Origin of the sequence: Vibrio cincinnatiensis DSM 19608, from assembly GCF_900167345.1 — a bacterium.
Lineage (GTDB): Bacteria > Pseudomonadota > Gammaproteobacteria > Enterobacterales > Vibrionaceae > Vibrio > Vibrio cincinnatiensis.
In genome coordinates this window covers 1-57671 of the sequence record NZ_FUXB01000005.1, presented here as the reverse complement: position 1 = coordinate 57671, position 57671 = coordinate 1, and the positions used below count along the sequence as shown (strand labels likewise).

Below are 57671 nucleotides of genomic sequence, written 5' to 3'. Positions count from 1 at the left end.
AGCTGGTCAACAAAGAGGTATCAATATACTGCACCAATTCTGCTCCCAACGCGGCACCAACAAAGGTACAGGCAATCGCTAGGCGCATGGTTTTCAAGTTCACCACACCTTGACGAACGAAATAAAGGGTCGCCGAAAAGCTGCCAAATGAACTTTGTAGCTTATTCGTAGCCAGAGCTTGAGTCGGTGGTACACCCACTGCAAGTAAGGCTGGCAATGTGAGTAAACCGCCCCCCCCCGCCATCGCATCAATAAAACCAGCAAGGCTTGCAACTAGAAACAGCAAACCTAACACTTCAATTGAGATATCCATAAAATCCTTAGCTGTAAGTCAAAGTAAACAGAGGGATGAAGATTAAACGTCACTGGTTGAAATATACTTGAGCAACCATAAAAAAGCCCGCTTAATTCAGCGGGCAATGAGGTTGTCAGACAGGCTTAACACCTATCAGTATTGTTATTTGCCAATAGAGCTATCACACTAAGCTGGCTTTTACTTTTTCATGTAACTCTTGTACAGAAGTCACGGATGCTTTCGGATCCGCAGTATGAGACATACAGGTTGCAAAAGCCGCATTCAGTGTAGTGGTATAGTTAACTTTCTCCGCTAACGCACCACGGCGTAACACTTTCGAGTCTTCAATCGCTTGACGCCCCGCTGCCGTATTCACAATGTAGGTGTACTCATTGTTTTTGATCCGGTCAAGAATGTGTGGACGCCCTTCATGGACTTTATTCACCAGACGAGGGTTAATCCCAGCTTCACCCAAAATGACTGCAGTACCATGTGTCGCATCCAGTTTATAACCTAACTTAATCAACTTAGAAGCTAAATCGACAACTCGCTCTTTATCTTCTTCACGAACCGACAATAGCGCTCGGCCACTCTCAGGATACACATTGCCACAACCAAGCTCCGCTTTAGCAAAAGCTTCTGCGAAGGTTGAACCAACGCCCATCACTTCGCCGGTTGAACGCATTTCAGGACCAAGTAATGGGTCAACGCCAGGGAACTTATTAAAAGGAAGAACCACTTCTTTCACCGAGTAATAGGGTGGAATAATTTCTTTGGTAAACCCTTGCTGTTCAAGAGATTGCCCAGCCATTACCCGAGCAGCGATTTTCGCTAATGGAGCTCCGGTTGCTTTAGAAACAAACGGAACGGTACGTGCAGCACGTGGGTTAACTTCAATCAGGTAGACTTCGTTATCTTTTACAGCAAACTGAGTATTCATCAAACCTCGCACACCAAGCTCAAATGCGAGTTTTTCGACTTGCTCACGCATTTTATCTTGGATAGCTTGGCTTAGTGTATAGGCAGGCAGTGAACAAGCTGAGTCGCCCGAGTGAACACCCGCTTGCTCGATATGTTCCATAATGCCACCGATGACGACGCGTTCACCATCACAAATCGCATCGATATCCACTTCCGTTGCATCATCCAAGAAACGATCAAGCAGAACCGGAGACTCGTTAGAAACACTGACGGCTTCATTAAAGTAGCGACGCAGATCTTGTTCATCATAAACAATTTCCATCGCCCGACCACCTAAGACATAAGAAGGGCGAACCACCAAAGGAAACCCGATTTCTTTAGCTTTATCCACTGCTTGATCAAGCGCCGTTACAGTAGCGTTTTCTGGCTGCTTAAGCCCCAAACGTTCAACCGCTTGCTGGAATCGTTCACGGTCTTCCGCACGGTCAATCGCATCTGGGCTCGTACCAATAATCGGTACGCCAGCGGCCTCCAATGCACGAGCGAGTTTCAGTGGCGTTTGACCACCATACTGAACAATGACCCCTTTCGGTTTTTCAACGCGAACAATCGCTAATACGTCTTCCAGAGTGACGGGTTCGAAATATAAACGATCGGAGGTGTCGTAATCGGTTGAAACCGTTTCAGGGTTACAGTTAACCATAATAGTTTCATAACCGTCTTCACGAAGTGCAAGTGAAGCATGAACACAGCAGTAGTCAAACTCGATACCTTGCCCAATACGGTTTGGGCCACCACCCAGAACCATGATTTTTTCACGGTCGGTTGGATTCGCTTCACACTCTTCATCATACGTTGAATACATGTAAGCGGTGTCAGAGGAAAACTCTGCCGCACACGTATCAACGCGTTTATAGACGGGGTGAATATCAAACTGATCGCGCAGACGACGTATTTCACTTTCTGCCACCCCTAACAACGTTGATAGACGAGCATCAGAGAAACCTTTACGTTTCATTTTGCGCAAGACTTGGGCGTTTAAGCCGGCAAAACCACCCGCTTTGATCTCTTGCTCCATGTTAACCAGTTCTTCAATTTGGACTAAGAACCAACGGTCAATATTGGTCAGATTAAAAATGCCATCGACAGAAAGACCAGCACGGAACGCATCCGCGATATACCAAATTCGCTCTGCCCCTGCTTCTTTTAACTCTTGGCGAATTTTAGTCAATGCATCGGGAGCATCGAGATCCACCATTTCATCAAAGCCATTAACGCCCACTTCAAGGCCACGCAATGCTTTTTGCAGTGACTCTTGTTGGTTACGACCGATGGCCATCACTTCCCCAACCGATTTCATCTGAGTGGTTAAGCGGCTATTCGCCCCTGCAAATTTTTCGAAGTTAAAGCGTGGAATTTTAGTGACAACGTAGTCAATGGTAGGCTCAAATGACGCTGGTGTTGCACCACCCGTAATGTCATTCATCAACTCATCTAACGTAAAGCCAACCGCCAGCTTCGCTGCCACTTTAGCAATAGGGAAGCCCGTCGCTTTTGAGGCTAAAGCCGAAGAGCGAGATACTCGAGGGTTCATCTCGATGATCACCATGCGGCCATCTTTCGGGTTAATACCAAACTGCACGTTCGAGCCACCCGTTTCAACCCCAATTTCACGCAATACGGCTAGTGATGCATTACGCATGAGCTGGTATTCTTTATCGGTGAGGGTTTGTGCAGGTGCGACCGTGATTGAGTCACCAGTATGAATCCCCATCGGATCGAAGTTTTCTATCGCACAGACGATAATGCAGTTGTCGTTCTTATCACGTACAACTTCCATTTCATACTCTTTCCACCCAATCAGTGATTCATCAATCAGCAATTCGTTGGTTGGAGAAAGATCCAATCCTCGGCGACAAATATCATCAAATTCTTCTTTATTATAAGCGATACCGCCACCCGTTCCGCCCATAGTAAAAGAAGGACGAATAATACAAGGAAAGCCAACCATATCTAACACTCGGTAAGCTTCTTCCATTGTTTTTGCGGTATCTGCACGTGGGCATTCAAGCCCAATCGATTTCATCGCTTTATCAAAACGTGACCGGTCTTCTGCTTTATCAATCGCATCCGCAGTTGCCCCGATCATCTCTACACCGAACTCAGCCAGTACTCCGTGCTTTTCCAGTGCCAGCGCACAGTTCAGTGCAGTCTGTCCACCCATGGTCGGCAAAATTGCATCTGGACGTTCTTTTTCGATGATTTTACGTACCACTTCCCAGTGGATCGGTTCAATATACGTTGCATCCGCCATTTCTGGATCTGTCATAATGGTCGCAGGGTTAGAGTTAACCAAAATGACTCGATACCCTTCTTCACGCAGTGCTTTACAAGCTTGCGCACCTGAGTAGTCAAACTCACAAGCCTGACCAATAACAATCGGACCTGCACCTAAGATAAGAATGCTCTGAATGTCAGTACGTTTTGGCATTATTTACTACTCCAAATTAAGCGCGGTATTGTTTAATCAGTTCGATGAAGTGGTCAAAAAGCGGGGCAGCATCGTGCGGACCAGGGCTCGCTTCAGGGTGACCTTGGAAGCTAAAGGCGGGTTTATCCGTACGACAAATACCTTGCAATGTCCCATCAAATAAAGATTTATGAGTTGCTCGCACATTGTCCGGCAACGTAGCTTCATCAGCAGCAAAACCATGGTTTTGTGACGTAATCATCACCACATTGGTCGCTAAATCTTTCACTGGATGGTTTGCACCATGGTGACCAAATTTCATTTTTACCGTTTTAGCGCCGGACGCAAGCGCTAGAATTTGGTGACCTAAACAGATACCAAATACAGGTAACCCTTTATCTAAAAAGGTTTTGGTCGCTTCAATGGCATAAGTGCAAGGTTCTGGATCTCCAGGGCCATTAGACAGAAAAATACCGTCAGGATTAAGCGCTAACACTTCTTGTGCAGAGGTTTCAGCTGGAACAACCGTTAAACGACACCCACGATCTACCAACATACGTAAGATATTGCGCTTCGCACCAAAGTCATAAGCCACAACATGATATGGCAATTCGTTGTCATCTTTGGCTTCAGGTAGACCACCTTCTAATGTCCATGAACCTTGCTTCCAAGAATAGGCTTCTTTGGTTGAAACCACTTTTGCAAGATCCATCCCTTTTAGCCCAGGAAACTCTTTTGCCTTACTGAGTGCAAGCGCTTGATCAAGATTGTCACCAGCCATTAGGCAGCCATTTTGTGCCCCCGTCTCACGCAAATGACGAGTAAGCTTACGTGTATCAATATCCGCAATGCCGACAATATTTTGCGACTTGAGGTAATCAGAAAGAGAACGTTCGCTACGGAAATTGGAAGCAATCAAAGGAAGATCGCGGATAACTAAACCTTGAGCATGGATGGAAGAGGATTCTTCGTCTTCGGAATTGGTTCCAGTATTACCAATGTGGGGATAAGTGAGGGTTACAATTTGCTGAGAATAAGATGGGTCAGTGAGGATTTCTTGGTACCCCGTCATCGAGGTATTAAAAACGACTTCACCAACGGAAATACCCTCAGCGCCAATGGACACTCCGTGGAACACTGTCCCATCTTCCAGGACTAACAGTGCTGATTTACTCAAGACAACCTCCAGAATAAAAATGCATAAAACATAAATTAATTTGCAAATTTGCCATCCTTTTCGCTTAGAAACTTTGCTCTAGGGTGTTTTAGACAAATTGGCGGTATTCTAAAGTTCACCCTGATTCCTGTCAATATTCGCTTATAAATAAAAATTCAATTCAGAGGATTACCACTATAAAATGTGCCAAACCATGTAAAAAAACACTTTTTAGCCCAAAATTCATCACCTCTCTCTTAAAGTGAATAAAAACGCACCAACAGGAAATAAACAAAGACAGAAATAATCACAACCATAAAAAGCAAACGATAAACTCAAAACAAAACATGCAAAAACAACAAACTAAATAGAAAATCAAGAAGAAAACAGACAAACAACAAGGATAATGATAAAAAAATGGAGAGTTATGAAAAGAAAACTTAAGGAAGAAAATAGCGAACAAAAGATGTGCGCCAAACAACGTCGGCGCATAATTATGTAATTACAGTTCGTTTAAAAATAGGACATCCGTCATAGAATAAAGGCCCGCATCTTTCTCTGCTAGCCAAACAGCGGCTTTCACTGCACCATTGGCAAATGTCATACGATCAGTGGCTTTATGAGTTATTTCAACACGTTCACCGATATCAGCAAACATGGCTGTGTGCTCACCGACGATATCACCAGCGCGAATGGTGGCAAAACCAATTTCATTCCGTTGTCGCTCACCAGTAATGCCTTCCCGCGCATAAACGGCCACATCACTGAGCTTATTCCCCATAGCGCCAGCAATCGCCTCTCCCATACCAATGGCAGTGCCTGAAGGAGCATCAACTTTATACCGATGATGAGCTTCGATGATCTCAATATCACAATAGTCCCCCATCACCTTGGCGGCTTTCTCGAGTAGCTTAAAGACTAAGTTAACGCCCACGCTGTAATTGGGAGCCATCACAATAGGAATCACTGTCGCAGCTTCATTAATGATTGCTCGCTCTTGCTCACTAAAACCAGTAGTACCAATCACCAATTTTTTTCCGTATTGTTTGCATAGCTCGATATTCGCTAACGTACTGGCTGGAGCGGTAAAATCAATGATCACGTCGAAATCATGAATCGCTAACTCTAGGTTATCGACTAGAGCCACATCCAATCGGCCTTCACCACATAATTCGCCAATATCTACACCGACTAATGAAGACTCAGGACGTTCAGACCCGGCACCAACCGTTGTTTCAGGGTGATAATGGCTCGCTTTGACTAAATTACGGCCCATTCGACCAGCCGCACCTGCAATCGCAATTCTTACCATTGCATTTTCTCCATTTCTATTTCGTGTGTACTATACACACTCTCTATCCAATCTATCTCTCTAAACTACCAACTATCCTTGATGCTGGCTAGCACTTAGCGAAACTCTTTCATCACTCTTTCAACAATCGGGATATTGGCTTCAGGAAAGGAATAGTCAGCAAGTTCGCCGATTGACACCCATTGACCTTGCTGACCTTCTTTACCAAAAGGCTGTCGATTGAAATCATGGATCAGCATAAAATCAAACTTGAGCGACTTATCAGAATAGTCAAATTCAAGATGCTGAAAAAGAGATTGGGTTTTAACTTCGATCCCGACTTCCTCTTCAAGCTCTCGATACATGGCTTGTTCAATCGTTTCTCCGGCTTCGACTTTTCCACCAGGAAACTCCCATAATCCCCCCTGATGCTTATCATCGGGACGTTTAGTAATAAACAACCGAGAGCGTTCAGAATTAAGAATAATTCCAGCCACAATGTGAATACGCTTCATCATCATTTCCTTTAAATTCAGGCTATATGCAGTAAACCACAAAGTTCATACCAATAGAAAGCGCACCGCATGATATGCCTTTATAGTCCGCGCTTTCTCATAAGCAACAAAAAGAGCCGACAAAGCGGCTCTTTTACAGTCCAATCCATCACACAATGGACTAAGCTATTTTACCGTGGCACTGTTTATATTTTTTACCACTACCACATGGACAAGGCTCATTACGCCCTATTTTTCGCTCTTCTCGGACTAAAGGCTGATGCGACGCCTCATCCTGATCATTATCTAAGTTACCATGCTGAGCTTGAGCACGTCTCACCGCTTCTTCAGCCTGAGCCTGACGTTGCGCTTCCATTCGCTCAACTTCTTCTTGTTGCTGAACCCGAACCTTAGACAAAATAGTGATCACATCCGATTTCAGTGATTCAAGCAGGCCTTCAAACAGCTCAAACGACTCACGTTTATACTCTTGTTTCGGGTTTTTCTGAGCATAGCCACGTAAATGGATGCCTTGGCGCAAGTGATCCATAGCCGCTAAATGCTCTTTCCAGAGGGTATCAAGCGTTTGTAACATAACCGATTTTTCAAAGTTACGCATGACAGAAACACCAACCGCTTGCTCTTTCTCTTGGTAAACGACGACCGCTTGTTCAAGAATACGTTCGCGCAAAGCTTCTTCATACAACTTATCATCTTCATCCAACCAAGTTTGAATCGGTAGAGAGAGATCAAAATCATTTTTCAAACGTTCTTCTAAGCCACTAATATTCCACATATCTTCCAAAGATTGAGGGGGAATATATTCGTCGATCACCGCCGTGAAAACATCCACTCGGTTTTGCTCGATCATGTCACTGATATCATCCACTTGCATCAGTTCATCACGAAGTTCATAAACCACTTTACGTTGATCGTTTGCTACATCATCATACTCAAGCAGTTGCTTACGGATATCGAAGTTACGCCCTTCCACTTTTCTCTGGGCTTTTTCAATAGAACGAGAAAGCATTTTACTTTCAATGGCTTCCCCTTCTTCCATACCACTTTGAATCAAACTTGCCATACGATCTGAAGTAAAGATACGTAGCAGACTATCTTCCATGGATAAGTAGAAACGCGAAGAACCTGCATCCCCTTGACGGCCAGAACGACCTCGTAACTGGTTATCGATTCGACGAGATTCATGGCGCTCAGTACCGATGATATGTAGACCGCCCGCATCTAATACCTGATCATGAACTTTTTTCCATTCCGCTTTGATTTGCTCAACTTGCTCAGGGCTAGGATTGGTTAAGCTTTCCACTTTTGCTTGCCAGCTTCCCCCCAACACAATATCCGTACCACGCCCCGCCATATTTGTAGCAATGGTGACCGCGCCCGGTGTCCCCGCTTCTGCCACAATTTCCGCTTCTTTTTCATGGAACTTAGCATTAAGCACGTTATGTTTGATTTTCGCTTTTTTCAAAGCATTAGCTAACAACTCAGATTTTTCAATCGAAATAGTACCAACCAATACGGGCTGCCCTTTGGCTACACGCTCTTTAATATCTTCAATAATGGCCGCAAATTTTTCGGCTTCAGTGCGATAGACCACATCAGGCATATCATTACGAACCATCGGTTTATTGGTTGGGATCACCACCGTTTCTAAACCGTAAATAGATTGGAACTCAAACGCTTCGGTATCGGCAGTCCCTGTCATCCCCGATAGTTTTTCATAAAGACGGAAGTAGTTCTGGAAAGTGATGGAAGCCAATGTTTGGTTTTCATTTTGGATATTAACCCCTTCTTTTGCTTCCACGGCTTGATGTAAACCATCAGACCAACGACGCCCCGGCATCGTACGCCCCGTATGCTCATCCACAATGACCACTTCACCATCATCCGTAACGATGTAATCTACATTTTTCTCAAATAAAACATGAGCACGTAGCGCGGCATTAACATGGTGCAATAAGCTGATATTCGTTGGAGAATAAAGGGTATCTCCCTCTTCCATCATTCCATTATTAATCAGCAGTTCTTCCACATATTCCTGACCCGTTTCGGTGAGATAAACCTGCTTAGATTTCTCATCAACCGTATAGTGGCCATCACCACGATACTCCTCGGAATCTTCTTTATCTTGTCGCTTGAGATTCGGAATAAGGGTATTAATACGTGTATAAAGCTCTGAACTGTCTTCAGCTGGGCCTGAAATGATCAATGGTGTACGGGCTTCATCAATGAGAATAGAGTCCACTTCATCGACAACGGCAAAAAAGCGTTCACGCTGAACCCGATCTTCCATTCGAAAAGCCATGTTATCGCGCAAATAGTCAAAACCAAATTCATTGTTTGTTCCATAGAGAACATCAGCTTGGTAGGCTTGCTTTTTCTCGTGGGGAGGCATATTAGGTACGTTAATACCCACTGTCATACCTAAGAATTCAAATAAAGGACGGTTAGTTTCTGCATCACGTTTAGCAAGATAGTCGTTGACAGTAACAATATGAACGCCTTTTCCCGCTAGGGCATTGAGGTACGCTGGCAGAGTCGCGGTTAATGTTTTACCTTCCCCCGTGCGCATCTCTGCAATTTGTCCAGCATTGAGTACCATACCACCGATAAGTTGGACGTCGAAATGACGCATGCCAAAGACACGTTTGGACGCCTCACGCACAGTAGCAAATGCTTCTGGCAATAATTGATCTAATGTTTCACCTTGCTCAATACGTTGACGAAACTCTACTGTTTTTGCTTGGAGTTCATCATCTGAAAGGGCCTGAAAGGCAGGCTCAAAATTATTGATCTCTTTTACAATCTTTCTTAAACGGCGCAAGGTGCGGTCGTTGCGACTGCCAACCACCTTTGTCAGTAGCTTAGTTATCATTTTTTGTGAATCTCTCTTTACTTAGATCTTCCCGATCTACTTTTAATGTCTCTAGTCTCTACCTATCTGCAACTAAGGATACTGAGATAAATCATGTATCTTGGATATTGTGATGGTTACCTTTATTTTCAAGACACTAAACCAATTATGTGGCCCTTAGTGTAAGAAATTTTACCGATAAGAACCAACTGCAATCAGGCCTGTTTGCACTCAACTTAACATTTTGTATGTCCAATATCACTCAAAAGGTCAATTCACCGCCAGTTTACCCATGAAGGCGGCAAATAATGACCGCTTTTCGCCAATAAAAAAGCCAGACATTAAGTCTGGCTTTTTTATTGTATGAGAAACTAGGCTATGACTATATTAGGCTCAGCAAACGTCACTGGCGAACCGACTTCTTCTTCGAAGGTAGCCCATTCCCAAGCTTCTTGGTCTGCTAATACAGCTCGAAGCAATTGGTTGTTTAAACCATGCCCAGACTTATAAGCTCTGAACTCACCAACAATGGCATGTCCACACATGTAAAGATCACCAATAGCATCCAGAACTTTGTGAGTCACAAACTCATTAGCGAATCGTAAACCTTCTTCATTAAGAATGCGGTAATCATCTAATACAATGGCACAATCAAAGCTCCCACCTAAACATAAGTTTTGTGATTGTAAGTACTCAATATCACGCATGAAACCAAAAGTTCGAGCGCGAGAGATTTCTTTCACAAAGCCTTGAGATGAAAAATCAAACACTAAGTGCTGTTCGTCACCATCAATAGCGGGGTGGTTAAATTCGATTTCAAAGTCCATTTTAAAGCCGTTATGTGGGCGAAGTTCTGCCCATTTATCACCATCTTCAAAACGCACATTTTTTTTAATACGAATAAAACGCTTAGGCGCATTCAGTTTTTCAACACCCGCTTGTTGTAGCAGGTAAACAAATGGACTAGCACTGCCATCCATAATCGGAATTTCTGGTGCATCGACTTCAACAATAACATTGTCAATGCCCATACCAGCGAGCGCAGCATTTAAGTGCTCAACTGTTGAGATACGGATACCTTCATCATTCACCAGCGCAGTACAAAGCATGGTGTCACGTACAGATTCTGGATCAGCCGGAAAATCAACCGGTGGATTCACATCTGTACGACGATAAATAATACCTGTATTTGCAGCAGCAGGGCGAAGAGTGAGCGTGACTTTACGACCAGAGTGAAGTCCCACTCCAGTTGTTTTCACTATTTCTTTCAGAGTACGTTGTCTGATCATCTACTTGCCTCTATTTCGATGCCACAAAACTCGACCGATAAAAACCGACCGGAATTCTACCAGAATTTTGAACAGTGTCAAATTGTGGCGTTATATTAGTCAGCCTGACGACGTAAAAAAGCTGGAATATCTAAGTATCCACTTTCCTTATCTGGCTTAGTAGCAGCACTTTGACTAGCCGAAGAAGAAGAGCCTACTGCCGCAGAGGGCTGAGCTTTCACTTCTTTTTCTTGCAAAGGTTGTGCCACTCTCTCTTCCACTTTAGCCGCCGGAGCCACTGTCTGAGGTTGAGCAACCGCTGCTGTTTTGCTTTTTCCGCCTGCCACCAAAGTGATATCCGGTTTCTTCTCATTACCAATACCAGTAGCAACCACAGTAACACGGATTTCATCGGCCATATCAGGGTCAAGAGAAGTACCAATAACCACGGTCGCATTATCTGAAGCAAACGCTTTAACGGTGTTACCTACCGTTTCAAATTCGTCCAGACGCATATCTAAGCCAGCGGTAATATTCACCAGTACACCACGAGCTCCTGCTAAATCGATATCTTCCAACAGAGGGCTAGAAATGGCCATTTCAGCCGCTTCTTCTGCTCTATCTTCACCTCTAGCAATACCACTCCCCATCATGGCATGTCCCATTTCTGACATCACGGTTCTTACGTCTGCAAAATCGACGTTAATCATACCAGGGCGAGTAATGAGCTCAGCAATACCTTGAACTGCATTCTTTAATACATCGTTCGCGCTAGCAAAGGCTTCAAGTAGTGTGATTCCACGACCTAATACTTTAAGTAGCTTCTCATTTGGAATCGTAATTAAAGAGTCAACATGTTTTGATAACTCTTCAATTCCTTGTTCTGCAAATGCAAGACGCTTTTTACCTTCAAAGCTAAATGGTTTGGTAACCACAGCAACCGTTAAAATACCCAGCTCTTTAGCAACTTCAGCAATCACTGGGGCAGCACCGGTTCCTGTACCTCCACCCATACCAGCGGCGACAAATACCATATCGGCACCCGATAGAATTTCTTTAATTCTATCTCGATCTTCGAGAGCGGCGTCACGTCCAACTTGTGGATTAGCCCCCGCACCTAAGCCTTTCGTAATATCGCCACCAATTTGAATAACACTACTCACGGTTGCTTTACGAAGTGCTTGCGCATCTGTATTGATACTGATGAATTCCACGCCTTCGATGGACTCACGCACCATGTGTTCTACGGCATTACCGCCGCCACCACCAACCCCAACGACTTTAATTACGGCATCGTCAGACATTTCCATCATCGGTTCAAACATGTGTTATCTCCGTTTTTCCTGCTGTCAGGTTAAAACTCTTTTTGTATCCAGTTACGCAAACGACTCAATAAGCTCGACATTGATTGGCGCTTTGGCTCTTGATATTCAGCATCGTCGTTAATTTGACTGTCTCTTGCGTAATGAAGTAAACCCACTGCCGTAGAATGATACGGCTCTTTTACATAGTCAGTAAGCCCACTCACTTCAAGCGGCTTACCAACCCTAACTTGATTGCGAAACACCCGTTCCGCACAATCGACAACACCCTCAATCTGCGCAGCGCCACCCGTTAAAACGATACCAGCAGCAAGATGGTGTTTAATTCCATCTTTACGCAAATTTTCTTGAACCGTGTCAATTGTCTGGTTAACCAACCCCATTAATTCAGTGTAGCGGGGCTCAATGACTTCCGACAAGGTTTGTCGTTGTAAACTCCGCGATGGGCGCCCCCCCACACTGGGAACATTAACCGTATCATCCTTGCTGACCAACTCACTTAGCGCACAACCGTATTTCACTTTGATTTCTTCAGCATCGCTAACTGGCGTACCAAACGCGAATGCTATATCACTGGTTACCGCATTGCCCGCATAAGAGAGAACTTCCGTATGTCGAAGTGCACCGCCAGTCCAAATGGCAATATCCATTGTTCCTGCGCCGATATCGATCACACAAACTCCGAGTTCCCGTTCATCTTCAGTAATCACTGCATGACTGGCGGCTAACCCTGAATACACTAACTGCTCAACTTTCAAACCGCAACGTTCAACAGCTTTAATAATGTTTCGAGCCATATCATTATGGCAAGTAATAAGGTGGACGCTCACTTCCATGCGCACACCGGATAATCCGAGTGGATTTTTTATGCCTTCTTGATAATCAATCGTAAATTCTTGAGGAATGACATGTAAAATCCGCTGTTCATCGCCAATTTTTATCGATTTTGCCGTATGAATAGCTCGGTCCATATCCTCTTGAGAGACTTCTTCATCAGAGATAGTTCCCATTCCCTTTTCTATTCGACTAGCAATATGTCTGCCAGAAATAGATAAATATACATTATTGATTTGGCATTCCGCCATCAACTCAGCTTGGTCAATAGCACGTTGAACCGACTTTACGACCGACTCGAGATCATTGACGCCACCTTTATCCATGCCGCGAGAAGGGCTACTGCCTGCACCGATAATATTGATTTGACCATCAGGAAGAATTTCCCCCACTAACGCAGATACGGTAGCAGTTCCAATATCTAACCCGACAACAAGACTGTCATTGGTCATTTTCGTCATTTGTACTCTCTTCGTCACTCTTGCTCTGCGAACCAACCAACTGCGGCACCGGTGTCATATCTAAGATCAATATAACTGATACGCTCAATATCACGCCCCAGTTGACGATAGAGCAGAAAAAAGCGCGCAATGCGCTCATCTAGGGATTCTTTCCCTATTTCTAATCGGATACCGTTATCCAATATAATTTGCCAAGCTCTGCGCTCATTAAGCACCAAAGAAGAAATATTTAACCCAACAGTTCGAAAACTAGGGTTATATTTTCGCCATGCAGCGAGTACTTCTATCGCACTATCATCAGGTCCATAGAGCTTGACGTATTCTTGTTTGACAATGCTAATATCTCCATTGAAGACAACCCCTTTATCATTCAATAGAGTATTTCCATTCCAAATCGCCGCCACTTGATGTTCCGTTAAAAATACCTTGATGGTATCTGGCCACTGCTTTCTTATTGACGCATGGGCCACCCAAGGGATTTCTTGTGCTCGGCTTTGTAGGACATCGATGTCTTGTGACATAAACGTGCCAATATGCTCTAGTTGAGCAAAGGCTCGCTGTACATCCAAGGTTGATACATACTGTAAATTCCCTTGTAAAACGAGCTTAGAAAGTGGAAGACGATGTTCATCCCACATCCAACTGATCGTTGAGTACAGCAAAGCGCCAAGCAACAGCAGCACCATCAAGAAAAAACAGCCACCTGCGGCGTGTTGTTTTACTTGAGATGAAGCGGAAAAACGGCGACTTTCGGTTAACATGCTGTTAATCAAAGTCCGATGATCCTGATGTTGATTGGCAATGTGATTCCCTATTTATTTTACAATAGAGGCAAAAGCTATTGGCTTTAACCTTTGAATTATACTGAGGTGCAGGAAAGTATCAAATACTCAAATACAGAAATTGCCGATAAATTGCCACATTGCTTCAGTTATGCAACTTATTTATGTTCTTGCATCTGTTTAATATCTAATTTTAACTCCGCCAGTTGTCGAGCAATCTTACCAATATCTCCCGCCCCTTGCGTCAAAATCAAGTCACCATCTTGCAGAATATTGGCTAATATCGATGGCAAAGCTTTCGTTTCTGGAACGAAGATCGGATCAATTTTGCCTCGGCTGCGAATCGCTCGGCACAAAGAGCGCCCATCCGCCCCTGCTATTGGTTTTTCACCTGCGGAATACACTTCCAACATGACCAAAACATCAACTTGTTCTAGTACATGAGCAAAATCATCATACAAATCCCGAGTTCGAGTGTAGCGATGTGGTTGAAAAATCATCACTAGTCGTTTTTCAGCCCAACCGTTTCGGGCAGCCTTGATGGTAACATCCACTTCGGTAGGATGATGACCATAATCATCCACTAACATGACGCTACCTTTTCCTGTTTCAAACTCCCCAAGATGATCAAATCGACGCCCTGTTCCTTGCGTTTTGACCATCGCACGCAAAATAGCGTCATCCTCTATTTCATCTTCACTCGCAACCGCTATGGCCGCCGCCGCATTAAGGGCATTATGACGCCCAGGAATATTGAGTGTGATATCTAAATTTTCTTTGCCTTTGCGAAGGATGGTGAATTTACCTTGCTGACCTTGTTGCTGATAGTTTTCAATTCGGACATCGGCTTGTTCGGAAAAACCATAGGTGATCACCTGACGGCTGATGCGAGGAATAATCTCACTCACCACCGGATCATCTAAGCACAATACCGCTTGACCATAAAAAGGAAGGTTGTGCAGAAAATCAATAAAGGTCTGTTTAAGCGTTTCGAAGTCCCCTCCATAGGTATCCATATGATCCGCTTCAATATTGGTAACGATGGTTACCATTGGTTGCAAATAAAGAAACGAAGCGTCACTTTCATCGGCTTCAGCAATCAATATTCGGCTCGACCCCAAGCGTGCATTGGTTCCTGCACTTTTTACCAAACCACCATTAACAAAGGTCGGATCTAATCCTGCTTCAGAATATATTTGAGTCACTAATGCGGTTGTCGTTGTTTTGCCATGTGTTCCAGCAACAGCGATGCCGTGTCGAAAACGCATCAATTCAGCCAACATTTCAGCTCGGCGAACAATCGGAATTCGATTCTCACGTGCCGCTATAATTTCAGGGTTATGTTCATTAATAGCCGTTGATACCACCACCACACTCGCCTGTTGGACATTCTCCGCTTGATGACCCATATAGATAATGGCACCTTTATTGGTCAATCGATCTGTCACAGCATTAGCGGCTAAGTCAGATCCTGTAATGGTATACCCTTCATTGAGTAACACTTCTGCAATACCACTCATCCCAGCCCCACCGATACCAATAAAGTGAATGCTTTTTACTCGGCGCATTTCCGGAATCAGAGCGCGAATTTGTGCCAAATCTTGGGTATGTTTTACTGTCATTCATTGTTTCTCATTGTTTGTTAGCGGTGATGGTCACAATGGCCTCAGCCACCACTTTATCAGCATTCAACTTAGCAGCAGCTCTAGCCTTCTTAGCCATCATCAATAGTTGCCGACGATCCAGTGGTTTAATGGTATCAACCATGCTTTCCACCGTGAGTTGTGGCTGTTCAATCATCAAGGCGGCCTGGCAAGCCACAAGGTGATCTGCATTGAGTGCTTGTTGGCGATCTTTATGCATAAAAGGAACAAAGATAGCGGCGACCCCTGCTGCCGATATTTCAGAGACGGTTAAAGCACCAGAGCGGCATACGATAAGATCAGCCCAAGCATAAGCTTGAGCAACATCATCGATGAATTCAAAAACCTCAGCTTGAGTTACCCCATTTTGAGCATAGGCCTGTTCGACTTCTTGTTGATTATGCTTGCCCGCCTGATGACGAATTTGGTATCCCTCACCTAAACGAGCGATAGCTTGAGGCATGGTTTGGTTTAAAACACGCGCCCCTTGGCTGCCTCCCATCACTAAAATGCGGATAGGACCTTGTCTGGTGGATAAACGTGCTACAGGTTCTATCAATTGAGTGACATCAGAACGTACTGGGTTACCCACCACAGGAACACCAGAAAAAGCCCCCTCAAAGGCTTGGAATACTTGCGTTGCTATTTTGGCTAACCAACGGTTAGTCAGCCCAGCCACGGCATTTTGTTCATGCAGAATAACCGGAATACCTTGTAACCAAGCCGCAATGCCACCAGGGCCACTCACATACCCACCCATACCGAGTACAGCATCGGGTTGCCACGCTTTCAAATGGCGACGTGCTTGAAAAATGGCATTCATGATTTGCCAAGGGGCGGTGAGTAAACGTAATACCCCTTGTCCACGTAAGCCTTTCACACGAATGAAATCAATCTCAATCCCATGCTTAGGCACCAACTCCGCTTCCATTCGATCGGCGGTTCCTAACCAACGAATTTCCCAGCCTTGTTGCTGTAGCTGTTTGGCAACCGCAAGCCCAGGGAAAACATGCCCACCTGTTCCCCCCGCCATCACCATTAATCGTTTATTCTTTTTCATCATTCTTTTTTTCTGTTCTTGTATGGGAGAGGCGGCACTCATGATCAATACGCAATAAAATGGAAACAGCAATAGACATGATAATCAAGCTAGACCCACCGTAGCTGATCAGCGGTAAGGTTAACCCTTTCGTTGGTACCATACCCGCAGCCGCCCCAACATTGACTAACGTTTGAAAGGCAAACCAAATACCAATGCCAAAAGCCAGGTACCCCCCAAATTGCAGATCATGCTCAAAGGCTTTCTTACCGATAAATAATGCTTTCAAGACCAAACTAAAAATTAAAACAAGCACCAGAACAACGCCCACAAAACCTAACTCTTCAGCCATCACAGCGAAGACGAAATCAGTATGAGCTTCAGGCAAATACTCTAACTTTTGAATAGAATTACCTAAACCTTGCCCTAACCACTCACCTCGCCCAAAGGCCATTAATGATTGAGTGAGCTGGTAACCACTGCCAAAAGGGTCGTCCCAAGGATCAAGGAAAGAAGTCACACGGCGAATACGATAAGGCTCAGCGGCAATCAAGGCGAGGACGGCTAAAATTCCTGCCACCATCAAAGCTAGAAATTGCGATAGTTTAGCGCCTGCAATAAACAGCATACCAAACAAGGTAACCAACATCACAATAACCGTCCCTAAATCCGGCTGCCCCAATAGCAATACAGCTAACGCGCCAAACACCATGATGGGTTTCATAAAACCGCCAAAAAAAGTTTTCCGAACCTCTTCTTGTTTTCGCACTAAGTAGCCTGACATAAAGATGAACAAGGAGAGTTTCGCCACTTCCGCGGGTTGCAAGTTAAATATTCCTAATGGAATCCAACGAGAAGCGCCATTTACCGATTTACCCGCGACCAGCACAATAATCAGTAGGAAGAATGATACCGCCAGCAATAATGAGCTATAACGCATCCAGCGATCAACGGGAACTTGCAATACAATAGAGGAGGTCAATAACGCCAACAGCAAAAAAATGCCATGACGAAACATGAAGTGAAACGGTTGATCGGTCAGACGAGAACTGATTGGAAAGGAGGCAGAGGTCACCATGACTAGACCAATCAACATCAACCCCAAAGCTAACCAAACCAGCTGGCGATCAAACAGCGCCTGAGGAGACGGTGTTTTTAACCAACGGATCACAGCATGGTATGAGGTTGAGAAAGCCAAAATAATTACCTTTTCACAGATGCGTACTGCTTAGCCAACGCAGCAAAAGCATCGCCTCGGGCCATAAAATTTTTAAATTGATCGAAACTTGCACAAGCAGGAGAAAGCAGCACCATATCCCCAGATCTCAACTCTGGATGGATACTTTGAATCGCTTCATCCATAGTAGTAAAGAACTGTGCAGAAGGGTGCAGCGATATAAATTGATCGCCATCGCGCCCAAAACAACACAGCCTCACTGGCAATTGCGCTAGTACGGGTTTAAGAGCGCTAAAATCCGCCCCTTTGCCAACGCCACCAACCAGTAAGAATAGGCGTCCAGAAATCGCTAAGCCAGATAAGGCAGCCAATGTACTGGCCACATTGGTCGCTTTAGAATCATTAACCCACCGAATGCCGTCATTATCTACAACCAGCTGGCAGCGATGTGTCAACCCAGTGTAAGACTTTAAGGTTGGCAATGCGCTCAGGTAATCAACATTAGCGGCATCCAATAGTGCCAATACGGTTAATACATTGGCAATGTTATGACGTCCAACCAAGCTCAGCTCATCCACGGGTAAAACGGGAATACTTTTCGCCAATAACCACTCTTGCCCCTGATAAGAAGCCACCCGATAGTCAGCCAAATGATCATTTAACCCAAAAGTTATCTGAGTCGAGGAATTATGCTCAGGAAACGTTTGTTGATCATCCGCATTCACAATCGCCGTTTTAGCATGCTGGAAAATACATAATTTGGCTTGTCGGTACGCTTCCATTCCCACATATCGATCCATATGATCTTCTGATAAATTCAAGAAAGCCCCAGCAACCAACGCTAAACTTGCTGTTGTTTCTAATTGAAAACTCGACAGTTCCAATACATAAAGATCCGCTTCTTGTACCAACAAATCGAGAGCGGGAACACCTATATTGCCACCAACGGCCGTTACAATACCGGCGGCTTTCGCTAACGCTCCCGTTAAATCAGTCACCGTACTTTTACCATTGGATCCCGTAATCGCAATCACAGGTTTATCCACATGCCAAGCGAACAGTTCAATGTCCCCAACAACAGGAATGCCTTGATTGAGAGCTTGCTGTATCTCTGGGGTTGCCAAAGCAATACCTGGATTCGTGACAATTAAATCCGCATCAAGCAGCCATGGTAAGTGCCAACTACCACGATGAAAAGGAATCGACTCGGCAAGTTGCTCTTGTCCAGGAGGAGCCTCTCGTGTGTCCATCACTTTCACCGAAACAGTGGGGTGATAGCGACGTAAATAATTAACGACAGAGAGCCCGGTAATACCGAGCCCAACGACCACAACATGCTGAATGCCTTGCCAACGATCCATTTTCATTTGCTACCTAAGTGTGCTTAACGAACTTTAAGCGTCGCTAAACCGATTAGAACCAATACAATAGAAATAATCCAAAAACGTACGATCACTCGTGGTTCTGGCCACCCTTTCAACTCATAATGATGATGGATAGGGGCCATACGGAAAATACGTTGCCCACGCAATTTATAAGAGCCCACCTGTAAAATAACAGACACCGTTTCCATCACAAACACGCCGCCCATAATCACCAACACAAACTCTTGTCGAACCAAAACGGCGATAGTCCCCAGTGCGCCACCTAATGCTAATGAGCCGACATCGCCCATAAACACTTGAGCTGGATAAGTATTAAACCACAAGAAACCAAGCCCAGCCCCCACCATTGCTGTACAAACAACGACGAGTTCAGAAGTATATGGGATATAAGGGATATGCAAATAATTGGCAAACTGAACATTCCCCGTCGCCCAAGCAATCGCACCAAACGCAGCAGCCACCAAGACGGTTGGCATAATGGCAAGCCCATCTAGCCCATCGGTCAGGTTTACCGCATTACTGGTCCCGACGATAACAAAGTAGGTCAACACTATATAAAACAAGCCAAGTTGAGGCATGATATCTTTAAAGAAAGGCACCACCAGTTGCGTTGCTGCGGTATCTTGCCCATGTGCATACAAAGCAAACGCGACCACCAATGCAATGGCGGATTGCCAAAAATACTTCCAACGAGCAATAAGCCCATCGGTATTTTTGCGCACCACTTTACGGTAATCGTCCACAAAACCAACCATACCGTAACCCGTTAACACCGCCAATACAGCCCAAACATAAGGATTAGATAAATCCGTCCACAATAATACGGTAATGATGATCGAGGCTAAAATCATCACTCCCCCCATGGTTGGCGTTCCCCGCTTACTAAAATGAGACTCGGGGCCATCATTACGGACCACTTGGCCAATTTGTAATAGCTGTAATCGTTTGATCAGACGAGGCCCCATCCATAACGATAAGCCTAACGCAGTCAAAATGCTGACAATGGCACGGAATGATAAATATTCGAATAATCGAAAAAACGAAAAATATGGCTGGAGCAACTCGGCAAGCCAAATAATCATGAGTATTTCTCCTTGAGAGCAGCAACAATATGGCTCATTCCTGAACGGTTCGCCCCTTTGACGAGCAAAACATGAGAACGTTCTGATTGTTGTTCGAGTTGCTGCTCAATAAACATAAACATATCTTGATGGGTATCGAAATGCTGACCATGACAGCATTGGCTGATCACTCGCGCATCCTGTCCGTACGTCAAAACATAATCAAATTGGAATGGGGCAGCATGTTTACCGACTTGCTGATGAAGTGCAAGACTTTCCTTTCCTAACTCAGCCATATTACCCAAAATTAACCAACGAACCCCAGAAAAAGAGCCTAATAAATCGATGGCCGCTTTCATGGCGGGTACACTGGCATTGTAACTATCATCAATAAGACGAATATTCGAGGTCAGAGGGGTCACATCGACTCGACCTTTGATGGCCAAGAGATGTTCGAGCCCATATTTAACGTCGGTAAGGCTTGCTCCCATTTCCATGGCTAAAGCACTCGCGGCTAACGCATTAGCCACATTATGTTGCCCAATCATGGTTAAGGAAACATGAGTCTCACCCAGTGGGGTGACTAGCGTGAAACTCGCTTTCCCCTCATCATTTAATACAATATTCCGAGCAAAAAAGTCAGCTGACGGTTGGCTAACCGAAAATGTTTTTACACATTTATTGGCCAATAGCGCATCCCAATATTCGCCACCATGACTATCTAAATTAACTAACGCCGTTTTACCTTCCGTTAACCCTTGATAAATTTCACCTTTGGCTTGCTTTACCCCATCAAGAGAGCCAAAACCTTCCAAATGTGCGGCGGCCACATTATTCACTAAGGCAACATCGGGTTTAACCAAACCTACCGTATAAGCAATTTCACCTTGGTGGTTAGCTCCCAGCTCAATCACAGCAAAATCATCTTGAGGCGTAGAACGTAACAAGGTTAATGGCACACCCACATCATTATTAAAGTTGCCTGCGGTAAACAGAACTTGCCCTTTTACCGATAAAATGCTGGCCGTCATCTCTTTTACTGTCGTCTTACCACAACTTCCAGTAATAGCTACGGTCAAGGTTTGGCACTGTTGATGTACCCAAGCCGCCAGTTGCCCAAGTGCTTGTTTCGTATCATTAACCACCAGTTGAGGTACATCAACCTTCAATGGACGCTCAACGAGCAGTGCACAAGCCCCCGCCTCTACTGCTTGTTGAGCAAACTGGTGAGCATCAAACCGTTCCCCAACTAATGCCACAAAGAGGGCTTGCTGACCCATCTGGCGAGTATCGGTGGAGACAGAATCAATGGAACAGCTTTCCCCAATTAACTGAGCCTTTAACACGCTACAAAGTGATTCTAAGTTGGTTGGTATCATGCAAAACGCTCCAATAAAATGCGTGCTGATTCTCGATCGGAATAGTGAACGGTTTGGTGTGCGAGAATCTGGTATTCTTCATGCCCTTTTCCCGCCAGTAAAATAATGTCATCTTCGATGGCGTGTTCTAGAGCATATGCTAGCGCTTTAAAGCGATCATGCTCGACATAAGCCTGTTGATGCGTCAACCCAGCCAGCATATCTTGGATGATATCATCCGGAGATTCACTGCGTGGGTTGTCATCGGTTAAAATCACCTCATCCGCAAACTGTTCAGCAATCGAGGCCATCATAGGGCGTTTGCCTTTATCTCGATCACCACCGCAACCAAAAATCACCCATAATTTTCCGCGGCAGTGAACACGCAATGCCTGTAACGCTTTTTCTAGTGCATCGGGAGTATGCGCGTAATCCACCACAACCTGAGCTTGACCACGAGAACGAAACAGTTCCATTCGTCCAACAACAGGTCGCAGTTGAGTTGCTGTCTCAAGTAGAATGTTTTTATCGATTCCTAAGCTCAGCAAGGTCGCCAATGCAAGCAACACATTGCCAGCATTGAATTCACCGATCAAAGGAACATTCAAATGCCCCTCTCCCCACTCTCCTGAAAAATCGAGCGAAATACCATTTTCAGCATAATGAACCGAAGTTGCCCACAATGCTTGCTGAGTGTTCGGTTGGGTATGCAGTGAAACGCCAATCGCACGGGGTAACCTCCTTCCCCAGCTTACACCCACCGGATCATCCACATTGATAATGGCTTGTTGGCAATCATGTTCAGTAAATAGAGAGAGCTTAGCCTCGGCATAAGCCTCCATCGTACCATGATAATCAAGGTGATCTCGGCTGAGGTTGGAAAAGACCCCAGCAACAAAAGGAACGGTTTTGACTCGTCCTTGAACTAATCCATGTGATGAGACTTCCATTGCGGTATAACAAGCCCCATCTTCGGCTAACTGCCGCAACGTAGCTTGGACTTCAACAGCATTTCCCGTGGTATTAGGCGTAGCTCGTAATGACGATAAAAAACCATTGCCCGTCGTCCCCATTACAGCCGTTTTTTGTCCTGTTGCCTCAAGCCACTGGGCAATTAACTGGCTAATGGTGGTTTTCCCATTCGTTCCCGTAACAGCAATCACCTGATTATGATGGCCGCCATACACTCGCCCCGCCAATTCAGATAAAATTGCAGGTAAGGCATCAAGAAAAAGAACCGGTATCCTGCCTTTAAACTCGAGATGTCCATGAGGAAAAACCTCACACGCTTGAGCCAAGACTAAATTCGCTCCTTGCTCAATGGCTTTATCGATAAATTGCCGCCCATCTATGGCATGCCCCTGAATGGCAATAAAAGTATCACCCGGCTGAATATGGCGACTATCTAGTTGTAACTGCTGGACAAGGCAAGGTTCTAAACGTGGATCGCTGACGTTAAGCCAAGGAGCCAATAACTGAGCTAAAGGATGGCGAGTATTCATGGTTATTCCACATTACTATTCATAGTTAAACGGCTTGCAGGTTATTGAAAACGGTTTTCATCAGGGGCGATATTTAAGATCTGTAACGCCCCTTTCATGATTTCAGAGAACACGGGGCCAGCAACAGCACCACCGTAGTAAGAATCTCCTTGGGGCTCATTCACCATCACCACTAACGAAATACGAGGGTCACTCACCGGAGCCACTCCCGCGGTATAAGCAAAATATTCATCGCTATACCCTCCGGCAATCGCTTTACGTGATGTGCCTGATTTAGCGGCGATACGATAGCCAGGAACCGCCGCTCGAACCGCCGTCCCTCCTGGCTGAGTGACCGTTTCTAGCATTTCTAATACTTGTTTGGCATAGCGCTCTTCAACGACTCGATGAGATAAATTCCGTTGATTGTTATTGATAATATGAATCGGTTGATATACGCCCAAATTTCCTAATGTGGCATAGGCATGCGCTAATTGGATTGGGGTTATCGACACTCCATAACCAAATGCTAATGTAGCAATTTCAAATGGAGACCAACGACGTCGATTAGGGAAGATCCCGCTACTTTCTCCCACTAAATTAAGACCAGAGACTTCACCAAGCCCCACTGAACTATACATACCAAGCAATGATTCTAGAGGCATATCGAGTGCCAGTTTCGCCACACCAATATTACTGGATTTTTTCAAAATCATCTGTAAATTAGCTTTTCCAACTCGAGAGGTGTCTCGAACTCGACTTCCTCCCAGTTGCATCACCCCATCGCCAGTATCAATAATGGTTTTTTCATCAGCAATACCATCAACCAATGCAGCCAGCACGACAAAAGGCTTAACGGTTGAGCCGGGTTCAAACGCATCGGTGATCACTCGGTTACGCATCTTAAAGCTTTGCCAATCACTGCGGTTATTGGGATTGTATGACGGTGCATTAACCATGGCTAATACCGCCCCAGTTTTAACATCCAACATAACCGCTGATGCAGAAGTTGCTCGATAATCCGCCATCGCTTGTTTTACCGCTCGAAAAGCGATCGCTTGTAAGCGTTGATCTATCGTAAGTTGTAATGGCTTACCTTCCTCTCGCTCTTCTAACGCGATATTTTCAACCACTCGCCCATAGCGATCTTTACGAATAATGCTCTTTCCTGCCTCACCCGTAAGCCATTTATCATAGCTACGCTCAACCCCTTCCAGACCATGACCATCAATACCGGTCACACCAATAAGGTGAGCACTGACTTCACCTGCGGGATAATAACGGCGAGATTCTGACTTAAGACCAACGCCGGACAATTTGAGTTCCCGGATGTATTTCGCCATTGCAGGGCTGACTTGGCGCTGTAAATAAATAAATCGACGAGTCTGATTAGTCTCGATTTTTTTTAGCATTTCTTGTCGATCAAGGCCAAGCACGTCCGCTAAGGCATGCCAGCGATCTTTTTCAATCAACCCACCTTGTTTAAATATGGTAGCCGGATCAGCCCACACCGCCTCAACAGGCACACTGACCGCTAATGCTTCACCATTACGATCAGAAATAATGCCACGAGCAGAATGTAAGGTCTGGGCTCGAATGGAACGTAAATCGCCTTCACGAATCAAATTATCTGGCTCAATAACTTGAATAAATGCCAACCGACTAACCAGTACGCCAAATACCAGTAGTACAAAAAAAATGATTAAGAAGAATCGCCAGCGAATGAAAACGGGAGAAGAAGCTTCGACTGTCCGCGCTGTCTGAGATTGCGCTTTTTTCTTGGGAGTTTTTCTGGTCATTTTAATTCAATCATAACCTCTTTATCCGCATCAGGCCGTTTCATCTCCAGCTCTCTTCTGGCTAAATCCTGTACCCGACTATGCTCAGATAAAGCGGTCTCTTCCAAAATTAAGTTTCGCCACTCATTATCCAGATGATCGCGCTGTTGCAAAGCCACATTCTTCTCCGTTATCGCTTGCCTCGTATGATGAGTCGTGAAAACCACCCCCATTGCGCTGGCGAAAATAACCAAAAGAAGCAGAAGGGGAACTCGGCCTACCGTTAATAGGTCGAGTACAATCAATTGGGTGAGGTTGGGCTTAGATGAAGACATAATGGGCTTTAAAGTTTTTCTGCAATACGTAAAACCGAACTTCGTGAACGGGGGTTTAAAGCCACCTCTTGTTCCGACGGTTTTATTGCTTTACCCACTGTTTTCAATTTTGCACTACCCAATGCACGAATTTGTACCTCGGTAAGTGGGATACCATGTGGAACTTCTGGGCCTTTACTCTCTTTACGCATAAAACGTTTTACCATTCTATCTTCTAGCGAGTGAAAACTGATCACGGAAAGGCGGCCTTGGGGAGCAAGAATGCTTGCTGCACCTTGTAAAGCGGTATCGATTTCTTCGAGTTCACTATTAATGTAAATACGAAATGCTTGAAAGGCTCGGGTAGCGGGGTGTTTTTTCTCTTTAAAACTTTTTGGTGCCGCTTCTGAGATAAGCTTCGCCAGTTGGCTAGTTCGTGTCAAAGGTGCATTATCTACATTTTCTCGATACGCAACAATGGCCTTGGCAATGCGCCTAGCATGTTTATCTTCACCGAATTCACGAATGACCCAAGTGATATCATCAAGATCGGCTTCCAGTAACCATTGAGACACAGGAATACCTGAACTGGGATCCATTCGCATATCCAACGGACCATCTTTCATAAAGCTAAACCCCCGCTCGGCATCATCAAGTTGCGGAGAAGAAACACCTAAGTCAAACAACACACCATCTACTTTGCCTTGTAATCCATATTGCTGCGCATACTCTGCAATACCAGAAAATGGGCCATGGATAATGGTAAAACGCGGATCCTCTATTTTTTTCGCTTCCGCAATGGCTTGTGGGTCTCGATCAATACTGTATAAGCGTCCGTTCTCTCCAAGTTGAGATAAAATGGTTCGGCTGTGGCCGCCGCGTCCAAAAGTTCCATCGATATAAATACCATCAGGTTTAATGGCGAGTCCGGCTATCGACTCATGAAGCAATACCGAAATGTGTTGGAAAGATTCCGTCATAATATTCTCGTTTCGCTCAATTAAGCGGTCTTGATGATAAGTTAGTGTACCGATTTCCCACTTCATCGCTACCCATAAGCGTAGATAGGACGTGACATTGCGCTAAGTTTAATGGTTTTACTATCGGCTAAGTCAATAAAAAGCAAAAAACCCATTATAACCGAAAGGCTATAATGGGTCTGAATAGGTGGAGTCGACATATAAGCCGGGTTCTGTTCCGCTTGCGCGGTAGTAGCCATTCCTCTAGGCCAGCAATCACTCACTGGCTCAAGCAACCTACCCGCCTCCTAACGCGAGCAACGCTATATGGAAGCCTATTTGGTCTTGCTCCGGGTGGAGTTTACCTTGCTACGAACTGTTGCCAGACGCACGGTGCGCTCTTACCGCACCCTTTCACCCTTACCTGATCCCCAAGGGGCCATCGGCGGTCTTCTCTCTGCTGCACTTGTCGTAGGCTTGCGCCCCCCAGGCGTTACCTGGCACCCTGCTCTATGGAGCCCGGACTTTCCTCCCCCTTATCAGTCTCCCTAACACATGGTTAAGGGACGTCAATAAGGCAGCGACTACCCAGTCAACTCCGAGCACGGATTCTATAGATAACCATAGAAGCTGTCTAGCAACAATCCGAGCATCAGACAGAAATCGACTCAACCGATTAAAAAACCATCGCTAGGCTAAATTATCCAGCCCCCACTTATATAACGCATTTTTTTTCACATTATAAATTTCTGCCGCTAAAGCGGCGGCTTTTTTCAGTGGTAGCTCTTTGGTTAAAATCGTTAATGTCCTTAATGCTTCATCTGGCAAGGCATCATTTTTTTCTTCTCGATAACCGTGAACAAGCAGCACCATCTCTCCACGTTTGCGATTTTCATCTTCCTCTATCCACGCAATCAGTTCACCAAGTGGTAACCCTTGGATCGTTTCAAAGGTTTTGGTCAGTTCACGAGCCAGCACCACCTGACGTTCTGGGCCAAAGATGGCTAACATATCTTGTAAAGATTCCGTAATACGATGCGGCGACTCATAAAAAATGCAGGTGCGTTCTGCTTTCGCTACTTCTAAAAATTTATCTTTACGCCCCTTACTTTTGGCTGGAAGAAATCCTTCAAAACTAAACCGGTCAGAAGGTAAACCGGAAGCACTTAACGCAGTAATAACAGCACAAGCCCCTGGAAGCGGGACAACTTTAACACCCGCTTGACGACATTGCGTCACTAAATGATAACCTGGATCACTAATAAGAGGCGTTCCCGCATCGGAAACAAGAGCAATAGAAAGACCTGACAATAATTTATCAACTAATACTTGAGCTTTTTGTTGTTCATTGTGATCATGCAAGGCGAACGTCTTCGTTTGAATATTGAAGTGAGCCAGTAATTTGCCAGTATGACGTGTATCTTCCGCCGCGATAACATCAACACGAGAAAGCACATCGAGCGCCCGCTGGGTAATATCTCCTAAATTGCCAATAGGCGTAGGAACGATATAGAGCGTCGGGACCTCAGCCAGTAAGGTTTTGTTATCTGTCATTTGTTTACCATCACTTCAACGATTAATATAGAGACAATTTTACACGGAATAATGAAAGAACTCATGGCTATGAAGAACCATCAGAGACGCAGTGTAACACGCTTACTCACTCCTGTTGCATTAGCAATCATGCTTGCAGCTTGCTCAACAACACCGTTGATACCGGAATCGGTTGATATTACCAGCCAACCCGAATTCACGACACAAACGTATTTAATGCGGGCGGATAGCAGCCAAGGTGATCTACAAAACGACTGGTTGATCATGGCGTTAAAGGCTGCGGTTGCCGAGGGCGATACCACACAAGCGGAACTGCTGATTCGCCGTCTGTCTAAACAACCGTTAACCGAAACACAACAAGCGGAATGGCAACTGGCCAGAGCGCAATTACTGGTCAACCATGAGCAGTATCAACAAGCTTTAACTCAGCTTAATTTCAAAGCAAACTGGCCCTTAGCCCCTGAACAATGGCAGGCTTACCACCAATTAAGAGCGGATATTTTTACTGCACTAAACCGATCTTTCGATTCTAGCCGAGAGCTTGTCGCACTCTATGAATTGACCTCTCCCGATCAACAAGAAGCCATTGCAGACCAAATTTGGGTCAACCTCAATCGCTATTCTAGCTATGCCATCACTAAGTTTTCAGCACAACCAGATGAAGAAATATTAGAGGGTTGGTTACAACTAACGATTTACGTCAAAACTCTGGCCGGAGATTTACCACAGCTGAAAAATACCTTAGAAAAGTGGTTGAAAGAAAACTCTCAACATCCGGCAGCGTTATATACTCCTCAAGCTATCCAAGATATTTTAGCGCTTGATCTGGTTCAGCCCACTCATACCGCTCTCTTGTTGCCTTTAACTGGCCGTTTTGCTAAGCAAGCTCAGTTAATTCGTGATGGTTTTATTATGGCAATGATGAATGACTCACAGCGCCAGCCCGATGCCACATTAACGATTTTAGATACCAATGCAGAAACATTGGAATCTATTGATGCGATTCTCACCGAAAAGAATATTGACTTTGTTGTTGGCCCATTAGTCAAAGAAAATATAGAGAAACTTCAATCATTTCAGCAGCAACGTGGGCAAAATATTCCTACCCTAGCCTTAAATATCCCAGAACAAATGGATGAACAAGCCAACACTTGTTATTTAACGCTATCACCAGAACAAGAGGTGGCTCAAGCGGCCAAGTACCTATTTAGTCAAGGGTATCAATACCCACTCGTGCTCGCACCGCAAGGCAACTACGGCGAACGCGTTGTCGAAGCTTTTAATCAAGAATGGCGTAAGTACAGCAAAAATGTTGTTGCCAGCAACCTTTTCGGGGATAAACGACAACTACAACGTAATATTAATAGCGTATTTGGCCTACAAGAAAGCCAACAAAACATCGCTCAAATGACCAGCTTATTGGGGATGAACTTTGAAAGCCAACCTCGTAGCCGCCGAGATATTGATGCTGTTTATATTGCCGCTAGCAGCGCTGATCTCACCTTGATCAAGCCTTTTATCGAGGTTGCTATAAACCCAGATACTCGACCACCAAAGTTATTTTCAAACTCCAACAGCAATAGTGGAGGTCGTCAGTTTGAAGACCTCTCTGGCATCACTTACAGTGATATTCCACTACTCATCAAACCTACACAAACCATTGCCAAACAAGTTGAGCAGCTATGGCCAAAATCTTCTAATGCTGATCGCCGCTTACAAGCTCTAGGAATGGATGCCTACCAATTAATGGTGGAACTCCCTCAGATGAAAGTAGTCCAAGGCTATACGATTCAGGGCCAAACGGGCCTACTCGGAATCGATGAGCAATGTGTCGTGCAACGCGAAATTAGCTGGGCAGAACATGGGGCTCTTTAGCCGTAGAGAAACCGGACAACATTATGAGCAATTGGCGGCGGATTATTTAAGCCGCCAAGGGCTGAGATTGTTAGATAAAAATTTCCACTCGCGTAGCGGTGAATTAGATTTAATTATGCAGGATGGGCCATGTTTGGTCTTCATAGAAGTCAAATATCGCAAGAATCAAAATCATGGTCATGCAGCAGAAGCAGTCACCTTCCACAAACAAGCTCGCTTGATTAAAACGGCTAATTGGTGGATGCTCAAACGAGGTTACCATGCCGAGAGTGCTGACTTTCGTTTTGATGTGATTGCCATTCATCAGCATGGCCAGCATATCGAGTGGATAAAAAACGCAATTACCCAAGGATAATCCATGCTCGACAGCATTAAAGATAGTTTTACTGAAAGTATTCAAATTCAAATTGCCGCCGCAGAAGCGCTACCTGATGCCATCATGCATGCGGCACAAGTGATGGTTGCCAGCCTACTCAATGGACAAAAGATTTTATGCTGTGGCAATGGCGGCTCAGCAGCAAACGCTCAACAGTTTGCTTCTTGCCTACTCAATCGGTTTGAAACAGAACGCCCAAGCCTACCTGCAATGGCTTTAACTGCAGACAATACGACGTTAACCGCAGTGGCCAATGACTACCACTACCAAGAGATTTTTTCCAAACAAGTAAGAGCATTTGGGCAAGCGGGAGACATTTTACTGGTGCTCTCAACCAGTGGTAACAGCAAGAACATCATTAAAGCCATGGAAGCTGCCGTCACCCGAGATATGACCATCATCGCCTTAACAGGTAAAGATGGAGGAGAAATGGCCGGCTTATTAGGCGAAAATGATGTAGAAATTCGGATACCGTCACATCGAACAGCACGTATTCATGAAGTTCATATGGTAACGCTGCATTGTTTATGTGATCTTATTGACCAAGTGTTATTCCCGGCCCATGAAGAGTAAATAATGAAAAACTTACGGTTCTCCCGCTTCCCACTATTGTCACTTTTGCTACTTCTACCTATGTTGTCTGGATGCGCAGGACTTTTTGTGGCAGGCGCAGCAACAACCGTGAACATTGCCACCGACCCTCGAACCACCTCAGAAATCTGGCAAGATAAAAATCTCGCTTTAGAAATTACAGGCTTAAGCAACAAACCTCCTTATCGGGGTGAAATGCGTATTACTGCTCATTCATTTCGAGGTTCAGTGGTATTGATCGGGCAAGCTCGAGACTCAGAATTATTAGACACCTTTGTTCAGCAAGCAGAGCAGGTAAAAGGGGTCAAGAAATTACACAACCAAGTCAAAATAAAAACCCCGCTCTCTTTTGGTGAAATCAGTAACGATAGCTGGATAACGACTAAAGTAAAATCTGCATTGTTAGCAAAGTCAGAGCTAAGCGGAGTCAAAGTTTCTGTCATTACCGAAGATAGAGAAGTCTTTTTATTCGGTTATATCACCCAAGAGCATGCAGATATTGCAACTGATGTAGCTCGCCATGTCTCAGGAGTCAAGCAGGTGATAAAAGCATTTGAGTATGCCGATTAAACCCATCAACCCATTCTGACTACCCAATAAAAAAGCAGCGATTACGCTGCTTTTTTATTTAATGCTCAACCCTATTTAACCACACGCAAACTGGGTCTGCCTTGAGGCTTAGGAGGTTCATCTGTTGATGTGTTCTCACGATTATCCACATCTTCAAATGATTCTTCACTATAAACGTCATCCAGTGCCTGTTGATACGCAGGCTCTGGATCAAACATCGTTCCTGCCCCATTTTCACGCGCATAAATGGCTTGAACCGCATACAGAGGAACAATCACTAGGTGGGGACGCCCACCAAACCGAGCACTGAAAGTCACTTCATCATTACCCAGTTCCAAATTACCCACAGCACGAGGAGCAACATTTAAAATAATTTGCCCATCTTGCACATATTCCATTGGAACACGGACACCATTTAAAGTCGCATCAACGACAAGATGAGGAGTTAATTCATTCTCCAGCAACCAATCATAAAACGCACGTAGCATAAATGGTCGGCGGGGTGTCATTTGTTCAATATTCATCACACACCCATTAACGAGACAGGCGCATCTCACGCTCTGCTTCTGTTAGAGAAGCAAGGAATGAGTCACGTTCAAATACGCGATTCATATAGACTTTAAGCTCTTTTGAGCCGGGGCCAATTAATTCAATACCTAAAACCGGTAAACGCCATAATAAAGGAGCTAAGTAGCAATCAATCAAGCTAAACTCTTCACTCATAAAATATTCATATTCAGCAAAGACAGGAGCAAGAGTAAGAAGATCATTACGCAATTTGTTACGAGCGGATTCCGCTTCACTCGCATTACCTTTGAGCACTTTTTCAGCCAATGAATACCAGTTTCTTTCAATACGATAAATCATTAGACGACTATTACCACGAGCAACAGGGTAAACTGGCATCAACGGAGGATGAGGGAAACGTTCATCCAAATATTCCATAATGATTTTTGAATCATAAAGCGCAAGCTCACGGTCAACCAGAGTAGGGACCGACTTGTATGGGTTCAGCTCAATCAGTTCACCTGGTAGGTTATCTTCATCAACCAGCTCAACTTCAACACTGACACCTTTTTCAGCCAGCACAATACGTACCTGATGGCTATACATATCCGATGCACTTGAAAATAGAGTCATCACAGAACGTTTATTGGCAGCTACAGCCATGGAGCCCTCCAGCACACACTTACAAATATAAAAAACAATGGAGGCTAAGCCTCCATTGGTGATTCGATAAATCGAGAATTAGCACGGCATAATAGCACAATTAGTGCACATCACGCCAATATTCTTTCTTCAAAGCAATAACAACTATTGTGAATAAGACCAAGAATCCCATCACCCACCAACCGAGTGCTTGCCTCTCTAGCTTGACAGGTTCACCAGAGTACTCCAAGAAATTCACCAAATCACGTACAGCATTGTCATACTCTTCTGTGTTCAGTTCACCATTGCCTTGAGACTGAACACCAACAACGGTTTGAACGTCTTCTCCATCAACAACTCGAGTCCCCCAAACTGGCTCTGGAGTACCTTGCAATTCTTCTAAAACATGAGGCATCCCCACACTAGGAAAAACGATGTTATTGACCCCAAATGGTCGGCTAGGATCCGCATAAAAAGATCGCAGATAGGTATAAAGCCAATCCACACCACGGACCCGAGCAACTAAAGTCAGATCTGGGGGCGGAGCACCAAACCATTGTGCCGCAGCTTTGCTAGGTATAGCACTTACCATTAGATCACCAATTTTAGTCTCAGGATCAAAGATAAGGTGCTCACGCATTAAATCATGAGGAATACCTAAATCATCCGCAACTCGCTCATAACGTTGATACTGAGTAGCATGGCAGCCAAAACAGTAATTCATAAACAGCTTAGCCCCATTTTGTAATGACGCTTTATCACGTAAATCATTATTCGCTCTATCTAATGGTACACTCACACCAGCAGCCATCGTTAATAAAGGCAACAGAGCAAACAGCATCACAATCCATTTTTTCATTTGAATGTCACCCTCGTTGGTAATGGCTTAGTTGCCTCATTTTTGCTATAGAAAAACAGCAAAACAAAGAACATGAAATATCCTAAGCTAAATAGCTGTGCCAACAGTGTATAAGTTGGCGTTGCCGGTAAAGCCCCGAGTATCCCAAGCGCAATAAAACTGATGGTGAATTGAATAATATTAACTAAATGAAATTTACTACGATAACGATACGAACGAACTTTACATCGATCCAACCAAGGTAATAAGAACAGCATAATGATCGATGCCCCCATCGCCACAACGCCAAGCAACTTATCAGGAACCGCTCGTAAAATGGCGTAAAACGGTGTGAAGTACCAGACTGGTGCAATATGTTCTGGTGTTTTTAATGAGTTTGCCGCTTCAAAGTTAGGTGGCTCAAGGAAGTAGCCTCCCATCTCAGGATTAAAAAAGAGCACATAACAAAATAGGAATAAAAATCCGGCAACACCAACTAAATCTTTGACAGTTCCATAAGGGTGAAAAGGAATCGAGTCAATAATGTCGTATTTTTGGGTGTAATACTCATGAAATTTAAACTGAGACTCATAGCCTTCTCCCATGGATCCTTTAGGTAATTTCGTGTCAATACCATCAGGGTTATTGGATCCAACTTCATGCAGAGCCAAAATATGCAGCACAATCAATAACAGTAAAACAATCGGTAGAGCAATCACATGCAGGGCAAAGAAACGGTTGAGTGTTGCACCAGAGATAACATAGTCACCACGAATCCATAAAGTAAGGTCATCACCAATCACAGGAATAGCACCAAACAGTGAAATGATAACCTGTGCCCCCCAGTATGACATCTGCCCCCAGGGCAACAGATAGCCCATAAAGGCTTCAGCCATTAACACTAGGAAGATCAGCATGCCAAAGATCCACAATAATTCACGAGGTTTCTGATATGAGCCATAAATCAAACCACGGAACATGTGCAAATAAATCACCACGAAAAAAGCGGATGCTCCTGTAGAGTGCATGTAACGTAATAACCACCCATACTCGACATCTCGCATGATGTACTCAACCGAAGCAAACGCCCCCTCACCAGAAGGAACATAATTCATCGTTAACCATATGCCAGTAAGGAGCTGATTAACCAAAACCAGCATAGCCAAAGAACCAAATAAGTACCAAAAGTTAAAATTCTTCGGCATTGGATATTCAGAAAGGTGTTTTTTGTACGCATTCATGGCCGGTATGCGTTTTTCCACCCAATCAAGTAGCGCTTGCATTATGCCTCCCCGGTTTCATCTAGGCCGATAATAATTCTGTTCTCACTGAGATACATATGTTTAGGCACAACCAAATTCAGAGGTGCAGGTACACTTTGGAATACACGACCAGCCATATCAAACTTAGAACCATGACAAGGACAAAAGAAACCAGAGCGAACGCCTTGAACTTGTTCATTAAAGGTGTCAGGTAGGTAAGTGGGAGAACACCCCAAATGGGTACAAATTCCTACAGCAACAAAATATTCAGGTTTGATTGAGCGATAAATATTTTGTGCATAACTCGGTTGCTGCTCTTCTTGAGAATTAGGGTCTCGTAATTGTCTATCATGATTTGTAAGGCTATCCACGACCGTCTGCGAACGGCGAACCACCCATACTGGATTTCCTCGCCATTCCACTCGAACCATTTGTCCTTCTTCAAGTTTACCGACATCGACTTCGACAGGTGCCCCTGCCGCCTTCGCTTTCGCACTTGGGTTCCAAGATTTAATAAAAGGTACAGCCACTGCGACTGCTCCTAAACCACCGACAACGGCTGTTGTTGCAGTTAAGAACCGTCTGCGACCGTTATTCAAAGGCGCATTGCTCATCCAAACATTCTCCCACTTGCTCCTTATGGATTATTGTTATTCCGACTAAGAGCATGGCTAACAAAATACCGATTAATTGTATTTATTTGATAGCAAATGATAAATAAAACCCTACTTTTTGACAAGATAAAGCTACTTTTTATTAACATTCATCAAATAATTCGCATGTGGTGTCACAAAAGAGATCTTTTGTCTCTTGTCACGCCCCCAATCATCGCTGATGCAAAAAGGAGAGAAAGATGAGATTTAACGCTTTGTGGAAAGAGGTAAATAGCATTTAGCGAGGAAAAACAAAAAGCTCGGTATAAACCGAGCTTTTGAACCACAATTCCAACCAAAGTTGGAAAGCAATAATCTTGAAAAGATTAACGCTTAGAGAACTGTGGACGACGACGTGCTTTACGTAGACCAACTTTTTTACGTTCAACGCGACGAGCATCACGTGTTACGTAACCAGCTGCACGTAGAGCAGGACGTAGAGATTCATCGTATTCCATAAGAGCGCGAGTGATACCGTGACGGATAGCACCTGCTTGACCTGAAATACCACCACCTTTAACAGTGATGTATAGATCGAGTTTCTCTGTCATTTCAACTAACTCTAGAGGTTGTTTAACAACCATACGAGAAGTTGGACGACCGAAGTATTCATCAAGGCTACGCTTGTTGATTACGATGTTGCCGCTGCCTGGTTTAATGAAAACACGCGCAGCTGAGCTTTTGCGACGGCCAGTGCCGTAGTATTGATTCTCTGCCATTTCCGAAATCCCCAATTAGATGTCTAGTACTTTTGGTTGTTGAGCAGCATGGTTGTGCTCAGCGCCAGCGTAAACTTTTAGCTTACGGTACATAGCTCGGCCTAGAGGACCACGTGGAAGCATACCTTTAACCGCTAGCTCAAGTACCATTTCAGGCTTACGTTCGATCAGTTTTTCAAAACTGAAAGATTTTAGGCCACCTGGGAACTCAGAGTGACGGTGGTACATTTTGTCTTTAGCCTTGTTACCTGTTACAGTAATTTTCTCCGCATTAACAACGATGATGTAATCACCAGTGTCAACGTGTGGAGTGTACTCAGCTTTGTGTTTGCCACGTAGACGAGATGCAATTTCACTTGCTAGACGACCAAGAGTTTTACCTTCAGCGTCTACAATATACCAGTCGCGTTTTACAGTTTCTGGTTTAGCAACGAAAGTTTTCATGCTAATAATAACCCGTTAATTAAAATTTACACTTAAAGGAGCACATTTGCTCCCACTGTCTAAGAGCCCAGACATCACCCCTTCGAGTGGATGGCACTCTCGGCCTAAAAAGGCCTGCAGTAACGGTGGGTCGCAGGATTATAGAGAAGAGCGAAGAAAAAATCATCTCTTTTTATATAAATCACACAAAATTCTTTCTTCCCTCTTTTTTCATTTCACTATTAAGGCAAATGTGGTTTCGCTAAATAATCATGACTTTGCATTTCAATTAACCTTGACTGGCAACGCTTAAATTCAAAACTGAGCCGCCCGTCTGTGTACAATTGATCCAAAGGAACTTGAGCTGAGAGGATCAATTTAACATGACGTTCATAAAATTCGTCCACTAAGGCAATAAAACGTCGGGCCGCATCATCGGATAATGCCCCCATTTGCGTTACCTCAGCCAACAATACCGTATGATAAAGGCGTGATAGCTCAATATAATCATTTTGACTACGTGCAGTTTGGCATAGTTGCGCAAAGCTCGCAAAAAGCACGCCATCACTGGCTTGGATAACGGGTATCTGACGGTGATTAACTTCTATTTCACTGCAAATGTTCTTATCTCCACCGGTCAACTGGTGGTAATAGTTTTTCAGATTATCTTGTGCTTTTTGATCAAGGGGATAGTGATAAATCTCAGCTTGAGTCAAGGTTCTTAAGCGATAATCAATGCCACTATCCACATTCAGAACGAGGCAATGCTCTGCTATTAAGTCGATAGCGGGGAGAAAACGAGCTCGCTGAAGACCATTGCGATACAAATCTTGCGGGGGAATATTGGAAGTTGCTACTAATACAACTCCTCGTTTGAATAAGGCTTGCAGCAATGTTGCCAAAATCATTGCATCAGTAATATCTGACACAAAAAATTCATCAAAGCAGATCACCGTTGCTTCTTGACTAAATTTATCTGCAACCAATTCGAGAGGATCGCTCACCTCTGATAATAATTTCAGCTCATCATGTACACGATACATGAAACGGTGAAAATGGACTCGCATCTTTTTATCGCTTGGTAACGCATCAAAAAAGGTATCCATTAAATACGTTTTCCCCCGCCCTACACCTCCCCAAAAATAGAGCCCTTTAGGCACCGGAATCCGAGGGGTGTTTTTTCTAATCCATCGCTGCCAAAGGGAGGAGTTGGCAACCGGTTGAGAAAAAAATTCGATTAACTGGTGATAGAGAGAATCCAATGCTTCGATAGCACAAGCTTGTGCATCATCTCGTTGAAAACCTGAGCGTTTTAAATCTTCTTCATATTGTTGTTTCGGTGTCATGACTGTCTACTACATCTATAAAGGGTGGAAACTGCCATCTAGCGCACATGCATTTTGCTTTATCCAATAGAGTACTCATAGTAACATGTCACTGAAGCATGTGTAACCAGCCAGTAAAAAACATGTTAAATAACAACAATAAGGAGTCGTTATGCCTTGGATATATGCCGTTGTCGGGCTATTAGTGGGGATGGTGGTTGGGGTTGTCATTGCTCGTCTTACCACACCACACTATAAGAATCAGAAATCTCTACAAAAAGAATTAGATAACACAAAATTTGCTATGGAACAGCAACGTCAAGAATTGGCCGATCACTTCGCTCATACGGCTGAAATGCTCGATACGTTAGGAAAAGACTACACCAAACTGTACCAACATATGGCGAAAACCTCTTCTGACCTACTTTCCAACTTGCCAGAGCAAGACAATCCATTCTTGAAAAAAATTGCCCAACAAAATCAAGAGACATCATTAGAGAATGATGAGGAAAACTTAGAACAACCCCCGAAAGATTATGCATTAGGCGCAACAGGGTTACTAAAAAATGAAGAGAAAGCTATCCTTCATACATCGGAAGTGATTAGCCAGAAACCCAATTAAGCCTCTTAATAAAAACGAGTATCATCCTCAACAAAAGCAATGAACTTTGCAAAGGTTTTTAAGTCATAACTCTCATTCAGCCAGTTGAAGTTTTTTATAGTAAGACAAATATAAATAACATCCGGCTTAAATCTATTGAGGAGTGTTACGATGAAAAAACCTTTGCTTGTTTTCACAGCATTAACCTTAAGCTTAAGTTCCCTCATCACCCCGTTACATGCGAGTGCCGCATTACCTCTTTCGGTGCAAGGTGAACAATTACCTAGCCTAGCCCCAATGTTAGAAAAGGTGACGCCTGCCGTTGTCAGCATTGCAGTTGAAGGAACACAAGTCTCTCGTCAGCGTATCCCTGATCAATTTCGTTTTTTCTTCGGCCCAGACTTCCCAACCGAGCAATTTCAAGAACGCCCCTTCCGGGGATTAGGCTCAGGGGTCATCATTGATGCTAAAAAGGGCCATGTCGTCACCAATTACCACGTCATTAATGGTGCAGAAAAAATTCGAGTCCAGTTACATGATGGCCGAGAATTTAATGCCGAGCTTGTCGGTGGCGATAAAATGGCCGACATTGCCTTACTCAAACTCGATAATGCTAGAGACTTAACTCAAATGCCAATCGCTGATTCTGATGCTCTGCGTGTGGGGGACTTCGCCATTGCGATAGGTAATCCTTTTGGACTTGGGCAAACCGTCACTTCCGGTATTATTTCAGCGCTTGGACGCAGTGGACTAAATATTGAGAATTTTGAAAATTTCATCCAAACCGATGCCGCTATCAATAGTGGAAATTCAGGAGGCGCATTAGTGAACCTAAAAGGTGAACTAATCGGTATCAACACTGCGATTCTTGGCCCTAATGGTGGTAATGTCGGGATTGGTTTTGCTATTCCAGCTAATATGATGAAAAACCTGACTGACCAAATTCTCGAGTTCGGTGAAGTCAAACGAGGTATGTTGGGGGTACAAGGTGGTGAAGTCACCTCTGAGCTTGCTGAAGCTCTTGGCTATGAGTCTAGTAAAGGGGCTTTTGTAAGCCAAGTCGTTCCCGATAGTGCAGCAGATAAAGCGGGCCTAAAAGCGGGTGATATTATCGTCTCGATTAATGGTAGAAAAATAGACACCTTCTCTGAGCTAAGAGCCACCATTGCAACCTTAGGCGCAGGTAAGGAAGTTAAACTGGGGGTTATTCGTGATGGTCAACAAAAAACCTATCATGTTATCCTTGATGAGCAAGCCAATAGTAAAACCAAAGCAGCAAGTCTGCATCAAGGTTTGACGGGGGCAGAGCTCACTAATACGACAGAAAATGACATCATTCAAGGAGTCAAAGTCACTCAAGTCGAGAAAGGTTCCCCAGCAGAATCTTACCAAATTCAAAAAGACGACATTATCATTGGCGTTAATCGTAAACGAATCAGAAATATAGCAGAATTACGCGCTATTTTAGACCAATCTCCAAATATACTGGCACTGAATATTCAAAGAGGAGAGCGAACTATCTATCTAGTGGTTCGCTAATCAATTAGCGGTAGGTTATAGAAAGGAAAAGGGCAGAACTCTGCCCTTTTGTTATTTTTCAATGCGGTGTTATTCTTCACTTTCGATATTAAGCAATAAAAATAGCCAGAGTGTTCTAAAGATCAAAAAAATGACGCACAGTTCCGGCTATGGATTGTAGTAAATTATGTCTATTAACGTGATAAACCAGCCATGATTTATCACTTTATTTCATTGATTAAGTTGGGGAAAACATGCTGAAATTTCTGGTTCGCTCTGTTGGGTTTGGCCTACTCGCTGCCATTGTCGTTATTCTGTCCGTCCCCTCTTTACGCTCAAACCTTTCCCCTCAACCGAATAGTAACCCTATAAGCATTGGAGCCTTGCAACTCTCTTTTAATGAAGCAGTTCGCAGAGCTGCACCTGCGGTAGTCAACATCTACAGTCGAAAATACTCAGAAAGTGATCGGAGCAAACTGTCAACCCAAGGATTAGGCTCAGGGGTTATTGTGAATGAAAAAGGCTATATTATTACTAACTATCATGTCATTGCCCAAGCCGATCAAATCATTGTTGCTCTTCAAGATGGGCGCGTAGCCGCAGCACAACTCGTCGGACAAGATCGTCGAACCGATATAGCCATCCTGCAAATAGAAGGCAATAATCTTCCTGTTATTCCACAAAATGTACAATATAAAGCCAAAGTGGGGGATATTGTTCTGGCGATAGGCAACCCTTACAACTTAGGTCAAACCACAACGTTTGGTATTATTTCTGCAACAGGACGTTCATCTATCAGTGCTGATGGAAGGCAGGCTTTTATTCAAACCGATGCCGCTATTAATGAAGGGAACTCTGGAGGAGCACTAGTTAATACTCAAGGTGAGTTAGTGGGGATCAATACCGCCTCTTTCCAGCAAGCGACTGATCTCGAAACTTATGGCATTTCATTTGCGATCCCTTTTGAGCTTGCTAATAAAATCATGGAAAAAATCATCGCGGATGGGCGAGTCATTCGTGGCTATATTGGTGTTGATGGACAAGATATTAACGCCGTGACCTCCCGTTTACTCGGAAGTGATCATATTGGTGGCATTGTGATATTGGGTGTTGACCCTAATGGCCCAGCAGCAAAAGCAGGCTTTATGGTGCGTGATATTATTTTGAAAATTGATGGACATAAAATTAATGGTCGACAAAGTGTAATGGATACCGTGACCGATTTACGTCCTGGCAGTGTGATCACCTTTACTCTACTGCGTAAAGGTGAAGAAATCACTCTCCCGGTCACAATTGCAGAAGATACCAGAGAATGATAATCACGCCATTTTATCTATCATTGAGCTAAAATATAGCCATAAAAAACGGAGCCATTAGGCTCCGTTTTTTATGAGAACGCGAAGTTCTAGCATTATTTCTTAGTAAGCTTCTCTTTAATACGAGCGGCTTTACCAGATAGATCGCGTAGGTAGTACAATTTGGCACGACGTACTGCACCACGGCGCTTCACTTCAATGCTATCAACAACTGGAGAGTGAGTTTGGAACGTACGCTCAACACCTTCACCGTTAGAGATCTTACGAACGGTAAATGCTGAGTGTAGACCACGGTTACGGATTGCGATTACAACGCCTTCATAAGCCTGTAGACGCTCACGGTCACCTTCTTTTACCTTAACTTGAACCACAACAGTGTCACCTGGTGCGAATTTAGGTAGGTCTTGTTTCATTTGCTCTTGTTCTAGAGCCTTGATGATATTACTCATTTTTTAAATTCCTAGAATAAACTGATACTAAATTTAATAGGTTATTGGTTGTGGGTTTCTTTAATAAACGCCGCCAATAATTGTTCCTGTTCGTCAGTCAGAGCTAGGTTTTCCAGGAGCTCCGGTCTTCTTAGCCAAGTTCGGCCTAACGACTGCTTGAGTCGCCAGTGACGAATATCCTGATGATTGCCTGACATCAGTACCAAAGGTACTGCTTTGCCATCCAATACTTCAGGACGCGTATAGTGTGGACAATCCAATAAGCCATTCGCAAAAGAGTCTTCTTCTGCTGACGCAAAATCTCCTAAGACTCCCGGTATAAACCGAGAAACCGAGTCAATCAACGTCATCGCTGGAATTTCCCCACCCGTCATTACAAAATCGCCAATTGACCATTCTTCATCAACTTCTGATTCTATAATGCGTTCATCTATCCCTTCATAACGGCCACAAATGAGTAATAAATTATCATTGTTCGCCAGTTCTTCAACCCCTTGTTGGTCAAGTTTTCGACCTTGAGGAGAGAGATAAATCACTTTCGTCTTACCCGGGGCGGCTGCTTTCGCGGCATGAATGGCATCACGTAAAGGTTGCACCATCATTAACATGCCAGGACCACCACCGTACGGTTTATCATCTACGGTGCGACGTTTATCGTCGGTGAAATCACGAGGATTCCAACTTTGAATAGATAATAAGCCTTTTTTTACCGCTTGGCCTGTTACTCCAAAATCCGTCACGCTACGGAACATTTCAGGAAATAGGCTAATAATGCCAACCCACATGTGTTCTTCGCCTTATCGATTTAGAGTTAAAACGCAGGATCCCAGTCAACTTCGATCCGTTGAGCGGTGCGATCAATCTGTTTGATCACTTGCTCTTCAAGAAACGGAATTAATCGTTCCTTCTGTCCAAAAGCATCTTTTAGATTTGCTTTCACTACCAAAACATCGTTGGAGCCAGTTTCTAACATATCGATAACTTCACCAAGATCATAACCTTGTGTCGTTACCACTCGCATGCCAAACAATTCCCGCCAGTAGAATTCATCTTCTGACAATTCAGGTAATACCGCTGGGTCAATTGAAATTTCAAAGTTAGTCAGTAGGTTTGCATCTTCACGAACTTCAAGCCCTTGAAGTTTTGCTACCAAACCTTTGTTATGGCGTTTCCAACTTTCTACTTTGTATTCTACCCATTCGCCCTTTTGGTTAACAAACCAAGGGCTGTAATCAAAAATGCTTTCAGCATTGTCTGTGTAGGACAAAACTTTAAGCCAGCCACGAATGCCATAAGAAGCACCAAACTTACCTACAACAATTTTTTCGCTTTGCTTGCTCATTGTTTGTTTGCCTTCCATCGACATAAACTAGTCTCTATTGAATTAAGCCGCTTTTTGAGCGTCTTTCACTAGTTTAGCTACGCGATCAGATAAAGATGCGCCTTGTGATACCCAATGGTTCACGCGGTCTAAATCAACACGTAGGCCTTCTTCTTGACCTGTTGCTGTAGGGTTAAAGAAACCCACTTTCTCGATGAAACGGCCAGTTGAAGAGTTGCGGCTGTCTGCTACAACGATTTGATAAAATGGACGCTTTTTAGCGCCGTGACGTGCCAAACGAATGGTTACCATGTCGTCCTCTTTGCTTTCTCAAAAATAAAATTAACCCCAGCAACTATTCGGTTAAAAACAGTTTGGGGTCTCGTGCCAAAATAAAGCCTCGGAATTTTACTCTTATTCCGAGGCTTTGCAAGGGGTTTAGCTACTTTTTCGCCACCAAACTCCATCTGGAATTACTGTGAGCTGGCTAGCAGTTTGATCAATCGTACTGAAAAATAAAGTCTTCGATGACTTTCCTGTCTAAGGTTAGCCTATAAAGGAAGCGGATTAACGCCCAAAGAAGCCACCGCCGCCAAACCCTCCCCCCATCATACCTTGCATATTACGCATCATGCCTTTCATGCCACCCTTCTGCATTTTTTTCATCATTTTCTGCATTTGGGTAAACTGCTTAAGCAATCGGTTAATGTCTTGTACTTGGGTCCCAGAACCTGCGGCGATCCGTTTTTTCCGTGAGCCTTTGATTAACTCTGGATTTTGGCGTTCTTTCATGGTCATCGAATTAATAATGGCTTCCATCTGTTTGAACATCCGATCATCCACTTTGTCTTTCACTCCCGCTGGAAGTTGAGACATACCAGGAAGCTTATCCAGCATTCCCATCATGCCGCCCATATTTTGCATTTGTCCGAGCTGTTCACGAAAGTCTTCTAAATCAAAACCCTTTTTCTCTTTGAATTTTTTCGCCAGCTTTTCTGCTTTTTCATGGTCGACGTTACGCTGCAAATCTTCAATCAGCGATAACACATCCCCCATTCCTAGAATACGAGAAGCAACGCGATCAGGATGGAAAGGTTCCAAGGCATCAGTTTTTTCACCGACTCCTAAGAATTTAATGGGTTTGCCTGTGATATGACGAACCGATAATGCCGCACCACCACGTGCATCACCATCAACTTTAGTCAGAATAACCCCTGTTAATGGTAGTGCATCGCCAAAGGCTTTTGCCGTATTCGCCGCATCTTGCCCTGTCATGGCATCAACCACAAATAAGGTTTCAACAGGGTTTATGGATTGATGCAGAGCTTGAATTTCACCCATCATTTGTTCATCTACCGCCAAGCGCCCTGCGGTATCGACAATCAATACATCATAAAATTTCTTTTTAGCATGCTCTACCGCAGCCGTGGCTATATCGATAGGGTTTTGATCGGCTGACGAGGGGAAGAAATCGACGTCAAGATCATTGGCTAACGTTTCCAACTGTTTAATCGCCGCTGGGCGATATACGTCAGCAGAAACCACTAAGACTTTCTTCTTATCGCGTTCTTTCAGTAATTTAGAAAGTTTACCTACACTGGTCGTTTTACCAGCCCCTTGCAAACCCGCCATCAAAATTACCGCTGGCGGTTGAGCGGCTAAATTCAACGCTTCATTCGCCTCGCCCATCACAGCTTCTAGCTCTTGACGAACGATCTTAATAAATTCTTGCCCCGGCGTTAAGGATTTAGAAACCTCAACGCCAACCGCACTCTCTTTCACTCGACTGACGAATTCACGCACCACTGGCAATGCGACATCAGCCTCAAGCAAAGCCATTCGGACTTCACGTAAGGTTTCTTTAATGTTGTCTTCGGTAAGACGCCCTTTACCACTGATATTTTTCAGCGTTTTGGATAATCGATCTGTTAAATTCTCAAACATGTTTTTCTCTTCGCTATTAGGCGATCAATACGTCTGAGTATACCTTAGCCAAATGGCTAGGCATACCCATTGCGAGCCTCAAGCAGATTTCTTTCTCTGATGGGGTTACCATTCCATATATCAACCTTCAAAAACGATAACGATCCAACGTAGCCCATTGAGGCTTAGCAGGGTATAATTCTTTAATTGAGCAACCAATTTTGTGACCAGCATGGATAACCTAATCGCTATCGTTGCCGCTATTTTATATTTTTTATCGATTGCCACCATTGTTCCTGGGCTGGTCAATCAAACTGGCGTCAAAGCAAAAACTGTTTTTATTAGTGCCGCACTCGGGCTTTTTTTTCACGCATGGTTACTCGTGGGGTTGATTTTGCATGGTTCAGGCCAAAACCTGAGCATTCTTAATGTGGCTTCACTGATCAGCTTTATTATCGCTCTAGTCATGAGTTTAGCGATGTTTAAAGCTCGTTTATGGTTTTTACTTCCCGTGGTGTATAGCTTTTCAGCAATTAACTTGTCCCTAGCGGCATTTCTCCCGAGTACCTTTATCACGCATTTAGAACATGATCCGAAATTAATGGTGCATATTTCTTTCGCACTCTTTTCCTACTCAACATTGTCAATCGGGGCGCTCTATGCGTTACAGCTGGCGTGGCTTGATTATAAGTTAAAAAAGAAAAAAGGCTTATCTATTAACCCAAACCTTCCCCCTCTCATGATGGTTGAGAGGCAACTGTTTAAGATCATCTTGATTGGTAACTTACTACTAACTGGAACGCTGCTAACGGGGCTCATTTTTGTTCAAGATATGTTTGCACAGGGAAAAGCTCATAAAGCTATCTTGTCTTTTGTTGCTTGGATTGTATATTCCCTTTTATTGTGGGGACATTATCAAAAAGGCTGGCGTGGACGTAAAGTGACTTGGTTTGCGATTGCCGGTGCTACGCTGCTAACCTTAGCCTATTTTGGCAGCCGTTTTGTCAAAGAGATCATTCTTAGCTAAGGTCAATGATGATCACGTATTTTTAATTACATAAGGAAACAGTGCGTTTTGGACGACATATCAACGGGTATCTTATTTGCGCTACTCGCGTGTCTTATCGTTATTTCAGCTTACTTCTCAGGTTCTGAAACTGGCATGATGGCTCTTAACCGTTACCGCTTAAAACATTTGGCAAGTACCGGACATAAAGGAGCCAAACGAGTTGAACGGTTACTCAGCCGCCCAGACCGCTTAATTGGTCTTATTTTAATTGGCAACAATCTGGTTAACATTCTGGCTTCAGCCATCGCCACCATTATTGGGATGCGTTTGTATGGCAATATAGGCGTTGCCATTGCAACCGGAGCTCTCACCTTAGTAGTGTTAGTCTTTGCTGAAGTGACCCCAAAAACGTTAGCCGCTCTCTATCCAGAACGCGTTTCTTATACCAGTAGCGTGGTTTTAAGTATTTTAATGAAGCTGATGGCCCCTTTAGTTATTTTTGTTAACTTGATCACTAATGGTTTCTTACGCTTACTTGGGGTAAAGGCAAAACACGGCGGGGAGGATCCTCTCAGCTCAGATGAATTACGCACGATAGTAAACGAAGCAGGTCGTCTTATCCCTCGTCGCCACCAAGATATGTTGCTGTCCATTCTCGATCTTGAGCATGTGACAGTGAACGACATTATGATCCCACGAAATGAGATTACTGGTATTAATATTAATGATGATTGGAAGTCCATCATCCGACAGTTAACACACTCACCCCATGGCCGAGTTGTCCTGTATCGGGATAATATTGATGAAGCCGTTGGTATGCTACGCCTGCGAGAAGCAGCCCGCTTGATGCTGGAAAAAAACGAATTCAATAAAGAGACACTTTTTCGAGCCGCAGATGAAGTCTACTTCATCCCAGAAGGCACTCCACTGAATGTGCAGTTACTGAAGTTTCAACGCAATAAAGAGCGTATCGGGCTTATTGTGGATGAATACGGTGACATTATCGGGTTAATTACACTAGAAGATATTTTGGAAGAGATTGTCGGTGAATTCACGACCTCTATGTCACCCAGTTTGGCTGAGGAAATCACACCGCAAGGCGATGGCAGTTTTTTAATTGAAGGCAGTGCAAACATTCGAGACATCAACAAGAGCTTGAAATGGAAACTCCCGACTGACGGCCCAAGAACATTAAATGGTTTAATTTTAGAACACCTTGAAGAGATCCCAGAAAGCCATTTAAGTGTGAAGGTCGCCAGCCACCCCATGGAGATCATGGAGTTGGAAGAAAATCGAATTAAGCTGGTACGTGTTTTTCCACGTAAGGTGAAAAAAGGCAAATAATCACACATTTTCTCTTATAAAAAAGGCTTGGTTATCAATACCAAGCCTTTTTATTATCAATCAATCGACTTTTAATGACTGAAGCATAGCTTCAGGTAGAGCCAACTCGTCATTTTTATTCACTCGAATTCCAGACTGAATAACTTGTTGGGCGATCACTTTTGCTTCCGATAAAGAATGCATAGCGGCCGTGCCACATTGGTACTCATTTAACTCAGGAATCTTATCTTGGCTTTCCACCTTAAGCACATCATTCATTGCGGCGAGCCAGGCATGGGCAACCTGCTCTTCACTCGGTGTACCAATTAAGCTCATATAAAAACCCGTTCGGCACCCCATTGGAGAAATATCAATAATTTCTACAATATCGCTATTGAGGTGGTCGCGCATGAATCCGGCATATAAATGCTCCAGCGTGTGAATCCCTTTTTCAGATAAAATCGCTTTATTGGGTAACGTAAAACGTAAATCAAACACCGTAATCGTATCACCTTTGGGGGTTTGCATTGTCTTAGCTACTCGCACTGCAGGAGCCTGCATACGAGTATGGTCAACCGTAAAACTGTCTAGTAATGGCATGTTCTTCTCTCCTTGGATACATCCCTAACCGAGAATGTTATCACTATCCTGACACCAATATACAGAAGTGAGCATAGCGATCTGACTGGACATTGGTCTTATTCCTAATACCGCTATTCTTCTAAATAACGAAAGTAGTTTTGTAGAAACTCATCAAAACTCTGGGTATCTTGTTGTTCAATGGCCTGTTGAGCCGCCAATGACCGACTCACCTCTTGCTCCATGATTGATGATGAGTAGGTTTGATATACATGTTGTAGATTCGCCTCTTGGTATTTTTCTCCCAAATAGCGCCCAACCTTACCCAACCCACCAAGCTCTCGGGTTTGCTCCAGAATTTGAGCGGATAGTGTTTTTTCTGGATGATCAATCCAATCGGCTAATTGCTGACAAACCTCTTGATAAGCGGTGTCACCATTAGCTTTATCCATCTGCTCTGCAATGAGTGTTAGGTCAGAGAAAACACGTTTGGCCCACTCAGCTAAAGTTAACTTTTCACCATGACAACCAATTTGCAGCTCAAGCCCAGGTTTACGACCTTCTAAGACGACTTTACGCCAGTTATCACGCCAGCATTCCAATTCACAATTATCCATTGGGTCCGAATCAGATAATGCCGTCCAAGTCAGGAAAAGATCCAAGAAGCGGACTTGCTGTTCTGTAATGCCAATCGGGCTAAATGGATTCACATCCAGTGACCGAACTTCGATATATTCGACACCCGCTCGCGCTAAAGCATCCGAGGGTTTTTCACCCGATTGAGCTACACGTTTAGGCCGAATCGGCGCATACAGCTCATTTTCAATTTGTAGAATATTGCTGTTGAGTTGGCGGTATTCACCGTCCACTTTTACTCCAATTTTAGCAAACGCTTCTGAAGGAGTTCGGATCGCTTGATTAAGCCCAGTCAAGTATTGATCAATACTATTAAATCCAATCTTCAATACACTTTGCGCATGGTTGGTATAACCTAAATCACTTAAACGTAATGAGGTCGCATAAGGAAGATAAAGCGTTTGACCAATAGCCTCAAATGGGAGATCGGTTTTTCGATCTTGAACAAATGAAGAACATAAGGCCGGAGATGCACCAAAAAAATAAGGGATCAACCAACCAAAGCGATAGTAGTTACGAATGACAGAAAAGTACGCTGCCGACTTCGTCTCTTGACGCTGAGCTTCAGGCTGCTCACCATATAACGCATCCCAAAAGGTTTCTGGAAATGAGAAGTTAAAGTGTACCCCAGAAATAATTTGCATCAGGCTGCCATAGCGCTGCTTCAAACCTGTACGATAAAGCGTTTTCATCCGACCTGAATTTGAACTACCGTACTGGGCTAATTGAATATCCTCTTCCGAACCCACATAGCAAGGCATCGATAATGGCCATAACTTTTCATGAGCAATCTTACTTTGAGCAAAATGATGCACATCAGAAAGCTGGGCCATCAAGGTATCCACCTTATGGGAAACCGGCGTGATAAATTCAAGTAGCGATTCAGCAAAATCGGTCGTGATCCAACGATGCGTTAAGGGCGAGCCTAAGCTTTGAGGATGAGGAGTTTGAGCAATGGCACCATCTGGGGTGTATCGTAAGGTTTCACGCTCAACCCCACGGCTGAACTGTTGGAATACTTCAGGTTGATCAGCAACTCGTTTAAGTCGCGCAACAAAATTAGTCAAAATGAGATTCGCTTATATTGGTTAGGTTCGAAATGAAGCTGAGCGTAACTCGTTACTCACCGATAATAATGCTAGGTCATCGGCTTCCTTCATGACCTAGCGTTGAGTAACTCACTCACTTTTCCTAGTGCAACTCATCGAGTGCAATGATCTCTCGTTATGAGCAGGAAACAGCCGAATGAATATCTTCCCTGTGCAGTTACTTGGGTATATGCGTACTCTAGCGGATGATTTCAAGCTCTTCTATAGGAATTGCTAACTTTTCTAATTGTGGTTTTAGATTTTTCATATCCCCTACCACGATAATTTGGTAATCCTGAGGTTGAAACCATTTCTTCGCTAACGTATTTAACGTCCCTTTATCAACACGACTGACCAGTTGATTACGTTGCTGTAAATAATCGCGGTCTAAGTGATAGCTTAAAATCTGGCTGATCAACTGAGCCTTTTGAGAGGGCGTTTCATAACTTAAGGCATCTTGTTGTCCAACCGCGAGACGTAAAAAATTCATCTCTTCATCAGTTAAGCCTTGCTGGCTAAAATGCATTAACTCTTGTTGGATTTCCTTTATCGCCTCAACCGTGACATTGGCTCGGACCTGTGTGTGAAAAATAACAGCCCCCACTTCTCGATTACTAGAAAAATAACCACTGGCTCCGTAGGTATAACCTTTATCTTCACGTAAATTTTGATTGATTCGACTATTAAAGTTTCCAGCCAAATTAAAGTTAGCCAATTGACTTAGATACAGCTCACCCGTTGCATCAAAAGGTAAACCTTTGCGAACCAAACGAACCACACTTTGTGGTGCACCGGGTTTATCAACCACATAGATTTTTTGCTCAGCCAAATGATGAACAACTTGTGGGCTCAGCATAGGTGCGAGATCCCCTTTCCAGTTGGCAAAAAAGGTTAACCCATCGATCACTTCTTGACGATCAATATCCCCCACCACCACAATTTGTGCCCCATTGGGAGTATAGTGCTGCTGGTAGAACATCTTGACATCTTCCAGCGTCAATGAGGCAATAGAGGCTTGTGTCCCCTCACTGGAACGAGAAAAAATCGATTGGCCAAACAATACTTGTCGGGTAGCCTGTGAGGCCAACCAGCTTGGTTGCTGATGCCGATAAACAATACCTTGCAACATCTGCTGCTGAAGCAATGTAAAATCTTGTTCATTAAATCCAGGACTTAGCAGCACCTCTTCCAACACCGCTAAGGTTGCTGGTAAATGCTTTTTCAAGCTAGAAACCACAATATTTGTAGAATATGCTCCGGCATTAACACGGATCATTGACCCCAACTTATCAAGTTCAGCCTGAATATCTTCCACACTTCGTTTGGCTGAATCTTGCTCTAGTAAAGCGGCCGTTAAATTTGCTAATCCTTCTTTTCCTACTTCAACATAGCGTTCCCCTGCCGGAAGACGGATCTCCATCAACACCGTCGGTGTTTCCGTCATCTTCGTTCCTAATAACTCAGCCCCATTATCAAAGTACCAATCATAAAGAGGGGGCATCTGTGCCTGAACCGCTTGTGCCACAGCAGGCATCACTGAGCGATCAAACTCATCATTAACCTGACGATACGCGAGCTGATCGTCACTAATTTTCTGATAATCAGGTAGCTGACGTGTAGGAGTGACAAATGTCGCCGCATGAGCAACCCACTCCGTTTTCCCTTTCGGCACCACACTTAAAGTAACTTTCGGTTGATGTTCAATATATTGAAGAAAAACCTGTTTCACGGAATCAGGAGAGACGGCTCTCAACTGGTTCAGTTGCAGCTCAATTCGATCCGGTTGCCCATAAAATGTTTGGTTACTGGCTAACTGACTCACTTTACCGCGCACACTTTGCAAGGCAAAAATCGCATTGGCTTCAGCTTGTCCGGTAATCTGTTCCAAACGAGAAATACTCACCCCTTGTTGAGAAAACTGTTGCAAGGTATCCATTAATGCTTGATACAATGGCGCTAAGTGTGACTGTTCACCGGATGGGGCCATTGCATAAACATAAAACGTACACGCCAGCTCGGCACAATCTTGAAAAGCGCCAGCATCAACCGCTTGCTGAGTTTTCACTAAATTTTGATAAAGTAAACTGTTACTACCACTCCCTAGCACTTGCGCTAGAATGTCTAAAGAAGCTTGTTGCTCAGCGCCTAAATAAGCGGTTGGCCAACCAACCACAACCATTGGCTGCCGAATTCTGTCTTCTAAGGTGATGTAACGATCTTGCTCTAAACGAGCGGGTTGTTTAGGCGCCTTCTCAACCTTTGGCCCTTTAGGAATACTGCCAAAATAACGATTCACCCACTCCAATGTTTGGTTAATATCGATGTCACCACCGATACTCAATACCGCATTATTAGGTCCATACCAACGCAAAAAAAAGGCTTTAAGATCATTAACATCAACTCGATCTAAATCTTCAACATAGCCTATCGTTTGCCAAGAATAAGGATGGCTTTCAGGATAAAGGGCTTCGGATATTTTTTCCCAGATCAAACCATATGGGCGGTTATCATAATTCTGAGCTCGCTCGTTTTTCACTGTCTCTCGTTGAATTTCAAACTTATGCTGAGACACGGCTTCAAGCAAAAAGCCCATACGATCTGACTCTAACCATAATACTTTTTCTAATTGATTCGATGGCACCGTTTGGAAGTAATTGGTTCGATCTCGATTGGTGGTTCCGTTTAATTCCCCCCCGGCTTCCGTGATCAGACGGAAGTGCTCTTGATCCGCGACATGTTGAGAACCTTGAAACATCATGTGTTCAAAAAAATGAGCAAAGCCCGACTTTCCAACTTCTTCTCTTGCTGAGCCGACATGGTAAGTGACATCCACATGTACAAGAGGATCGGAATGATCCGGTGACAAAATAACCGTCAAACCATTAGCCAATTGATATTTACTATAAGGAATCATCGCCTTATCGGGTTGAGCATCCACTTGCTCTATTAAAGTAACCCCCGAAGGTAAAGAGGAAAAAAAGGGAAAAGAAGGTGAAGAGGAACAGCCGTATAGCGCAAGAAGAGCAACCACACCAATCAAAAGTTTTTTCATCACAACTCCTTAGAAAAAACCATAAAAAACAGCACCCAGCATAGCGTAACGAAAAGCCTTACCAAGCATAATCATGCTCAATACCGGTAAACTTTTCATTCTCAGCCATCCAGCGGCTAAACAAAGAGGGTCACCAATAATGGGTAACCAGCTCAACAATAATGCCCAATAGCCATGTTTATGTAACCATTGTAATGCTTTATGACCCTGATTTTCTTGCTGAGTTCGATTCGGTAATAGCCAACCTAACCAATAATTCGTCATTCCCCCCAGAGTGTTACCTAAGGTAGCAATAGCGATAATAGTCATAGGAGAGAATGTCTGAATCGCAAAAGTGGCGATCAATACCGCCTCTGAACCTCCCGGTAAAAGGGTGGCGCTAAGAAAACTCACAGAAAATAAAACCCAAAGAGCAGAGTCTGAAAAAAACTGAGCTCCTTGGGAAAAATAAAGATCAAACAAGACTAATTCTGCATATCAAGTAAAATTTTACCGCGTGTATGTCCCGTTTCAATTTGCTCATGAGCTTCTCGAACCTGACATATTGAATAAACATGTTGAATTTCTACTTTTAGCAAGCCGACACTGACCATATATAACAGTGTATCCAACTGCTCAGGGTTAGGATCAACCAACATACCGGTAGCGTCAAAACCTAACATTTTCGCTTTTTCACAGATCAATTCAGCACTTAATGTAGGAACCGTCACCACTCGGGCATGATCATTAAGACATTTCAAAGCATCTAATGCAGCCTCTCCTCCTACTAGGTCTATCAGCACATCAACCCCTTTTAAGCGTTGTGAAACTGGAGCAAATTGGTAGTTAATCGCATGAGCCCCTAAAGTAGCGAGATAATCAAGGTTCGCTTCACTACATGTAGTATACACTTCCGCTTTCGCTGCAATTGCCACTTGTAATGCAATGTGGCCCACCCCACCAGCTCCCGCGAGAATTAAGACTCGCTCCCCCTCTTTCACTTGGGCTTTACTTAATGCTTGTGCCGCAGTTTGCCCAGCAAGAGGTAATGCAGCAGCGGCCTCTAATGTAACGGCGTTAGGCACGATACTAAGCTCTTTTTCTGGTACACAGAGATACTGGCTATAACCTCCACCGCGAAGCGGAAAGCCAATAAACCCAGCGACATTCATGCCTTCTGCTAACTTTGTAACACCAGAGCCCACCTTTATCACTTGTCCAGCCATGTCATACCCAGGCACCCATGGCAATTTATCTTTATTCTGTGCCGCCGCCCAGCCAAGCCCAGCTCGAGTCTTCACATCAATAGGGTTGATACTTGCAAAAGCCACCTTCACCAGAACTTCTCCTTCCTGAGGTTCAGGAATCTCGGATGACTGAATAGCGAGCACTTCTGGCCCACCAAATTGGGTAATGACGATCTGCTTATTGTCCATATTCTAGGTCCCTATTGCTGGCAATGAAAAAGGGATGCCGAAGCATCCCCTTGAATATATACTATTTTATTACTAGTCGTTAACTGTAGCCTTAAAATTAACGCCCATTTAACCGACTAGGGCTAATAAAACCCCTGCCGCAACTGCTGAGCCTAAAACCCCAGCAACGTTTGGCCCCATGGCATGCATCAACAAAAAGTTTTGTGGATTCGCTTCCAAGCCAACTTTATTGACAACACGCGCAGCCATTGGCACAGCAGATACTCCAGCCGCGCCAATTAGTGGGTTAATATCTTCTTTAGAGAACTTGTTCAGCAATTTCGCCATCAAAACGCCACCTGCTGTCCCGATACTAAAAGCAACCGCACCGAGCAATAAAATACCTAAAGTAGAAATATTAAGAAATTGATCTGCTTGAAGTTTTGAACCTACCCCGAGACCTAAGAAAATAGTCACAATGTTAATCAGTTCATTTTGTGCCGTTTTTGATAGACGATCGACCACGCCGGCTTCACGCATCAAGTTACCCAAACAGAACATCCCGACCAGTGGGGTTGCTGATGGCAAAAACAAAATCGCCATCAGTAATACCAACATCGGAAAAATAATTTTCTCTGCTTTGCTAACATGACGTAATTGGGCCATTTTGATCTGCCGCTCTTTCGGCGTCGTCAATGCTTTCATGATCGGCGGCTGAATGATAGGGACTAATGCCATATAGCTGTAGGCTGCAACCGCAATCGCTCCCAGTAACTTCGGTGACAGCTGGCTAGCTAAGAAAATGGCGGTTGGACCATCAGCCCCACCAATGATCGCTATTGACGAGGCATCGGCCAACGAAAACTCCATTCCTGGCACATAGTTAAGCATGATCGCACCAAATAATGTTGCAAAAATACCGAACTGCGCAGCGGCACCGAGCCACAAGGTTTTAGGGTTGGCAATCAAAGCACCAAAGTCCGTCATTGCCCCTACGCCCATAAAAATCAGCAGAGGGAAAATACCCGACTCTATTCCAATGTAGTACACGTAATACAAAAGCCCACCCGGCTCAGTAAAACCAGCATTAGGAATATTTGCCAAAATCGCCCCAAACCCAATCGGTAGTAGCAATAAAGGCTCAAAGCCTTTACGTATGGCTAAGAACAACAATACACAGCCGACAAAAATCATAATGATTTGGCCAAGCTCAAAGTTAGCAATCCCTGTTTCCCGCCACAGGGTCAATAATCCGTCCATGTTACACCCTTTTATACCAAACTTAAGATTGGTGCACCGACTGTCACTGCATCCCCTTCCTTAACATGCAGTTCTTGGACGACACCACAACGTGCAGCTCGAACTTCCGTTTCCATCTTCATCGCTTCTAAAATGACTAAGACATCCCCTTCAGCGACTTCTGTCCCAGGCTGAACTTGAATCTTAAAGATATTACCCGCGAGCGGTGCTGATACCGCTTCCGCATTCGCAGAACTCACCGAAGGAGAGACTGCCGAGGCTGGTTCGCTAGCGGTTACCGAGTTAAGTTGACCTTGGGGGCCCACTTCCACTTGATAAACTTGTCCATCAACTTTGACGCTATAAGTTTCGATACCCTGTACAGCACCTTTCACCACTGGCACTACAGCAGATTCTACCGATTCAGTTCCAGGTACAGGTTCAAAAGCCTCAGGATTATGGCGATTTTTTAGGAATTTAAGGCCAACTTGAGGGAAAAGAGCATACGTCAAAACATCATCGACCGTATCTTCCGCTAATGAAATCCCTTCCGCTTTGGCTTTTTCTAACAATTCTGTCGTTAAATGATCCATTTCCGCTTTCAGTAAATCTGCGGGGCGACAAATAATGGGCTCACTACCATCCAAAACTTGAGCCTGTAATGCTGAATTCACTTCTGCCGGTGTGGCACCATATTCTCCTTTCAAAACACCAGCCGTTTCTTTAGTAATACTCTTATAGCGCTCACCCGTTAATACGTTAATGACGGCTTGAGTTCCCACAATTTGTGAAGTGGGCGTTACCAGTGGAATGTACCCCAGATCTTGGCGCACTCGGGGAATTTCTTGCAACACCTCATCAAGACGATCAGCCGCACCTTGTTCTTTCAACTGACTTTCCATATTCGTCAGCATTCCACCCGGTACTTGAGCAATCAAAATTCGAGAATCCACACCTTTCAGTTGACCTTCAAACTTGGCATATTTTTTACGTACTTCACGAAAATAAGCAGCAATAGGCGCTAATTGTTCAAGGTTGAGTGTCGTATCACGCTCTGTCCCTTGTAACATAGCAACCACGGTTTCAGTCGGAGTATGACCATAGGTTTGGCTCATTGAGGAAATGGCCGTATCAAGAATATCGACCCCCGCTTCTACTGCTTTTATTGCTGTTGCTGTCGATAATCCAGTTGTCGCATGACAATGTAAAGCCAATGGAACATCACAAGATGCTTTGATGCGTGAGACTAACGCTTCCGCTTCATAGGGCTTTAAAAGGCCAGACATATCTTTAATACAAAGTGAATGGCACCCGAGATCTTCTAGACGCTTCGCTAAATCAACCCAAGTTTCGATATTATGAACAGGGCTTGTTGTATAAGAGAGCGTCCCTTGTGCATGCGCACCCACATTGACGGTGGCTTTGATCGCTTGTTCAAAGTTTCGCACATCATTCATGGCATCAAAAATGCGAAAAACATCCATACCATTAGCATGAGCTCGCTCAACAAACTTCTCAACCACATCGTCGGCATAGTGACGATATCCCAGCAGATTCTGCCCTCGCAATAACATCTGCATCGGGGTATTTGGCATCGCCTTTTTTAATGCACGTAGACGTTCCCATGGGTCTTCACCCAAATATCGAATACAAGCATCAAAGGTCGCCCCACCCCATGTTTCTAACGACCAATAGCCAACCTTGTCCAACTCTGCCGCAATAGGCAACATATCATCCAGACGCATACGCGTCGCAAACAATGACTGATGGGCGTCTCTTAACACCACATCGGTAATAGCAAGTGCTTTAGACATGCTCATTAACTCCTTTTAATTCTTACTACTTAGCAGCTGATTGTCGATATTGATGTACAGCCGCAGAAATAGCTGCCACCACCCGAGGGTGAAGAGCAGCAGAGGTGGGTTGAATTGTTTTTTTAGGGCTGACTAGCGGTTGAGGTACTTCTTGCGGTACCAATTTAGACATTAACCGAACGAGATATACCAAAATGGTTAAAAATAGAAATACAACAATCATCCCTGTCATCATCAGGGTTGCCGCATCAATAAGTAGGCTTCCAATATCTATCATCTTGATTCCTTTCTGTGTCATCCTGACAGCCTTTGTCTGAAATAAAAAAGACTATCCCAACAAAGCCAAGGGGATTATCTCGACTTGGAGAAAATTGTCAATTTTGTTTAAGACTCTTTAGATGAATCCGAACAATCAAGTGAAAGAAGCGTCATATGAATCACAAAATGACATGTAATCTAGCTAGAAAAATCGCACATTTTTAATAAATATGGATAGATTTATAGAAATTTGAAATGAAAGTTAAAATGAGAAGAACAAAAGAGAAATGGAGTAATAAAAACAACAAGTTGTAAAAACAAAACATGAAAAATGCTAATGTTTTGTAAAAAAACAAAACCCTGCTATTTAGCAGGGTTCTTAAGGTGGCGCGCTCAGGAGGATTCGAACCTCCGACCGCCTGGTTCGTAGCCAGGTACTCTATCCAGCTGAGCTA

51 protein-coding genes and 1 other RNA gene (1 of these 52 running past the window's edge) are annotated in these 57671 nt (G+C 44.1%); 9 read left to right on the top strand and 43 right to left on the bottom strand.

What is annotated here, in order from left to right; all coding sequences use genetic code 11:
* The 22 genes from B5D54_RS05855 to rsmI all read right to left on the bottom strand — a co-directional run.
* A protein-coding gene (locus B5D54_RS05855) for a TSUP family transporter (protein WP_078925598.1) crosses the window boundary here: on the bottom strand, positions 1-313 show its 5' portion. 467 nt of this gene lie to the left of the window's left edge; only the first 313 of its 780 coding nucleotides appear in the window; the start codon lies at positions 311-313; the stop codon falls past the left edge of the window.
* A 163-nt stretch (positions 314-476) separates the two neighbouring features.
* Positions 477-3707: a carbamoyl-phosphate synthase large subunit gene (gene carB / locus B5D54_RS05850; RefSeq protein WP_078925597.1), complete on the bottom strand. Its 3231-nt coding sequence runs from the start codon at positions 3705-3707 to the stop codon at positions 477-479.
* Between the two features lie 16 nt (positions 3708-3723).
* Positions 3724-4863 carry a glutamine-hydrolyzing carbamoyl-phosphate synthase small subunit gene (gene carA, locus B5D54_RS05845; protein ID WP_078925596.1) on the bottom strand — a complete coding sequence of 380 codons (1140 nt, stop codon included), beginning with the start codon at positions 4861-4863 and terminating at the stop codon, positions 3724-3726.
* Positions 4864-5344: 481 nt separating this feature from the next.
* On the bottom strand, positions 5345-6154 hold the full coding sequence (gene dapB, locus B5D54_RS05840) for a 4-hydroxy-tetrahydrodipicolinate reductase (RefSeq protein WP_078925595.1): 810 nt from the start codon (positions 6152-6154) through the stop codon (positions 5345-5347).
* Between the two features lie 95 nt (positions 6155-6249).
* Positions 6250-6648: an 8-oxo-dGTP diphosphatase MutT gene (mutT, locus tag B5D54_RS05835; protein WP_078925594.1), complete on the bottom strand. Its 399-nt coding sequence runs from the start codon at positions 6646-6648 to the stop codon at positions 6250-6252.
* Between the two features lie 160 nt (positions 6649-6808).
* Positions 6809-9520, bottom strand: a complete 2712-nt coding sequence (gene secA / locus B5D54_RS05830; protein WP_078925593.1) for a preprotein translocase subunit SecA — start codon at positions 9518-9520, stop codon at positions 6809-6811.
* Positions 9521-9870: 350 nt separating this feature from the next.
* Positions 9871-10788 carry a UDP-3-O-acyl-N-acetylglucosamine deacetylase gene (lpxC, locus tag B5D54_RS05825; protein WP_078925592.1) on the bottom strand — a complete coding sequence of 306 codons (918 nt, stop codon included), beginning with the start codon at positions 10786-10788 and terminating at the stop codon, positions 9871-9873.
* 95 nt (positions 10789-10883) lie between these two features.
* The gene (gene ftsZ, locus B5D54_RS05820; protein WP_078925591.1) at positions 10884-12092 is read right to left on the bottom strand and encodes a cell division protein FtsZ; all 1209 of its coding nucleotides are present in this window, start codon (positions 12090-12092) and stop codon (positions 10884-10886) included.
* Between the two features lie 29 nt (positions 12093-12121).
* Positions 12122-13384: a cell division protein FtsA gene (gene ftsA, locus B5D54_RS05815; RefSeq protein ID WP_078925590.1), complete on the bottom strand. Its 1263-nt coding sequence runs from the start codon at positions 13382-13384 to the stop codon at positions 12122-12124.
* 14 nt (positions 13385-13398) lie between these two features.
* Positions 13399-14145: a cell division protein FtsQ/DivIB gene (locus B5D54_RS05810; RefSeq protein ID WP_407834827.1), complete on the bottom strand. Its 747-nt coding sequence runs from the start codon at positions 14143-14145 to the stop codon at positions 13399-13401.
* A gap of 179 nt (positions 14146-14324) precedes the next feature.
* Positions 14325-15788: a UDP-N-acetylmuramate--L-alanine ligase gene (murC, locus tag B5D54_RS05805; RefSeq protein WP_078925588.1), complete on the bottom strand. Its 1464-nt coding sequence runs from the start codon at positions 15786-15788 to the stop codon at positions 14325-14327.
* Positions 15789-15798: 10 nt separating this feature from the next.
* Positions 15799-16869, bottom strand: a complete 1071-nt coding sequence (gene murG, locus B5D54_RS05800; RefSeq protein WP_078925758.1) for an undecaprenyldiphospho-muramoylpentapeptide beta-N-acetylglucosaminyltransferase — start codon at positions 16867-16869, stop codon at positions 15799-15801.
* Positions 16856-18046: a cell division protein FtsW gene (ftsW, locus tag B5D54_RS05795; RefSeq protein WP_078925587.1), complete on the bottom strand. Its 1191-nt coding sequence runs from the start codon at positions 18044-18046 to the stop codon at positions 16856-16858. The genes murG and ftsW overlap by 14 nt, the downstream gene beginning before the upstream one ends.
* A gap of 5 nt (positions 18047-18051) precedes the next feature.
* Positions 18052-19386 carry a UDP-N-acetylmuramoyl-L-alanine--D-glutamate ligase gene (murD, locus tag B5D54_RS05790; RefSeq protein ID WP_078925757.1) on the bottom strand — a complete coding sequence of 445 codons (1335 nt, stop codon included), beginning with the start codon at positions 19384-19386 and terminating at the stop codon, positions 18052-18054.
* A gap of 23 nt (positions 19387-19409) precedes the next feature.
* Entirely contained in the window at positions 19410-20492 is a 1083-nt protein-coding gene (mraY, locus tag B5D54_RS05785) for a phospho-N-acetylmuramoyl-pentapeptide-transferase (RefSeq protein ID WP_078925586.1), read from the bottom strand.
* Entirely contained in the window at positions 20489-21850 is a 1362-nt protein-coding gene (gene murF, locus B5D54_RS05780) for a UDP-N-acetylmuramoyl-tripeptide--D-alanyl-D-alanine ligase (protein ID WP_078925585.1), read from the bottom strand. The genes mraY and murF overlap by 4 nt, the downstream gene beginning before the upstream one ends.
* On the bottom strand, positions 21847-23331 hold the full coding sequence (gene murE / locus B5D54_RS05775) for a UDP-N-acetylmuramoyl-L-alanyl-D-glutamate--2,6-diaminopimelate ligase (RefSeq protein WP_078925584.1): 1485 nt from the start codon (positions 23329-23331) through the stop codon (positions 21847-21849). Before murE ends, murF begins: the two co-directional genes overlap by 4 nt.
* Positions 23332-23372: 41 nt before the next feature.
* Entirely contained in the window at positions 23373-25109 is a 1737-nt protein-coding gene (locus tag B5D54_RS05770) for a penicillin-binding transpeptidase domain-containing protein (RefSeq protein WP_078925583.1), read from the bottom strand.
* A complete protein-coding gene (gene ftsL, locus B5D54_RS05765) occupies positions 25106-25423 on the bottom strand; it encodes a cell division protein FtsL (RefSeq protein WP_078925582.1) in 318 nt (105 codons plus the stop codon). The genes B5D54_RS05770 and ftsL overlap by 4 nt, the downstream gene beginning before the upstream one ends.
* A gap of 8 nt (positions 25424-25431) precedes the next feature.
* The gene (rsmH, locus tag B5D54_RS05760) at positions 25432-26382 is read right to left on the bottom strand and encodes a 16S rRNA (cytosine(1402)-N(4))-methyltransferase RsmH (protein WP_078925756.1); all 951 of its coding nucleotides are present in this window, start codon (positions 26380-26382) and stop codon (positions 25432-25434) included.
* Between the two features lie 185 nt (positions 26383-26567).
* An RNA gene (gene rnpB, locus B5D54_RS05755) (RNase P RNA component class A) lies at positions 26568-26961 on the bottom strand.
* A gap of 90 nt (positions 26962-27051) precedes the next feature.
* On the bottom strand, positions 27052-27915 hold the full coding sequence (gene rsmI, locus B5D54_RS05750; RefSeq protein ID WP_078925581.1) for a 16S rRNA (cytidine(1402)-2'-O)-methyltransferase: 864 nt from the start codon (positions 27913-27915) through the stop codon (positions 27052-27054).
* A gap of 69 nt (positions 27916-27984) precedes the next feature.
* Between rsmI and B5D54_RS05745 the strand changes: the two genes are divergently transcribed.
* From B5D54_RS05745 to B5D54_RS05730, 4 genes are read left to right on the top strand one after another with little or no spacing between them, the layout of a single operon-like run.
* Positions 27985-29790 (top strand): penicillin-binding protein activator, encoded by a 1806-nt coding sequence (locus B5D54_RS05745; RefSeq protein ID WP_078925755.1) that lies wholly within the window; start codon positions 27985-27987, stop codon positions 29788-29790.
* The gene (locus B5D54_RS05740) at positions 29777-30145 is read left to right on the top strand and encodes a YraN family protein (protein WP_078925580.1); all 369 of its coding nucleotides are present in this window, start codon (positions 29777-29779) and stop codon (positions 30143-30145) included. Before B5D54_RS05745 ends, B5D54_RS05740 begins: the two co-directional genes overlap by 14 nt.
* A gap of 3 nt (positions 30146-30148) precedes the next feature.
* Positions 30149-30739: a phosphoheptose isomerase gene (locus tag B5D54_RS05735; protein ID WP_078925579.1), complete on the top strand. Its 591-nt coding sequence runs from the start codon at positions 30149-30151 to the stop codon at positions 30737-30739.
* A gap of 3 nt (positions 30740-30742) precedes the next feature.
* Positions 30743-31327, top strand: a complete 585-nt coding sequence (locus B5D54_RS05730; RefSeq protein WP_078925578.1) for a BON domain-containing protein — start codon at positions 30743-30745, stop codon at positions 31325-31327.
* Between the two features lie 71 nt (positions 31328-31398).
* Here the strand turns inward: B5D54_RS05730 and sspB are convergent, their stop codons facing one another.
* The 8 genes from sspB to zapE form a co-directional block, all read right to left on the bottom strand.
* A complete protein-coding gene (sspB, locus tag B5D54_RS05725) occupies positions 31399-31815 on the bottom strand; it encodes a ClpXP protease specificity-enhancing factor (protein WP_420895619.1) in 417 nt (138 codons plus the stop codon).
* A 46-nt stretch (positions 31816-31861) separates the two neighbouring features.
* Entirely contained in the window at positions 31862-32497 is a 636-nt protein-coding gene (gene sspA / locus B5D54_RS05720; protein WP_078925576.1) for a stringent starvation protein SspA, read from the bottom strand.
* 100 nt (positions 32498-32597) lie between these two features.
* Entirely contained in the window at positions 32598-33335 is a 738-nt protein-coding gene (locus tag B5D54_RS05715; RefSeq protein WP_078925575.1) for a cytochrome c1, read from the bottom strand.
* Entirely contained in the window at positions 33332-34597 is a 1266-nt protein-coding gene (locus B5D54_RS05710) for a cytochrome b (RefSeq protein ID WP_078925574.1), read from the bottom strand. Before B5D54_RS05710 ends, B5D54_RS05715 begins: the two co-directional genes overlap by 4 nt.
* Positions 34597-35190 carry a ubiquinol-cytochrome c reductase iron-sulfur subunit gene (gene petA, locus B5D54_RS05705; protein WP_078925573.1) on the bottom strand — a complete coding sequence of 198 codons (594 nt, stop codon included), beginning with the start codon at positions 35188-35190 and terminating at the stop codon, positions 34597-34599. Before petA ends, B5D54_RS05710 begins: the two co-directional genes overlap by 1 nt.
* A 365-nt stretch (positions 35191-35555) precedes the next feature.
* The gene (gene rpsI, locus B5D54_RS05700) at positions 35556-35948 is read right to left on the bottom strand and encodes a 30S ribosomal protein S9 (protein ID WP_078925572.1); all 393 of its coding nucleotides are present in this window, start codon (positions 35946-35948) and stop codon (positions 35556-35558) included.
* A gap of 15 nt (positions 35949-35963) precedes the next feature.
* Positions 35964-36392: a 50S ribosomal protein L13 gene (rplM, locus tag B5D54_RS05695; protein ID WP_078925571.1), complete on the bottom strand. Its 429-nt coding sequence runs from the start codon at positions 36390-36392 to the stop codon at positions 35964-35966.
* 221 nt (positions 36393-36613) lie between these two features.
* Positions 36614-37717, bottom strand: a complete 1104-nt coding sequence (zapE, locus tag B5D54_RS05685; protein WP_078925570.1) for a cell division protein ZapE — start codon at positions 37715-37717, stop codon at positions 36614-36616.
* 151 nt (positions 37718-37868) lie between these two features.
* On the opposite strand from zapE, the gene zapG reads away from it, so the two are divergent.
* The 3 genes from zapG to degS all read left to right on the top strand — a co-directional run bounded on the left by zapG (position 37869) and on the right by degS (position 41131).
* Complete coding sequence (zapG, locus tag B5D54_RS05680; protein WP_078925569.1) at positions 37869-38318, top strand: Z-ring associated protein ZapG; 450 nt, start codon at positions 37869-37871, stop codon at positions 38316-38318.
* Positions 38319-38468: 150 nt separating this feature from the next.
* Positions 38469-39836, top strand: a complete 1368-nt coding sequence (locus tag B5D54_RS05675) for a Do family serine endopeptidase (protein ID WP_078925568.1) — start codon at positions 38469-38471, stop codon at positions 39834-39836.
* 233 nt (positions 39837-40069) lie between these two features.
* Positions 40070-41131 carry an outer membrane-stress sensor serine endopeptidase DegS gene (degS, locus tag B5D54_RS05670; protein WP_078925567.1) on the top strand — a complete coding sequence of 354 codons (1062 nt, stop codon included), beginning with the start codon at positions 40070-40072 and terminating at the stop codon, positions 41129-41131.
* Between the two features lie 95 nt (positions 41132-41226).
* Here the strand turns inward: degS and rplS are convergent, their stop codons facing one another.
* From rplS to ffh, 5 genes are all read right to left on the bottom strand, one after another.
* Positions 41227-41580: a 50S ribosomal protein L19 gene (gene rplS / locus B5D54_RS05665; RefSeq protein WP_078925566.1), complete on the bottom strand. Its 354-nt coding sequence runs from the start codon at positions 41578-41580 to the stop codon at positions 41227-41229.
* A gap of 41 nt (positions 41581-41621) precedes the next feature.
* Positions 41622-42365 carry a tRNA (guanosine(37)-N1)-methyltransferase TrmD gene (gene trmD / locus B5D54_RS05660; RefSeq protein ID WP_078925565.1) on the bottom strand — a complete coding sequence of 248 codons (744 nt, stop codon included), beginning with the start codon at positions 42363-42365 and terminating at the stop codon, positions 41622-41624.
* 26 nt (positions 42366-42391) lie between these two features.
* Positions 42392-42946, bottom strand: a complete 555-nt coding sequence (gene rimM / locus B5D54_RS05655) for a ribosome maturation factor RimM (RefSeq protein ID WP_078925564.1) — start codon at positions 42944-42946, stop codon at positions 42392-42394.
* Positions 42947-42964: 18 nt separating this feature from the next.
* Complete coding sequence (rpsP, locus tag B5D54_RS05650) at positions 42965-43213, bottom strand: 30S ribosomal protein S16 (RefSeq protein WP_078925563.1); 249 nt, start codon at positions 43211-43213, stop codon at positions 42965-42967.
* Positions 43214-43468: 255 nt separating this feature from the next.
* Positions 43469-44845 carry a signal recognition particle protein gene (ffh, locus tag B5D54_RS05645; RefSeq protein ID WP_078925562.1) on the bottom strand — a complete coding sequence of 459 codons (1377 nt, stop codon included), beginning with the start codon at positions 44843-44845 and terminating at the stop codon, positions 43469-43471.
* A 211-nt stretch (positions 44846-45056) separates the two neighbouring features.
* Between ffh and B5D54_RS05640 the strand changes: the two genes are divergently transcribed.
* A complete protein-coding gene (locus B5D54_RS05640; RefSeq protein ID WP_078925561.1) occupies positions 45057-45851 on the top strand; it encodes a cytochrome C assembly family protein in 795 nt (264 codons plus the stop codon).
* Positions 45852-45899: 48 nt separating this feature from the next.
* Positions 45900-47177, top strand: a complete 1278-nt coding sequence (locus B5D54_RS05635) for an HlyC/CorC family transporter (RefSeq protein ID WP_078925560.1) — start codon at positions 45900-45902, stop codon at positions 47175-47177.
* Between the two features lie 60 nt (positions 47178-47237).
* Here B5D54_RS05635 and luxS read toward each other — a convergent pair whose 3' ends face one another.
* From luxS to B5D54_RS05595, 8 genes are all read right to left on the bottom strand, one after another.
* The gene (gene luxS / locus B5D54_RS05630) at positions 47238-47756 is read right to left on the bottom strand and encodes an S-ribosylhomocysteine lyase (protein WP_078925559.1); all 519 of its coding nucleotides are present in this window, start codon (positions 47754-47756) and stop codon (positions 47238-47240) included.
* Positions 47757-47869: 113 nt separating this feature from the next.
* Complete coding sequence (gene gshA / locus B5D54_RS05625) at positions 47870-49438, bottom strand: glutamate--cysteine ligase (protein WP_078925558.1); 1569 nt, start codon at positions 49436-49438, stop codon at positions 47870-47872.
* A 220-nt stretch (positions 49439-49658) separates the two neighbouring features.
* The gene (locus B5D54_RS05620) at positions 49659-52511 is read right to left on the bottom strand and encodes a M16 family metallopeptidase (RefSeq protein WP_078925557.1); all 2853 of its coding nucleotides are present in this window, start codon (positions 52509-52511) and stop codon (positions 49659-49661) included.
* 9 nt (positions 52512-52520) lie between these two features.
* Entirely contained in the window at positions 52521-52973 is a 453-nt protein-coding gene (locus B5D54_RS05615; RefSeq protein WP_078925556.1) for a YqaA family protein, read from the bottom strand.
* A 2-nt stretch (positions 52974-52975) separates the two neighbouring features.
* Complete coding sequence (locus B5D54_RS05610) at positions 52976-53926, bottom strand: NADP-dependent oxidoreductase (RefSeq protein WP_078925555.1); 951 nt, start codon at positions 53924-53926, stop codon at positions 52976-52978.
* Between the two features lie 108 nt (positions 53927-54034).
* Positions 54035-55165 carry a sodium ion-translocating decarboxylase subunit beta gene (locus tag B5D54_RS05605; RefSeq protein ID WP_078925554.1) on the bottom strand — a complete coding sequence of 377 codons (1131 nt, stop codon included), beginning with the start codon at positions 55163-55165 and terminating at the stop codon, positions 54035-54037.
* Between the two features lie 11 nt (positions 55166-55176).
* Positions 55177-56958, bottom strand: a complete 1782-nt coding sequence (oadA, locus tag B5D54_RS05600; protein ID WP_078925553.1) for a sodium-extruding oxaloacetate decarboxylase subunit alpha — start codon at positions 56956-56958, stop codon at positions 55177-55179.
* A 25-nt stretch (positions 56959-56983) separates the two neighbouring features.
* Positions 56984-57235 carry an oxaloacetate decarboxylase subunit gamma gene (locus tag B5D54_RS05595; RefSeq protein ID WP_078925552.1) on the bottom strand — a complete coding sequence of 84 codons (252 nt, stop codon included), beginning with the start codon at positions 57233-57235 and terminating at the stop codon, positions 56984-56986.
* Positions 57236-57671 lie beyond the last annotated feature (436 nt).

What these genes read in the sequence shown, in the direction of transcription:
- sspA (WP_078925576.1), bottom strand. Translation starts at nt 32,497, where the DNA reads ATGGCTGTAGCTGCCAATAAACGTTCTGTGATGACTCTATTTTCAAGT.
- rplM (WP_078925571.1), bottom strand. Translation starts at nt 36,392, where the DNA reads ATGAAAACTTTCGTTGCTAAACCAGAAACTGTAAAACGCGACTGGTAT.
- murE (WP_078925584.1), bottom strand. Translation starts at nt 23,331, where the DNA reads ATGAATACTCGCCATCCTTTAGCTCAGTTATTGGCTCCTTGGCTTAAC.
- B5D54_RS05770 (WP_078925583.1), bottom strand. Translation starts at nt 25,109, where the DNA reads ATGACCAGAAAAACTCCCAAGAAAAAAGCGCAATCTCAGACAGCGCGG.
- murD (WP_078925757.1), bottom strand. Translation starts at nt 19,386, where the DNA reads ATGGATCGTTGGCAAGGCATTCAGCATGTTGTGGTCGTTGGGCTCGGT.
- zapG (WP_078925569.1), top strand. Translation starts at nt 37,869, where the DNA reads ATGCCTTGGATATATGCCGTTGTCGGGCTATTAGTGGGGATGGTGGTT.
- murF (WP_078925585.1), bottom strand. Translation starts at nt 21,850, where the DNA reads ATGATACCAACCAACTTAGAATCACTTTGTAGCGTGTTAAAGGCTCAG.
- mraY (WP_078925586.1), bottom strand. Translation starts at nt 20,492, where the DNA reads ATGATTATTTGGCTTGCCGAGTTGCTCCAGCCATATTTTTCGTTTTTT.
- B5D54_RS05715 (WP_078925575.1), bottom strand. Translation starts at nt 33,335, where the DNA reads ATGAAAAAATGGATTGTGATGCTGTTTGCTCTGTTGCCTTTATTAACG.
- ftsZ (WP_078925591.1), bottom strand. Translation starts at nt 12,092, where the DNA reads ATGTTTGAACCGATGATGGAAATGTCTGACGATGCCGTAATTAAAGTC.
- ffh (WP_078925562.1), bottom strand. Translation starts at nt 44,845, where the DNA reads ATGTTTGAGAATTTAACAGATCGATTATCCAAAACGCTGAAAAATATC.
- rsmH (WP_078925756.1), bottom strand. Translation starts at nt 26,382, where the DNA reads ATGACGGAATCTTTCCAACACATTTCGGTATTGCTTCATGAGTCGATA.
- B5D54_RS05620 (WP_078925557.1), bottom strand. Translation starts at nt 52,511, where the DNA reads ATGAAAAAACTTTTGATTGGTGTGGTTGCTCTTCTTGCGCTATACGGC.
- trmD (WP_078925565.1), bottom strand. Translation starts at nt 42,365, where the DNA reads ATGTGGGTTGGCATTATTAGCCTATTTCCTGAAATGTTCCGTAGCGTG.
- B5D54_RS05745 (WP_078925755.1), top strand. Translation starts at nt 27,985, where the DNA reads ATGAAGAACCATCAGAGACGCAGTGTAACACGCTTACTCACTCCTGTT.
- mutT (WP_078925594.1), bottom strand. Translation starts at nt 6,648, where the DNA reads ATGAAGCGTATTCACATTGTGGCTGGAATTATTCTTAATTCTGAACGC.
- ftsA (WP_078925590.1), bottom strand. Translation starts at nt 13,384, where the DNA reads ATGACGAAAATGACCAATGACAGTCTTGTTGTCGGGTTAGATATTGGA.
- B5D54_RS05810 (WP_407834827.1), bottom strand. Translation starts at nt 14,145, where the DNA reads ATGTTAACCGAAAGTCGCCGTTTTTCCGCTTCATCTCAAGTAAAACAA.
- murG (WP_078925758.1), bottom strand. Translation starts at nt 16,869, where the DNA reads ATGAAAAAGAATAAACGATTAATGGTGATGGCGGGGGGAACAGGTGGG.
- rsmI (WP_078925581.1), bottom strand. Translation starts at nt 27,915, where the DNA reads ATGACAGATAACAAAACCTTACTGGCTGAGGTCCCGACGCTCTATATC.
- B5D54_RS05710 (WP_078925574.1), bottom strand. Translation starts at nt 34,597, where the DNA reads ATGCAAGCGCTACTTGATTGGGTGGAAAAACGCATACCGGCCATGAAT.
- B5D54_RS05735 (WP_078925579.1), top strand. Translation starts at nt 30,149, where the DNA reads ATGCTCGACAGCATTAAAGATAGTTTTACTGAAAGTATTCAAATTCAA.
- B5D54_RS05595 (WP_078925552.1), bottom strand. Translation starts at nt 57,235, where the DNA reads ATGATAGATATTGGAAGCCTACTTATTGATGCGGCAACCCTGATGATG.
- B5D54_RS05640 (WP_078925561.1), top strand. Translation starts at nt 45,057, where the DNA reads ATGGATAACCTAATCGCTATCGTTGCCGCTATTTTATATTTTTTATCG.
- B5D54_RS05610 (WP_078925555.1), bottom strand. Translation starts at nt 53,926, where the DNA reads ATGGACAATAAGCAGATCGTCATTACCCAATTTGGTGGGCCAGAAGTG.
- lpxC (WP_078925592.1), bottom strand. Translation starts at nt 10,788, where the DNA reads ATGATCAGACAACGTACTCTGAAAGAAATAGTGAAAACAACTGGAGTG.
- degS (WP_078925567.1), top strand. Translation starts at nt 40,070, where the DNA reads ATGCTGAAATTTCTGGTTCGCTCTGTTGGGTTTGGCCTACTCGCTGCC.
- B5D54_RS05675 (WP_078925568.1), top strand. Translation starts at nt 38,469, where the DNA reads ATGAAAAAACCTTTGCTTGTTTTCACAGCATTAACCTTAAGCTTAAGT.
- B5D54_RS05740 (WP_078925580.1), top strand. Translation starts at nt 29,777, where the DNA reads ATGGGGCTCTTTAGCCGTAGAGAAACCGGACAACATTATGAGCAATTG.
- rpsI (WP_078925572.1), bottom strand. Translation starts at nt 35,948, where the DNA reads ATGGCAGAGAATCAATACTACGGCACTGGCCGTCGCAAAAGCTCAGCT.
- zapE (WP_078925570.1), bottom strand. Translation starts at nt 37,717, where the DNA reads ATGACACCGAAACAACAATATGAAGAAGATTTAAAACGCTCAGGTTTT.
- ftsL (WP_078925582.1), bottom strand. Translation starts at nt 25,423, where the DNA reads ATGTCTTCATCTAAGCCCAACCTCACCCAATTGATTGTACTCGACCTA.
- B5D54_RS05605 (WP_078925554.1), bottom strand. Translation starts at nt 55,165, where the DNA reads ATGGACGGATTATTGACCCTGTGGCGGGAAACAGGGATTGCTAACTTT.
- rplS (WP_078925566.1), bottom strand. Translation starts at nt 41,580, where the DNA reads ATGAGTAATATCATCAAGGCTCTAGAACAAGAGCAAATGAAACAAGAC.
- petA (WP_078925573.1), bottom strand. Translation starts at nt 35,190, where the DNA reads ATGAGCAATGCGCCTTTGAATAACGGTCGCAGACGGTTCTTAACTGCA.
- sspB (WP_420895619.1), bottom strand. Translation starts at nt 31,815, where the DNA reads ATGCTACGTGCGTTTTATGATTGGTTGCTGGAGAATGAATTAACTCCT.
- secA (WP_078925593.1), bottom strand. Translation starts at nt 9,520, where the DNA reads ATGATAACTAAGCTACTGACAAAGGTGGTTGGCAGTCGCAACGACCGC.
- murC (WP_078925588.1), bottom strand. Translation starts at nt 15,788, where the DNA reads ATGACAGTAAAACATACCCAAGATTTGGCACAAATTCGCGCTCTGATT.
- luxS (WP_078925559.1), bottom strand. Translation starts at nt 47,756, where the DNA reads ATGCCATTACTAGACAGTTTTACGGTTGACCATACTCGTATGCAGGCT.
- rpsP (WP_078925563.1), bottom strand. Translation starts at nt 43,213, where the DNA reads ATGGTAACCATTCGTTTGGCACGTCACGGCGCTAAAAAGCGTCCATTT.
- oadA (WP_078925553.1), bottom strand. Translation starts at nt 56,958, where the DNA reads ATGTCTAAAGCACTTGCTATTACCGATGTGGTGTTAAGAGACGCCCAT.
- dapB (WP_078925595.1), bottom strand. Translation starts at nt 6,154, where the DNA reads ATGGTAAGAATTGCGATTGCAGGTGCGGCTGGTCGAATGGGCCGTAAT.
- B5D54_RS05730 (WP_078925578.1), top strand. Translation starts at nt 30,743, where the DNA reads ATGAAAAACTTACGGTTCTCCCGCTTCCCACTATTGTCACTTTTGCTA.
- rimM (WP_078925564.1), bottom strand. Translation starts at nt 42,946, where the DNA reads ATGTCGATGGAAGGCAAACAAACAATGAGCAAGCAAAGCGAAAAAATT.
- carB (WP_078925597.1), bottom strand. Translation starts at nt 3,707, where the DNA reads ATGCCAAAACGTACTGACATTCAGAGCATTCTTATCTTAGGTGCAGGT.